This is a genomic window from Marinomonas balearica, from assembly GCF_004362145.1.
GTDB lineage: Bacteria > Pseudomonadota > Gammaproteobacteria > Pseudomonadales > Marinomonadaceae > Marinomonas > Marinomonas balearica.
Map to the genome: position 1 here is coordinate 115,343 of NZ_SNXC01000015.1, position 57,671 is coordinate 173,013.

The following is a 57,671-nucleotide window of genomic DNA, read 5'->3' on the forward strand; positions in this document are numbered from 1 at the left end:
GCTCTGATTCCAGCGAGACCGATTTTGCACAAGTTGCTTGAGAGGTCAGGTCACGGAGAAATGTTGCCTCTTACTGGATTGTTTCTAGCGCTCGGCGGGTATGAGCTTTTCTCATATCTGGGGGTTAAAGGCGATTTAGGGGCGCTGATTTTGGGAATATTGCTCGCGTCTCACGTTAAATCGTCTGAGTTGAACAAGTCTTTAATGAACTTTAAAGATTTATTCTTAATCGGCTTTTTCTTATCTATCGGGTTTACAGCATTACCGAATATTGAAATGGTCGGGCTTAGTTTGCTTGTTTCTGCGGTGATTTTATTTAAATTTTTCTTATTTTTTGGATTGTTTTCATCCCTCAGGTTACGTGGTCGTACATCCTTTTTAAGTGCGCTTGCGCTGTCTAACTACAGTGAATTTGGGCTGATTGTCGTTGCTTTGAGCGTTCAAAGTGGCTGGTTAGCAAAAGAGTGGTTAGTGATTCTCGCTTTAGCCGTTTCGATCTCATTTATCTTAACCAGCGTAGTGTACCGTCAGGCGCACGGGATCTACGGTCACTATAAAGAGTGGATCCGCCGTTTTGAACGACCAGAATGCTTACCCGCGGATACGTTTGTTCAGCCAAAAGGTACGGAAATATTGGTTGTCGGTCTTGGTCGTGTCGGCAGAGGTGCGTACGAATCTTTACGAGTATTGGAAGGTGCCTGCGTTGCGGGTATGGATGCCGATCATTTCAGAATCGAACAAATGCAGCGGGACGATCAAAATGTGTTCTATGGCGATGGGGAAGATTTAGATCTTTGGGAGCATCTTGATACAAAGGGAATTAAGCTTGTCTTGCTCGCTTTACCGTCTTCTGAGGACAGCGCAAATATAACCAGACAACTTCGTACAGCAGGATACGAAGGGCAAGTTGCCGCCATTGCAAGGTATCAAGATGAGCGAGATGATCTCTTAGCCTCTGGTATCGATAATGTATTTAACTTCTATACTGAAGCAGGTACAGGGTTTGCCGAAGAGAGTCTTGCTTTGATTAGACGTTAATTCTTCTACTTTTAAAGAATCACACAACTTCCCTCTTTTGTGAGGGAAGTCACGCTATTATATGTCGCTCTTTTGACATATCCATGGGTAACAATACAAGATGAACCAAACAAACACAGCAAAGGCTGAAGGCACCTTGGCGCGACTGTCTGAAAAGGAATTTATTGCGTTATTTGCAACCATAATGTCTTTAACTGCGCTGAGCATGGATTCTGTTCTACCCGCATTTCGTGATATTTCGGTAGATTTTCAGCTGATCGATTACCAACAAACACAATGGATTATTTCCTCTTTGGTTCTGGGCATGGTGTTTGGTGAGCTGCTCTTTGGCCCACTATCAGATTCGATTGGACGAAAAAAATGCATCGTCATTGGTGCTGTCATTTATATTATTGGATGTGTAATCGCGACGTTCGCGCAATCTATGGAAACCTTGTTGTTGGGTCGATTGATTCAAGGGTTTGGCGTGGCGGGGCCGAAAATTGCTTCGAGAGCCTTAATACGAGATCTCTATCGTGGACGAGAAATGGCTCGGATGATGTCATTTATCATGATGGTTTTTATATTAGTGCCGATGCTTGCGCCATTATTTGGACAGACGATTATGCTACTTGGTTCATGGCGCTGGATTTTTGTCGCGGCTGTCTTGCAAGCGTCTATTGGTATGACTTGGTTGATTATTCGACAGCCCGAGACCATTGCGAAGGATAATCGAAAAGCCTTCAACGTCCTCAGAATATTTCGTGACGGCATGTACATTTTAAAACGCGCAGATGTGATGGCATTTACGGTACTGGCGGGCTTTCTTTTCAGTGGTTTAATGCTCTACCTTAGCATTGCACAATCTATTTTTCAGGATGTGTATGAAGTGGGCGAATCTTTCCCGTTATACTTCGCGATGATGGCGATCGGAATGGGGGCATCCTCCTTACTTAATGGGCGAATTGTACGCAAATTTGGTACTAAACGTTTGGCGTCCACAGCGTTAAGCATCATGCTGGTCGCAGCGCTATGTATGACTATCGTTTCATTATCTTTTTCTGGCAAACCGCCTTTTTGGGCATTTATGTTAAATGGAATGGTGGTGTTTTTCTGTCAGGGGCTTATATTCGGAAACGTCAATGCAATGGCGATGGAGCCATTGGGAAAAATGGCAGGATTAGGTGCGTCGATTATTTCCGCACTCTCAAGCGTGGTGGCGATTATTGCTGCGACAACCGTGGGACAGTTTTATCATCAAAGTGTCACGCCGTTAGCGATAGGTTTTGCTACATTTTCAAGTGCAGGGCTGATTATGCTCTATGTCGGTGGTCGATTTAGAAAAGCGTACAATTCAGCGAATGCATGATTTACGGTAAGTAAGCGCTAACACCACATGTTTTTCATTTAACTTTTACGCGGCAATATATGGCGACACAACAGACGGAAACATCATTAGGCAAACAACTTTTTTCAATGACTTGGCCCATGTTGTTTGGTGTGCTCTCTATTATGAGCTTTCAATTGGCAGACAGTGCTTTCATTGGGCAATTGGGTGTTCTTCCGTTGGCTGCACAAGGTTTTACTATGCCTATTCAACTGGTTCTCATTGGGGTTCAGGTTGGATTAGGGATCGCGATGACCTCCATGATTTCCAAAGCGCTTGGTGCAAAGTTGCAAGACTATGCGCGGCAGTTGGCGGGTCTTGTGTTGTTATTAGGAACGGTAAGTGTCGCAATCTGCTGTTCTATTATTTGGTTCTTAAGTGATGGGATTCTTAGTGTATTAAGTGCGCCTGACAATGTGTATGGCGTGATCCACTCGTATTGGCCTTGGTGGCTGCTCAGCGCTCTGTTGAGTGCGTTAATTTACTTCTATTACAGTATTTGTCGCGCGAATGGGAATACGGTATTGCCAGGCACATTGATGGTCGTGACCAGTGTACTGAACATTGTGCTTGATCCTGTTTTTATTTTCGTCTTTGACTTTGGTCTCGAAGGGGCCGCCATGGCGACCATAGCCTCCATTTTTATCGGCCTATTGGTTCTAGTACCGAAAGTGTCGATTAACCATTGGCTTGTATTTAATTTCAAGGGTTTGAATATCGCTAAAACCTTGACTGAAATAGGCCACATTATGGGGCCTGCAATGGTGAGTCAGTTGCTGCCGTCTGTATCATCATTGGCAGCGACCAAACTGGTTGCAGGATTCGGCGCGACGGCCATAGCTGCATGGGCGCTGGCGTCACGCTTTGAGTTTTTTGTGATTGTTGCTGCGTTGGCTTTGACTATGTCTATGCCTCCTATGGTTGGTCGAATGCTTGGCGCTAAGTCGTTCGATGATATTGAAAAGGTCATTAAAATTGCCACACGCTTTTTATTGATCTTTCAATCCGCCGTTGCGTTGCTGTCTTTTGCACTAGCGGGGCTGTTATCGTCTGCTATGACCAGCGAAGCCGCAGTGAGCGACGTTCTTCATTGGCATTTAATGATTGTTCCGATTAGCCTTGGGCCTTTAGGCGTGTGTATGGTCATGGTCAGTATTTGCAATGCCTTAGGTAAGCCTTATCGAGCATTGCTGATTTCGGCATTAAGGTTGTTTGTATTCTTCTTACCCTGTCTATGGATTGGTGCACAAGTTGCAGATTTAAAAGGCATGTTTGTTGGAATATTAGTGGGGAATGTGCTCGCAGGGTTCAGTGCTCACAAACTTTATAAAGCCTCGCTAAAGCAGCTTCGAGCAGGTTAGCTTCTCTTTCTATATTTAGCAGGCATGCTTTTACCCCTTAAACATGTCTGCTTGTTGTATAGAGCCGTCATTCGTACTAACAGCGTTTTTCTTATCTCCTATTACTTTTACTTTTATGTGTCCGGTTATCAGTAAAATTGCTTTTTGAAGTCAATTTTTACCTGCTGTGTGGGTAATTCTGTGTTCAATTTTTCGTCAGAGAAAGCAAGTTTTTATAACATTTATATTGAAAATAACTTCGAGAATCAATATCATTTGCAGTATATGAACACGAGCTTCTGGAGAAGATCATGGCACCCGAAACACAGCAAAAAATTATCGACTTTTTAGTGGTAGGAGGTCCTGTTGTGTGGATCTTACTGGGCTTTTCGGTCGTTGCATTGACCATTGTAATGGCCAAACTGATTCAGTTTGCAGGATTAAAAGCGGAAAGTACGAAATCTGCAGACAAAGCGATTGATGCGTGGCGCAAAGACAATATTGATCTTGTGATTAAAAGTTTGCACACTCAGCGTCCTATTGACGGTGTTGTTTCTTTTGCTATTCGAGCATTGAAAAGTGGTTCGATGGATTTAGCAACGATTCGAGAAGAAACTGAACGTTTGGCGTTAAAACAACTGCACATGTTGCGCTCGTTTTTACGACCTCTTGAGGTTATTGCATCTTTGAGCCCTTTACTCGGATTGTTAGGTACGGTTCTTGGAATGATTGCTGCCTTTCAGAAAATGGAAGGCGCGGGCAGTCAGGTTGATCCGTCCGTTCTTTCTGGAGGTATATGGCAAGCACTTCTCACAACGGCTGTGGGGATTGCCGTAGCGGTTCCTGTGATGACTTTACACGCTTGGTTAGAGCGAAAAGTTGAGCGTGTCGCCCACAATATGAACGATGTGGTCACGCAAGTATTTACCTCCCGTGAAATAAAACGCGTGGATTCACTTCAAAGCAGTGCCAAAGAGGTTAAGCGTGCCGCTTAACCTAGAGCAAACAAAACGTAAAACGGGCATTAGCCTGACGCCTCTTATTGATGTGGTGTTTATTTTACTGTTGTTTTTTATGTTGACGTCGAGTTTTGTTCCTTGGCGTATAGTAGACACTCCTCTCGCCATAGCCTCATCCCCAACAAAAGACGTGACACCATTGGAAAGAGTGGTTTTTACACTTGAATCGAACGATGGGTATGTCCTATTTGAGAACAAGACCGTTGCTATAGATAACCAGCATCAAATGTCAGAATGGGTTAAGCAGAATAAAGATGCGTTAGTGGTGATTCATGCGAAAGAAGGCGTGACGTTGCAATCGCTCATGACGCTTGCAGATCAACTCAAAAAGCTAGGCGCAGCGCATGTGTCTATCGCTAATGCATTCTCGTCGATGGAGCCAAAATGAACATAGGTAAAAAGTTCATCGAGCAACGAGATGCAAGCGGTGATGACAACATGATCCCAATGATCAATGTTGTGTTCCTTATGCTGGTGTTCTTTATGGTTGCAGGTCAAATACAAAAGTCCGATCCCATCAAAGTGCAGCCTCCTGTTTCAATTAATGAAAAACGCGCTCAAACCGATCCTAACGTGCTGATTGTTGTAGGAGTAGATGCAGTTTACGTGAATGACCGCTTGTTAAAAATTGAGGAAATACAAACTGCTCTCGAACAGACATTTGAACATAGTGTCGATAAAGAAAATTTCTGGGTACAAATAAAAGCAGATGGCAGTGTGACCATTGATTCGTTGAAACCTATTTTCGCAGAGATCCGTAAGTCCGGGTTGACGAAAGTAAGTATCGCTACGCAACTGAGTCGGGCTGCACAATGATCAAGAAAGGTCACTGGATTATTGCGAGTACAGCGGCGTTGTCTCTGCATGCTGGTGCCTTCTATTTAGCCTTTTCTAATGCTCAAGAAGAAGGCAGTGTGGCAGCTGGAAGCCAAGGCGTGGAATTTGATTTAGGCATGTTAGGCGATTTGGGCGACAGCGCTGAAACTACTTTATCTAAAGAGGAAATCAGTGAGCAGCCTGTAACAGATCAAGCGAAGTTGGACGACATTGTTGAACCGGTCGAAGATCAACCAGAACCAGAACCAGAACCAGATATTACTCCGCTTGCGCCTAAGCAGGAGATCATTCCAGAAGAAATGGTTGTCGCTAAACAAGAAAGCGACATACTAATACCAGAGCCAGAGCCAGAGCCAGAGCCAGAGCCAGAGCCAGAGCCAGAGCCAGAGCCAGAGCCAGAGCCAGAGCCAGAGCCAGAGCCAGAGCCAGAGCCAGTTTTAGAATCCGTTATCATAGACAAAGCGCCAACGGTTACGCCTGTTGCGGTCGCGCCGAGTTCTGAAGGAACATCGACAGAGAAAACCGACAGTACAAGCGAATCGCAAAAGGCGTCTTCAGGGTCTGGATCATCAAGCAGCTCTGGTGCAAACGCCGGCGCTATTATGACCTATAAGAGAATGCTGACGGCGATTCTGGCGAAGAACAAAAAGTACCCAAGAGCGTCACAGCGTCGTCGTGAAGAAGGTGTTGTGCAAGTCGCATTTACGCTCGATCAAAAAGGAGAATTGGTAACGGTTTCAGTTCGCGAATCATCCGGTCATCGTCGACTTGATAAGGCAGCGTTGAAAGCGGTGAAACGGTCTCGATTCCCCGCACCGCCAGAGTCTCTATGGAGCAGCGAACTGTCGTTTACGGTGCCTGTTTTGTTTGAACAGAAGTAATAAAAATCACCTCTGTTCCATACCTGCCTTTATCTTGGAAGCAGTAACCAGACTCTTCCAAAGTGTTTTAATTGCCCTGCGTGAAAGTGCGCCTCTTCACCTATTCCTTGATACCAATCAATGTGCCCTGGTCCCTTGATTGCACCGCCTTTATCTTGGGCCAACAGCAGTCTAAATTCATGGCGAATAAGTTGTCCTGAATCGTCCAGTATGGGCAGCTCACCTAAGAGAATTGCGCCGAGCGGAATAACATTAGGGTCAACAGCAACAGAATATAACGGCGTAAGGGGAACGTTTGCCGCGCCAATCGGGCGCGTGTTGCCTTCGGCGAAGAAAAGGTAGCTTGGGTTTGTTGAAAGCAATTCTCTAACGCGATTTGGGTGGTCTGCTAACCATTGTCGTATGCTTTGAGCAGAGATGTGTTCTCGGTCTATTTCTCCGCGTTCTATAAGCTCTTTGCCCAGACTTCTGTAGGCATGACCATTAACCCCACCCCAAGAAAGCAAGGCCTGTTGACCGTCTTCATATTCGATGACTCCAGACCCTTGAACATGTAAGAAGAAGTTATCGACAAGGCTTGCAGTATAAGCAATCTCTAAACCTTTTCCATCGAGAGCGCCTTCAAAATCAATTTCTTCTCTTGTCGGGAATGAGCCGTCCGCGCTTGGTTTTGGCTTTCGATAGAGTGGGTACTTATATACGTCCGTTTTTGTATGGCTGACCTTCATGACGGGAACATAATAACCCGTTATTTGAACATTCCCTCGTTGATCTTGGCCTGTTATTTGATGTGCAGACAATTGCGGAAGGTAATGAGCATTATCCAACCATGTATTGATTTCTTGAGCTGTATTTAATAGGTCTGTTTTCGCAACGGTTAGATTGTCTAACGTGTAATTGGTCGTTTTAATTTTATTCAAATAGCGGATTTGTGATGTTAAGCCGTCTCTAAATGTAGCATCCGGCCTTGGAATACCGGGGATAAGTCGTTCTTTTAAATAAAGGTTGTCGCGTACGAGAGCGGATTCATCCCGTCCATTGTTGGGAAAATCGTTAGATGAATCAATCTCTATATTCGTACAGGCCGTAATCAGTGAACCTATGATGGCAAGGTATAAAAAATTTGAAACGCGATGAAAAAATAAATGCATAGACGCCTAATTGAGCCTGAGTATGTACTGATTACTGTAAAGCTTTTTAGTGCATTAAGCACTCATAAGCTTGCCTTAAAGATATGAAGGTGTCCGTATCTCCACCTCTATCTGGGTGAGCTTGGTGAGCGAGCTTTCGGTATTGGCGTTTAATAATATCTTTTGTTGGCGAAGGCTCATCAATGCATAAAGTACATAAGGCCGCTTCGCGTTCATCTTCGTTAACCAACCCATTGTAAAAGCTATCTAGTAGCCTTTGAACTTCGTCTTTGTCTGTTTTTTCATACTCAGACCAATCCAAATAGTAGGTTGCGAGTTTTGCATCGACACTGTCGTTCACCTCAGCAGAGCCTGTGCTGGCGCTGAGCTCTACTTGATGTAACCGGATCAGAGTGGGGTTTATATCAAGCTGAAGCTGTTCCTCAGACCACAGTGACGTTTGTAATTGATACAGCGCATTCATGATTAAAAAATGTTGACGAAAGAGTTGCAGATTCGCGTCTTCAGCTAGCTCGTTTAATTCGGGGAGGGACACTTTTAAGTTTTTTAATATATCAAATTCAGAGATGCCATCTGGGTGGTCTCGTAATTCAGAGAGTATGGGTCGGATTAAAGGGTTTCGCATAAATTATTCCCGTGTCAGTCAACGATAAAAAAATACCCGCATCCTGCGTTGTTCAGTGTAGGTGAAATTGATCAAGTCCGCGAATTTTGAGCTAGTCACAGACCTGACATTTTCGTTAATTAAAGTAATTGACCGTACGGTTAACATAATGATTAACTGTCCACTTTATCGCTTAAAGCGACGTGTCTATCTGCCGGAAAGAGCGGAAACATAAGAACAATGATTGCAAGGTACAGGAGAATATAAACCATGCAGCAAGGATTGAAAAAGGTGACGTTAGGGCTCGTATTAGGCGCAGCAAGTATAGCAAATGCCGCTACTGTTGATTTACGACTTATGGAAACGACAGATATACATATGCACTTGGCGGATTATGATTATTACTCGGATAAGCAAAGTGATTCAGTCGGCCTCTCACGCGTTGCGACTTTAATCAAACAAGCACGCTCTGAAGTGACTAATTCTGTCTTGGTCGACAATGGCGATCTGCTGCAAGGAAACCCATTAGGGGATTACGTAGCAAAAGGGCGAGTGCTGCGTTTTGGTGAAACACATCCCGCTTATAAGGCGATGAACTTACTGAATTATGACGTTGGTAATGTAGGGAATCATGAATTCAATTACGGTCTGGACTTTTTAATGAAAAGTTTGGCCGGCGCAAATTTTCCATATATCAGTGCGAACGTTTATGCGGATGATGGCGATGCCAATCCTGACAATGACCAGCCTTACTTTCAGCCTTATCTGATCAAAGACAAAACCGTTATTGATCATGAAGGTAAAGAGCAAACGATTAAAATTGGCTACATAGGGTTTGTGCCTCCACAAATTATGACGTGGGACAAAGATAACCTGACAGGTAAAGTGATCGCGAAAGACATCCTTGAAACGGCGAATAAATACGTACCGGAAATGAAGGAAAAAGGGGCTGATATTATCGTCGCAATTCCACACAGCGGCATGTACAGCAATCGATATGAAAAAGGCGAAGAGAACGCGACCTACCATCTTGCAAAAGTCGAAGGGATCGACGCCATCATGTTTGGTCATTCTCATCGAGTCTTTCCCGGAGACAAAACGCTGGGTTCATTTGAAGGCGTTGATTCAGAAAAAGGGACAGTATTCGGAATACCCGCTACCATGCCGGGCTTTTGGGGATCTCATCTTGGCGTAATTGACCTAACGTTAGAATCTACTAAAGACGGCGGTTGGCAGATTACCGATGGTTCCAGTGCCGTTCGTGCTATCGCAAAACGTGAGGGTCGTAAGACAATTGCATTGGTCGAGGCAGACACGAGCATTAATAACGCTGTACAAGCGGAGCATCAAGGTACATTGTCTTATATGCGCCGTAAGGTTGGCGTGTCCACTTCCGATATTAATAGCTTCTTCGCGCTTGTTCAGGATGATCCATCGATCCAAATCGTAAACAACGCGCAAATCTGGTACACCCAAAACATTGTTCGAGGCACATCGTACGAGGGTATTCCTATATTGTCAGCGGCGGCACCTTTTAAAGCAGGTGGCCGCGGAGGCCCTGAATATTTTACGGATGTTCCGAAAGGTGATATTGCGCTTAAAAACGTGAGTGACCTTTATATCTATCCGAATGATCTTAAAGTAGTACAACTGTCGGGTGCTCAAGTTATTGAGTGGTTGGAACGTGCAGCAGGGCAGTTCAATACGATTGATCCCTCTATGGAAGGAACACAAGCCTTGGTGAATAGCGCATTTCCAACGTATAACTTTGATGTGATCGATGGAATTGACTATAAAATCGACGTGACCCAACCGGCTCGCTATGATTCAGAAGGTAACATTGCGTATCCAGACGCGCATCGGATTGTGGATGCGATGTTTAATGGACGCACATTAGACCCGAACCAATTCTTTCTTGTCGCGACAAACAATTACCGCTCATCAGGTGGGGGTAAATTCCCAGCTTTAGACGGTTCGACAACCGTGATTGATGCGCCTGATAAAAACCGCGACGTGATCGCGAACTATCTTCTTTCACAACAAACCATTAACCCTTCAGCAGACAGTAACTGGCACTTCGCTGATTTCGGCGATGCTAAAGTGTCGTTCACGACATCGCCTAAGGCAAAAAACTTGGCAACGAGTAACATGATGTATGTCGGTGAAGACAGTGCAGGGTTTGCTGTATTTGAGTTGAAATAAATTCTTACTGGTTTTCATTAGATAAACAGCGAGCAATATAATGCCCCTCAATGGTTGGAATACCAATATTGAGGGGCATTTTTTATGGTGTGTTTCAACACGCGGTGTTCAGCTCATCTTTAACGATAGATTAAGCTTGGTAACCACATTGAGATTGACGGTATAAAGGTTAATAGAAGTAAAACGCTTACGAGCGGCACTAAAAACGGCGCTGTCGCGACGACACAGCGTTCAAAAGGCGTTTCAGATACTTTTGCTAAAACATATAAAACCATTCCGACGGGCGGCGTTAATAGCCCGAGCATCAAGTTCAATATCAAAATAATGCCGAAGTGAACGGGATCAATGCCGATTTGAATTGCGACGGGCAAAAGCACCGGAACCAAAATCGTGATGGCTGCAATAGTTTCCATAAAGCAACCAATGATCAACACCAATAATGTCATAATAAGCAATATCAAGACTTTATTATCGGTAAAAGACAGCAAGTTTTCTGCAAAGAAAGCGGCAAATTGATTGGCCGTTAGGATCCACGCAAAAATCGTCGAAGTTGCCACAATCATTAAGATAGAAGCCGTAGTTTCGATGGTTTCTTGAGAGACCTTTAAAATATTGTTAAACGATAAAGTGCGGTATACGCATAACCCTAGAAAAATAGAATAGGCAACGGCTGCGACAGCGGCTTCAGTGGGAGTGAAAACCCCTGTAGAGATACCGCCTACGATGATGACAGGGGTCATCAAGGGTAAGAATGCTTTTTTAAAGCTAGCAAGCAACACGTTGAATTTAAATCGGTCGTCTCTTGGGTAATTGCGTACTTTGGCAAACCACGACACCATAATCATCAGCGCAAACGCCATTAATAACCCAGGCACTAATCCTGCTGCAAACAGCTGGCCAATCGACGTATCGGCCATAACACCGTAAATAACCAATGGCAAAGACGGTGGAATAATCGGGCCAATTGTCGAAGAGGCAGCCGTTATTCCCACAGAAAAATCTGTATCATACCCCGCGTCTTTCATGGCCTTAATTTCAACATTCCCTAAACCGCCCGCATCGGCGACTGCCGCACCGGACATCCCTGCAAAGATCACACTCGCACCGACATTGACGTGACCTAAGCCACCGGGTAGCCAACCGACCAACGAACGAGCAAAGGCAAAAATACGATTCGTTATGCCTCCTGTATTCATCAGGTGACCCGCTAAGATAAAGAACGGAATAGCAATCAACGTGAAGCTATTAACTCCGTTCACCATATTATGCAGCACCACAATGCTGGGAATGCCTTCAAGTAAAATAAAGATTAACGATGCGACACCCAGAGACACCGCAACAGGCACTCCAACAATCAGAAGTGCAAATAAAATGAGAAACATGAATAGAATAGACATAACAACCCTTATTCTTTAATCCGGTAAAATCTGATTATTTATATGACTAACCAATTCATGACGTGTCAGCTTGCTGCGTTTCACCAGCCATACTAAGGAATAGCAGGCCATAAAAAGAAAGCAGACGCCTATGGTCCAGTAGATATAGGATTTAGGCAGAGGAATGGACACCAGTGTTTGGTTCATTCTCATGGCGACTTGAAACGAGAGATTCGCACAATAGCCGTAAAAAATGATGCACGTAAGATCCGAAAACAGCACCAAAGACTTGGTGACACCTGCCGATGTATAACGATATAAAAACTCTAAGAAAATGTGCGACCCTTTTCTGACCGCGGTAATGGAGCCGACAAAACCAACAAGAATCAATAGAAAGCGTGCGATTTCTTCGGTCCAACCAAGAGAATCGTTCATCACATAACGCGTAAAAAACTGTAGAAATACGATGACGACAAGTAGCCAAAAAAAGAACATGGCGGGTAAGTCAGAAAAATTAAATGTAAACCTTTCCTCGACTTGATTTTCATCGATCAAGTCGAGGGGGAGCGAGCTATCAATATCTGCTCGCCCTTGTTCCTTTTGTCCTATCATCAGGATCCCCCTCTCAATTACAAATAATTTATAGGGCTTCTAATTCAGCCAATTGTTCTGCTGTAAAGCCGTTATCTTGAGCGGTTAATAGCGGTTTGATCGCCTCAACAAAAGGTTGTGTATCAACTTCTTGTACCATTACACCTTGGTTTTTAAACCAACTAACAAGATTCTGTTCAGAGTCATTGATTTCGTTAGATGCTCGAAGCGCTGCTTGTTGGGTGATGTCCGTTAACAGCTCGTAATCTTCGCTGCTGAGTTTGTTTTTTGTATAACTCGATAGCAAAGTAAAAACAGAGTTAGTCATATGACCTGTTAAGTTGATGTACTTCTGAACTTCGTAAAATTTCTTAAACTTAATTGTTGGAAGTGGGTTTTCTTGTCCATCTACCACGCCTTGTTGCAAGGCAAGGTACACTTCAGAAAAGGCCATTGGAGTCGGATTCGCTTTTACGGCTTTAGGAAACATTAGATACAAAGGCGCATTAGGAACACGTATTTTCATCCCTTCCATATCTTGAGGCTTCGTGACCGGGAAGTTCGATGTTACATGACGCGAACCATAGTAAGTGAAACCGGCAACGTCGTGTCCCGTTTGGTTCTCATATTCGGAGGTGATGTTTTTGTATAGATTGCTGTCACGATATTTTTCCCAATGATTGAAATCACGGATCGCAAATGGGAAAGAAGAGATGCGCATTGGCGCGTAAGTTTGTCCAGCGAAAATGTCGCCAGAATAAATAATATCAATCGTGCCAAAATCCAGAGCTTCATTAAGTTCTACTTCTTTACCCAATGAAGAAGCGGGGAATGTATTAATTTTCACTCGCCCGTCTGTTTGTTTTGCCACTTCATCAGCCGCCCAAACAACCGCTTCATGATACGCGGAGCCTACTTCATACACATGCGCCCATTTTAGGGTGGTGGCAGCGTTTGCTGTACCAGCAATGCTGAAGCCTGCGACCACAGTAGAGGCGGCCACCAAGAAAGAACGACGAGTAAACTTACTCAGAAATGTTGGCAGTGTTTTTAGGCCGTTTGTTTGCGAGATTTTAGTCATGATATTACCTATTTTATTGTTATTAAACTTAGAGTTATTCGGCTTTAGTGAATCTATCACCTTTAGCCGAGACAGTATTTATCAGTTACCAGAGAAGCTCAGAGTGCAAAATGTATATATCAAAGAAACGCCTTTTTTCTATGGCGTCGAGTCACCTCCTTTAGCGTGTTTAGCTTTTTTGATCGATGAATCATGAACAGGGCACATATTGTGTATTTGGCTCATAGTAGGGAAGTCTCAGTGTTTGGATATAACCCATTAGCCGACAGACAAGCCGATAACTTAGGGAAGGCTTTAGCTGGCAAAACATCTAAGCCCTTTTGAAAAATCGGCACAATACGGCGCTCAATCTTGGCGTGATGGTTGTCCGCAATGTCGCTCAATTGATGTTGTAAGAAAGGGTTTAAAAAACGCTCTCGAACACTTTCAACATACGATTCAACGTCTTCTGACAAATTTGCAGCTGATAAGATCGGGATGACTTCGTGCGCTAGTAACGACTCCAATTCGGTGCGTAAACCTTCGTGTTCCATGGCTTCTCGTACGGTTGTTATATCCTTAAGCGATTCGCCATTTAGCTCACCTTTTTTCCACAAATCGACGAGATAGGTGTGGGATAAATTTAATACACCCAGTTTTAGAAATTCGATATCTTTTAAACTGTCGACTAACTTAATCGCATTGTGCTGACAGGGTAACTTCAGATGAGGTTTCTTTTCAATTGCCCATAAGGCGTAAGGCTCTGCGACCGCACCGATGGGGTCAATGGCTTGGGAAACGATTCTGTCGACTAAGGAGTTGACCCAGCAACAGCTGTTTTGTAACCAAGATACAAATTCTTCGGACAGTTGCCAGTCTTTCGCTAGCCCTAAAACGAGGTCTTTTAACACCTCGCCGTTATCCACGACCAATTCACAAGGCATGATGACGATTCCTTGCTGATTAAAGTCAAAGCGGGCTTTAAGCAATACTAATAGCTTTGCTGGAAAGCTTTTAGGGGCGCAGTTTTCCGTCAGCAAATCAGCATTGTCTTCCACGTTCAGCTGAAAACCTTGGTCCGCCGTGTTTGATATTACATGAGACACTCGTTGGCAAAACAGCGTTTTGATGGTTTGCCAATCTTCATTTGCTTGCAATGCCATCTCAATGGAATTGACTTGATGTGTATGGTCTACAATATGTCCGTTCTGCATCCCTTGTACTTTTACTGGGTAGCTAGAGCAAGCACTAAACGCGGTCATACGTTGTTTGCCCGCCGGACTGTTTGATGACTGAATTACCGCGATTTTGCTTGTCGATAAGCCTTGAGCAATGGATTCGCCGACAAAAAAATCAACGTGCGCCTGAAGAAAACGACTGGTTCCAAATTGCATAATCAAATTTGGGCTTTCAAAATCCTTTTGCATGAATCAGACCTCGACCAAGGCTTTGATTACACCCGTTTCACTCTTGCTCCACAAAGGCAGCAAGGTAGGTAGATCCAGTAATGATCCTCGGTGAGTAATCATAGATGATACGACGGCACGCCCTTGACGTAAGCATTTAATAACGTGTTCGAAATCTTCTTTTGTCGCATTGCGGCTGCCCATAAGAGTCATTTCGCGTTTATGGAATTCTGGGTCTGAAAATTGGATATCAGCTTTTACAACACTGACCAAAACCAACGTTCCGCCGTGAGAAACCCAACGGAAGCAAGATTCCATCGCTTTCGGGTTTCCTGTTGCATCAAACACGGTCATTGGAAATTCTTGATTGGTTAATGCCGCAAGTTCTTCTGTGGCGTTCTCGCCGGCCAGTACGGTCGCATCGACTTTTAAGGTGTTTTTGCAGTAATCCAAACGCTCCTGATTCATGTCCATCATAATGACACGGGCTCCGCGTTCTTTAGCGAATTGAGCCACGCCCATCCCGATAGGCCCCGCACCGACTACGAGTACATCTGTATTACTCTCTAAGCGCGATCGACGAACGGCATGTGCTCCAATGGCCAAGCACTCAACCACTGCCATGTGATCTAATGGCATGTCATCGGTTTCGACCACGTAATCCATAGGAACCTGCAAATATTCCGTCATGCCACCATCGACGTGTACGCCAATGACTTGAATGTCGGTACAGCAATTGGGTTTGTTATGTCGACACGCAATGCACTTTTTGCAGGCCATGTAAGGGATGACATACACGTTTTGTCCTATTGAAAGGTCGACACCGTCACCAACAGACTCAACTGTGCCGGACAATTCATGCCCTAAAACGCGTGGGTACTCAAAATAAGGTTGTTGTCCACCAAAAGCATGAATGTCGGTACCACAAATACCAATGTGTTTGATTTTGATGATCACGTGCCCAGGCTTATCCAGTGGGCGAGCAACGTCTTGAATTTCAATAACACCGGGTTGAGTGCAAATTGCAGATTTCATAATTGTGTATGTTCCAAAAAAAGTTTGAGTAATTGAAAAAATACAAGCGATGCTTAAGGCCTAGTAAAAGCGCATTAACGGCGAAAAAATGGCATTCACGAAACCAAGTAACTTGGTCGAATATATCGAAAGAGATGAGAAGAATTTTGAAGGATTCATAGGGTTACCTAACATGCTTTTATTTTTATATTCTGGTCAGAATAGAAACTCATAGAACAAAGTTCAACTGTTTTTTATTTATAAAATTCACTCATAAAAAGCAGTTTAGGACTCTTAACGCATGATTATTGTCTTTTTTAAATATAAAAAACTCATTGTCGGTATATAATTAACGATTGAGAAGTATTGTACTTCGAACTTGAGTTCAGGCATCAATTTATCCGTAGCAAAGGTCTAGAAGGCAAAGCGTTCATGAGCCGTAAAAATGTTGTATTTCAAAAGTTAGTGAATACCCTCTTGGAACACGTCAAAAATCACTGCAAAACAGGTGATTATTTACCCTCAGATGTGTCACTGGCGACTCAATTTAATGTAAGCCGCACCACGGTTAGAAAAGCGATTGAGCATCTCGAATCCCTTGATCTTGTGCGTAAAATGGACGCTCAAAAAACGTTATTAGCTATGCCAGAAGCGCATCACTTCTTTGACGTCAGTCAGCACAGTAAACCAAAAGAAAAACTGGTTGAAGAGCACTTCATTAGCCTGATTCAATCTGGAAAATTGAAACCAGGTGACAAATTTTCAGAGTTGGAGCTGGCTCGTCAGTCTGATACCAGTACAGTTGCAGTGCGAGAATTTTTGATCCGTTTTTCACGTTTTGGGTTAATTGAAAAGAACCCCAGATCTCAATGGAAAATGAAGAATTTTGATGAAGCGTTTGTGGATCAGCTCTATGAAGTTCGGCATTTGTTTGAGATGCACTCCTTGTCGAACTTCTTACAATTACCTGAAGACAGTGATTATTGGCAGGAGCTTAATGCGCTTTTTATCGAGCATAAACAACTATCCCTTAAGATGGACACGGATTATGAAGACTTTCCACGATTAGATCATAAGTTTCACGGCTTACTGCAAAAAGCGCATCCCAACCAGTTTATTAATGAATTTTACGACATCATCAGCTTTGTCTTTCATTACCATTATCAATGGGATAGGAGCACTGAACGTGAGCGCAACGCGTTAGCGGTTCAAGAGCACATTAACATCATTGGAAAGATGCTTATGAAGGACTATCACGGCGCGACACTTGCGTTAGAAAAACACTTGAATACCGCGAAGCAATCTTTAAAAAAGACAGCCATTCTTTAGGCAAGAAGCAATTTTGAAATGATCGATTTAGGCCATAAATTTAGGCGCTAATTTCAGATATTATGGGTGATGTACCGCACTTAGTAGCGTGTCTGAAGTCGTTGAAATATAGCGTTAAAAGAGATCTGAAAGGGAATTGAAAGGTCAGTTTGCCGATATTAAAAATAATTCGATGCGAACCCTCCCCTTATGTAAGGGGAGGGAACATTTTAACGCTGTTTGGTTTCGTATTCAGGGTGAATCCAAACCGGTGCGCCAGCAGCAGGTAATGGCTTATTGCCTAAAATGATATCAGCGGCACGTTCCGCAACCATGATGGTCGGTGCGTTTAGGTTGCCGTTGGTGATGGTCGGGAAAACCGATGAGTCGACGACTCGCAAGCTATCAAGACCACGTACTTTTAGGTTTTCATCCAGTACCGCCATTGGGTCGCTGTCTGATCCCATCTTACAGGTACAAGATGGGTGGTACGCACTTTCTACATTGTCTTTTACCCAGCGATCAATTTCTTCATCACTTTGCACGTTCATTCCAGGTTGGATTTCATCCTCACGGAATTTATCCAGCGCAGGCTGCTGAAGAATTTCACGGGTTAGACGAATCGTATCGCGCCAATCTTGCTTGTCTTGCTCCGTCGTAATGTAGTTAAACTTAATACGCGGCTTCGCAGCAGGGTCGCTTGATTCAATCCACAGCTTTCCTCGGCTTTCTGGTTTATTCGGACCAACGTGTACTTGGAATCCGTGACCGTCAAATGCGGCTTGCCCATCGTAGCGCATTGCAGCAGGTAGGAAATGGTATTGAATGTTCGGCCACTTAAGACCTGCACGTGAGCGAATAAATCCGCAAGATTCAAAGTGGTTTGTTGCGCCCAAACCGTTTTTAAAGAGAATCCAACGTGTACCAATCAAGCCTTTACTGATCAAATCAAGCTTGCCATTCAATGTAACAGGTTCATTACAGCGATATTGGAAGTAGACTTCTAAGTGATCTTGTAAGTTCTCACCCACACCAGGTAGTTCGTGAACAACGGGCACATTAGCGCTGTCTAGAACGGATTTTGGACCGACGCCAGACAGTTGCAATAATTGCGGAGAACCAACAGAGCCCGCAGACAAAATAACTTCTTTCGATGCTGAAGCTTGAGTAACTTGTCCGTTATGGCTGAATTCAAGACCAACGGCTTTTTTGCCTTCAAATAACACTTTATGACTTAAGACGCCCGTTCTTACGGTAAGGTTAGAGCGCTTCATCGCACGACGTAGATACGCGTTTGAAGTCGACGCACGTACACCGTTTTTCACCGTCATGTGCATTGGGCCAAAGCCTTCTTGACGGTAACCGTTGTAGTCTTTGGTTTCACCGTAGCCAGCGTCTTTACCTGCATCAATAAACGCTTGGTAAAGTGGGTTAAGCTCCATGTCATTACCGTTGTTTGTGCTTAGTGGGCCTTTGCCACCTCGGTATTCGTCAGCGCCGCCAATCCAAGTCTCTGCCTTTTTAAAATAAGGGAGAACATTCTGGTAGTTCCAGCCTTGAGCGCCTTCAGTTTCCCATTCATCAAAATCGCACGCGTGGCCTCGAACATAAACCATGCCGTTAATAGACGACGAGCCGCCAAGTACTTTGCCGCGAGGGCAATGCATTTCACGGCCATCTAGACCTTCTTCTTTGTCCGTATGGAACTGCCAAGCGTACTTTTCTGAGTTCATTGGATAAGAAAGTGCAGTCGGCATCTGGATAAAGATACTTTTATCTGAACCGCCTTTTTCCAATAAAAGGACGTTGAATTCACCGCTTTCGGTTAGGCGATCCGCTAGCACACAGCCAGCAGATCCTGCACCCACGATGATGTAATCAAATGTTTCGTTTACCATAATAACCTCAGCGTTAGTAAGGGTTAGGTACGTCGTTTAGATCAACGTAAACACTCTTTGTTTGAGTGTAGTGGTACAGTGTTTCGATACCATTTTCGCGACCTACACCAGACTCTTTGTAACCACCTACTGGCATTTCAGCAGGCGATGCGCCCCATGTATTGATCCAGCAAATACCAGCTTGTAGCTGATTGATCACACGGTGAGCGCGCGAGATGTCTTTGGTAAAGATACCTGCAGCCAAGCCAAACTTCGTATCGTTAGCGCGGCGTACCACTTCTTCTTCGTCTTTAAATGTCAGAACAGACATAACAGGGCCAAAGATTTCTTCGCGTACTTGTGGCATGTCGTCAGTACAGTCAACGAAGACTGTCGGTGCGACAAATGCGCCTTTGTCTAAACCGTTTTCAGTGACTTGGTAACCGCCACATAAAAGCGTTGCACCCGCTTCTTTTGCTGCATCAATATAGCCAAGAACTTTCTTCATGTGATCTTTAGAAATCAGGGCACCTACTTGCGTATTTTCGTCAGTAGGATCGCCGATAATCATCGCTTCTGTGCGAGTTTTTAGTTCCGCTTTAAACGCTTCGACCATGTCTTCGTGAACAAAAACACGTGTACCGTGAGTACATACTTCACCTTGAGTGTAGAAGTTTGCCACCATAGCGCCCGAAACCGCTTGATCAACAGGCATATCTGGGAACACGATCATTGGGGATTTGCCACCCAATTCCATGGTTACGTCTTTTAAAGAAGACGCTGACGCAGCCATTACTTTTTTACCTGTTCCAACTTCGCCCGTGAAAGATACTTTGTCGATTTCAGGGTGTCCGGTGATCATTTGGCCAACACGTGCATCACCTTGAACAACGTTGAATACGCCATCAGGTAGCCCAGCTTCTGTGTATATTTCAGCTAATTTTAGAGCGGTAAGAGGGGTTTCTTCAGACGGTTTGAAGATCATTGCGTTGCCCGCAGCCAATGCTGGACCAGATTTCCACATTGCAATTTGAATAGGGTAGTTCCATGCGCCAATACCAGCACAGATACCAAGCGGTTCGCGACGAGTATAGTAGAAGTTACCTGCGCCAAGATCTTGATAATCACCTTGAACTTTGTCGGTTAGGCCTGCGTAATATTCGATTACGTCAGCACCTGTTTCGATGTCAACGACGCTGGCTTCTTGAATTGGTTTGCCTGTATCCAATACTTCAAGAAGGGCAAGTTCGTCATTTTTCTCACGAAGTAAGTCGGCAGCACGCTTAAGAATGCGACCGCGTTCTACGCCTGTCATGGCAGCCCAAACTTTTTGACCTTCTTTTGCAGAATCAATTGCAGCCTGAAGCTCTTTTTCGCCTGCTTGTTCTACGGTGGCGATGACCTCACCCGTTGCTGGGTTAATCGTTTCGAAATGCTCGCCAGTGCTCGACTCAACGTAGCGTCCGTGAATGTATTGCTGCTTATGTGTCATGACTTACCTCAATTTCTTGAATTTGGTGATTTTTATTAAATGATCGTTTAATAAAAAAGAATTGTACCTAAGTTTGGTTACATTTTCAGCTTTTGTGCGAACTTAATACCCTATCGTGGCGTTTTTAGGCAGTTTTGCAGCGATATCGTTGATATCTTCTGATTACTCAAATGCGAATTTAACATAACGCCCTTTTATATAACCTAAGTCAAACATGTTTCAACTGTTTGTAAATTGCACAATTTAGTTGAGGTATAGGGTCTAAACTTAAACTATTCGTGAGTAAGTTTAGAAGACTTATTTACACGCTTTCTTATTGAATCTAGGTATCAAAAAATATAATAAAAGGAGACTGGTATGGACTTGAAAGTAGCGGTTTTGTTAATTCTCGGGGTACTGTTGGTGGCAAAGCTGATTTATTTATCTCAGCGAAAGACGCGTAGAGAAAATACGCAGCGCGCATCTCCCTCAAAATGCAAAAACGAACACGACGTGGCAGCACGCAGTAAGAAAGCGCACGGCGAACACGCTAAGTAGAAAAGCAACAGATGAGTACTTGGAGAGCCGAACAAAGACTCTCCAAGTACTGCGTAGTTTTTCTATTCTTTAACGGTGTATTAAACCGAGATCACGCAATTAGCATCTTGGCTAATAGGGCTTTGTGTGTAGCCGTCTGCGGACTCGTCATTCAACCACGTTTCACCGTCGATCAAATAGCGGAACTGGTAATCGTTATCTACATCCAAATTCAGAGTGGACGCATACACGCCCGTTTTTTGCTTACGCATCGGGGTCGCTTTGTCGTCCCAGCCATTAAAGTCACCCACAAGAGCGACTTTTTTAGCACCATTTAGTATTTCGGCAGGTAACGCAAACTTTACTTTGCACTGAGGTTTGGTTTTTAGGTAAGTTTTCTCAATCATTTCCAACTCCATTTTCAACTAATGAGATGAACAGCACTTTTAGAGACGGCACTTGGACTGTCTCCAAACGTTAAATTGCTATTACTGCCATCAATCTAAGATTCTAGTAGCAAGTCTCACGCCAACAAAAAGACGCTTTGAGTGTAGACTATATTCGGCTTTTAGGTCTGATACAGGTCGAAATTCACACATATATGCCTTTTAACTGATTGCTTTTTGTGCAGATTCACCTTTTTTGGCACAAGTACGGTGCGAGCGTGCTGTGTGTTCAATAAAAGCCGGTATATGTGATCTACTCACCTAAATAGCGTTTTCTTTTGGCCTCTTTTACTTTCATTAGATCAACCAGAACCAAGCCATCGACGCAATAACCAAAATCCGCATCGACACCGAAATCCAAGAAACGTACTCCACCTGGCTCACACAATTCACTGTATTGCTTAAATAAAGTTGGAACACTGGCGCCCAAGTGACCTAATTGTTCTTTCAGGGTTCTAAAATCTTCATCGTAGTCGTCCCCTGAGAAAATATTGTCCAACAGCGGTTTGTGCTCTGTTGTAATCCTGTAAGGGGTGAACGATGCGGCTAAGAATTCTTTATCGGCATAGTATTTTTGATAAAAATGAACAAGCATGTCTTTTGCCATTTGTGGATAGCTGTTGCTCAAGCTCACAGGGCCAAACATGTATTGTATTTCAGGGTGACGGTTTAAGTAGGCGCCAATGCCATACCAAAGGTAATCTAGACTGCGTTTCCCCCAGTATTTTGGTTGTACGAAGCTGCGTCCGAGTTCAATGCCTTTGGCAAAGTAGGGCTCCATGTCACAGCTGTAGCGGAAAAGCTCAGAGCTGTATATGCCGTGGTCATTGCCTTCTTGAAGGTATTTCGCGACTTCGCCTATTCGGTACGCGCCGACAATTTCAAGCTCTTCTTCGTCCCATAAAACCAAATGACGATAGTAGTGATCGTACTTGTCTAAGTCTTTATGTTCCCCTGTGCCTTCTCCGACTTTGCGAAAGGCGATTTCTCTGAGCCGTCCAATTTCTTGCATAACCACTGAGTTTTGTTCGAAGTCGACGAGGTAGATTTGTTTATTGTCTTTGGTCGCGCCTAAATGTTCTGCGTTTTTTAGCTCATTTTTTAGGTGTTGGCGGTTTTGTGGGTGCGATACCGTTTTCTCTGTTTTAAGAAGCGGTTTTTTCCCTTTTGCGATTCGGTATAAGTGACGCTTTATCAGTTTATTCTTTTCTTTATCGCTCAATGGAAGTTGCGCTAATCCTTGAATGGGAATGGTCTGCCCAACTTGCATTGGAATGCGTCGATTGCGCTGACGGAACATTTCATTTGCAAGTTGTATTGTCGAAAGTGGACGATAAAGAATCGAACTTGTGTAGAACATCATAGAGTTGCGACCACCAATATGAACTGGCAGCAATGGGCTGTTGGTCTTTTGTGCAATTTTTAAATAGCTGCTACTCCAGCCTTGATCTTTGACGCCGCTGGGAGACAGTCGTGAAACTTCCCCAGCCGGAAAGATGATCACGGCTTCTTCGTTGTGCAAGCAATTCATGATGGCTTTAACTTGTTTACGGCCAGTTTTTCCGCCAATGTTATCAACGGGCAAAACAAGTTTTTTGAGAGCGTCAAATCCCATTAATAAATCGTTTGCGACGATTTTTACATCCTGTCGGATTTCTCCAATCAAGCGCAATAAGGCCAGACCATCCAAAGCGCCTAATGGGTGATTTGCGACAATAACGACGCGCCCAACTGCAGGGATATTTCGACGGTCTACCTGAGAGACTTGGTAGCCGAAGTTAAAATGGTCTAATACACGATCAATAAATTCAAATCCAACGCAGTTTTCGTTCGCTTCTAGAAAGCTATTAACTTCTTCTTCGTGGAACAGTTTTTTTAGAACGCTTATTGTCGGACGCGTTATCAGTGCGCTTTTTTCTAAAAATTGAGGTGATTTATTGGCAATAAGTTGTTCAACCTGAATCACGGCTGGCTCCAAACGTAAACTTGTTTATATTTCAATCAGATTACAAATTAGCCATGACAGCATTAAGACGATCGTGTGACCGCTAGGTGACACTAAGGTGTCAGAATTAAGACAACACCCGTGCAAAACTGGGAAGTCTTAAGCGGTAAATTTGATGAAGTAGGTCTAATAGAAGCATCAAAGCTTTGCGTCAGTTGCTTTCGACATGGAATCGAGGAAAGCAATTGACGCAGTTAATGCCAGTTACGTCTTTTAAAGGGTGTTATGAGGTACTGGGATGATGTTTACGCAAGATTGGATTCAGTAGACGTGTGAACCAACCAGTAAACTCTATGGGAGCCTCTGTTACCGTTAGACAAATGCATTCAGCGTCTTTGGTAACAACGGGTTTGTGTTTGTGACGGGCGTCGCGTGAGATGAAATCCCCTTTTTTATACACGCCTGATTCATCGGAAAACGCGCCTTCGAGTACCAGCGTAAATTCATCGCCTGTATGAGTATGCGATGGGATAAAAGCACCTGCTTTAATACGTGTTAGCGCAACTTGAGTGCCGTCTTTTTCGTTGCTTAGAGTAGCAATTTTAACGGCGGGCGAAAGACTCATCCATTTTAAATCATCGTAAAAAGAGGGAATAAGCTGTCGTAAGCTTTTCGGAATTTGGTACTTACTTTCCGAGCTTAATGGTCGTCCGCTCTGCAATTTACTCATCCTAACGCTTGGAGCAGCTTGGCCGTATTTATCAAAAGAACTTTCGATTTCACCATTGGTAATCTTTGAAAGTAAATTTGTTTTTAACTGATTGAGTTGTTGATCGCTTGTGGGAATAGCAGGATCAGAAAACAATTCCGCGCCGACGAGCTCCAACTTGTGGGCCTGAGTACGACACTCTTTGCAATGCTCAAGGTGTGCAGATACGGCCACCGCTTTAGCAAGGGAGAGTGACCCTGATGAATATTCAGTAAGCAGTTCGATACTTGGGTGGTAGCGAATCATGAAACTACCTCCTAATGATGACGGTTAGTTTATTGAGAGCAAGCCTTACTCTCGATTTAATGGTGCCGAGAGGAATGTTTAACTCTTCCGACGTTTCTTTATGGGTTTTGCCTTCCAAATAGACTTTGGCCAGCACTTGACGCTGATCCGAAGGCAGCTGTTTTAAACTGGCTCTGATTGTGTCCTGATCACGCTTTTGTTGTGCTTCTCGAAATGGGTCGGCGTTTTCATCTTCGTCATCCGCCCACAAAAAATCAGGATCAATGCCTGTTTGGTAGCGACCATTTTTTCTAAGATAATCGATACGCGCATTTCTTGCGATCGTAAACACCCATGTATTTAAGGACGCCGATTCCGGATTGTAGGTATGCGCTTTATTCCAAATTCGAATCAAGACTTCTTGAGCGATATCGTCTGCCATTAAATTTGACCCAGGTTGAGCGGTCAAACAGAAGGCTCTGATGCGTGGCACAAAATGATCAAACAGTCTAGCGAGCGCAGCTTGATCACGCTTATTCGCGACTGAGAACATGTCGTCCAGTAACGTGGGCGTACGCTCGTCGTTGTTAGTCTGTCCCATTATTTACTCCATCGTAAATTTGAAGGCAAACAGGGGATACAGTTTGCTTATAAAGCTTTTACGTACCTCAGTTTAGTTCGGATCAATCAGATTAGACTAAAATATTAAATTGATCCGTTCTGTCGTAGCAAACGTATACCACTATAAACAGCATTTAATCGCATCCATGAAGGCGTGCAAGGTCTGCGTTTATGGATGATGCGCTCCTTTAAACATTACCTTTAAAAGCACACAGCTATGATTGCAGCACCTGAACTGAAAAGTGAACATCACATTTTGTTGGTCGAAAAGTTCAAAGCATTCTATGAGGATGTTCAGCACCCTCAACTAGAGATGATTGGCGAACTGTACGCGCCTTCTGTGCGATTTAAAGATCCAGTACATGAGTTACAGGGTATTGAGTTTGTTCACGCCTATTTAATGGAAATGAGCGCGAACGTCGAATATGGCCGTTTCGAATATTTAGATCAGTTGGTAGACGAAGACAAAGCGTACATCAAATGGAACATGTATTTTCGACACCCCAAATTAGGCAATGAAATCCATGAAGTGCGCGGTATGACCCAGATTCAATTTACGGATCGAATTTATTTTCATGAGGATGTGTATGACATGGGCCAGTTGATTTACGAGCATATTCCTGTGATGGGAACGTTTGTCAAAATGCTTAAAAAACGTTTGGTGTCGACTAAGTAGCGCTGTATATCCCAATGAAATACAGCAACGCGTTTACTTTATTTAAAACGGAGAACGTGCATCATGACTCGTCAATTTAAAGGCACAGTATGGATTACCGGAGCCAGTTCTGGGCTGGGATTTTCTCTGGCACAAACGTATCTCGTGAACGGTTGGAAGGTAATTGCATCCTCGCGCTCAAAAGGCGAGTTAAAGTTGTTGTTGGACTCAGAAAATAAGGATCGTAGCGCTCAAGATGGACTGGTATTTGTACCTTTTGATATGTCTGACAAACATGGTCACTCTGACGTTAGAGTACAGCTGGAGAAAGAGTGCTCGTCGCTTGATCTGGCTATTTTAAATGCTGGAACATGCGAATACCTAGAGATCGAAAACCCTGACTGGTCAATGATGTCTAAAATTAATCATATCAACTATTTAGGGCTGGTGAACAGTGTTGAAATCTGTTTGCCGCTGTTAAAAAAAGGAAACAAGTCTTTGCTTGTTGGCGTCAGTTCACAGGCGGTTAATGCGCCTTTTCCAAAGGCCGAAGCATACGGTGCGAGCAAAGCGGCAATTCGGTACTTCTTATCTTCACTGAGAATGGATCTTAAGCAATTCAATATTGATGTTAGTTGCGTTTTACCGGGCTTTGTTGATACGCCACTCACAAAGAAGAACGAATTCTCTATGCCCTTTTTAATGTCTTCTGAAGCGGCAGCCAGCCGTATTTTTAATGCGTTGAAAAATCGACCGTTTGAATACGCTTTCCCCAAGCGTTTGAGCGTTATTTTATATTTAGCCAGAGCATTTCCTAAAACTTGGCTAAGATTAAATACAAATGGCTCACACAGCACCAAGTAGACGCAGTTTTAGAATTAAATCTTTGATCTAGGAGCAAGTTTTTGAAGATCGCAGTCGTTGGTAGTGGTATTTCAGGGCTTACCGCAGCGTATTTATTGAATCGTCATCATGATGTACATGTGTTTGAGAACGACCGTCGGATTGGTGGCCATACGGCAACTAAAAGTGTGTCAGTAAACGGGAACACCCAGCAAATAGATACGGGTTTTATTGTTTTTAATGATTGGACCTATCCTAATTTTATCCGTTTGATGAATGAACTGGGTGTGCAATCGAAACCGACTGATATGAGCTTCAGTGTGAGTTGTGAGCAAACGGGGCTTGAATACGGCGGCAGCAATCTGGATACCTTGTTTGCACAAAGACGGAACCTGCTTAATGTTCCTTATCTAATGATGTTGAAGGATATATTAGCGTTTAACAATGATGCAGTCGCCGATTTAGAGTCCGGAAAGCTAAAAGAAGGGATTACACTGCGCGAATACCTTAAAGAGAAAGGGTATGGTCAGAAGCTGGCGAGCCATTATCTCATGCCTATGGGAGCGGCGATTTGGTCGTCGACACTGGAAGAAATGATGTCATTTCCTCTCTTGTTTTTTGTCCGCTTCTTTAAAAATCACGGCTTGCTCAGCGTTAAAGATCGACCTCAATGGCATGTTATAGAAGGCGGCTCAGCCGCGTACTTAGCTCCGCTTACGTCGACTTTTAAAGAAAAAATCCGGCTCGAAACCACAATTAGCCGAGTTGAACGAGACGACACTGGCGCAACGCTGTTTTTTGAAACTGAAGGAAGTGAACGTTTTGATCAAGTTGTATTTGCTTGTCACAGTGATCAGGCATTAAGGCTGTTGGCAGACGCTTCAGAGCAAGAAGAGAACATATTGGGTGCGATTCCGTATCGTGAAAACGAGGTGGTTTTGCACACGGACATTCGTTTGCTGCCTAAACGCAAGAAGGCATGGTCAAGTTGGAATTATTTGCTAGGGAATGACCCAAAGCGCCCGCCGACACTGAGCTACAACATGAATATATTGCAGCATCTTGATATGCCGGATACGACCTGTGTGGTGACGTTGAATCGAGGAGATTTGATTGATTCAAATAAAGTGCTTGGGCGTTATCGATATGCCCATCCGGTTTTTACACTAGCTGGAATCGAAGCGCAATCGCGATGGTCAGACATAAATGGCGTGAACAATACGTGGTTTTGCGGCGCATACTGGCGTAATGGATTCCACGAAGATGGGTGTTGGAGCGGTGTACGAGTGGCCGAGGGGTTGGGGGTTAAATGGGAGTAACTTCTGAGCCTCAGTTAGCGCTTACCGATTTAAACAGCGGTATTTACGTCGGACATGTTCGTCACCGTCGATATACGCCTAAAGGTCACAGTTTTAGTTATCAGGTTTTTATGATGTTGATTGACCTCGATGAAACGGAATCCGTTTTTTCACAAAGTCGGTGGTGGTCAACAACCAAGCGTGCCGTGGCACAATTTAAGCGTGAGGACTATTTTGGCGATAAAGAGGTTCCGTTAAAACAAGCCGTCTTGAGAGAGGTTTATGAACACACTGGTTTAACCCTTTCTCGTGTAACACTGCTGACCAACTGCCGCTATTTCGGGTATCTCATTAATCCCATTTCAATTTATTACTGCTATGACCAACATGATCAGTTGCGAGCTATGTTGCTGGAGGTGACTAATACACCTTGGGCTGAGCGTGTTGCATATGTCCTCAATTGTGAACCAACAAAGCGTACTCAACGTATTACGTTTCAAAAAGACATGCATGTTTCGCCTTTTCACCCAATGAATCATTTTTATGATTGGCGCAGCACCTCACCAGAAAGCAAGGTCGCAGTTCATATGCAGAACCGAGTAGTAGGATCTAATAAGCGTGTCTTTGATGCGACGCTATCGCTTAAGAGAGAAGAGATTACATCAACGAGCCTGAGAAGCATTTTATGGCGCTTTCCATGGATGACCGCCAAAGTGGCTTTTGGCATTTATTGGCAGGCGTTAATCCTATTTCTGAAACGAGTGCCCATTCAACCGCACCCTAAGCACGTCGTGATTCAAAAAAATCAGGAAGATAAAGTGCCCGATTTAAATGAGAGGTAGTATATGAATACAGTTGAAACCACGAACACCAAAACCATCAAAGCTAAATCAAGTTGGTTCGATACGTTCGCTTTACGTGCTGTCAAAGCCTTGATGAACCGATTAACTGTTGGTCATCTTGTTGTTGAGGACAATGGTGAGATTAAAGAATACGGACAAAAAGCCACAGACACAGATTATCACGCTCACATTACGGTGTTGGACCCGCAGGCATATAGAGAAGTTTTCTTAAACGCCAGTATCGGCGGAGCGGAAGGCTACATGAAAGGCTATTGGACAACACCGGACCTGCTTGCGGTGATCCGTTTAATGGTAGCCAACTTAGCAACAATCAATCAACTCGACAGTGAACGCCCACTTTGGTCGCGCATCGGCGCAAAACTAGTCCACAAACTGAATGCAAATACCAAAGCTGGCTCCAAAAAGAACATCTCTGCGCATTATGATTTAGGCAACGATTTCTTCTCACAGTTTCTCGACCCAACCATGATGTATTCTGCGGCGGTGTTTCCTGACAAAAACGCAAATTTACATGATGCCTCTGTCCACAAACTCGATCGTATTTGTCAAAAATTGGAATTAACACCACAAGATCACCTGCTTGAAATTGGCACAGGGTGGGGTGGGATGGCGATCCATGCGGCGCAGCACTATGGTTGCAAAGTGACGACAACGACGATCTCAAAAGAGCAGTTCGAATACGCCAGAGAAAAAGTAGAGTCTCTTGGTTTGAGTGATCGCATTACTTTGTTACTTGAGGATTATCGAGATCTCACAGGACAGTATGACAAATTGGTTTCGATTGAAATGATCGAGGCCGTCGGGCATGAATATTACGACAGTTATTTCGAAAAATGCAGTAGCCTCATTAAAGACGCTGGTCTTATGGTGATTCAGGCAATTACGATTGCGGATCAACGATATGAATTTGCCCGCAACTCGGTGGATTTTATTCAGCGTTATATCTTTCCGGGTGGGTGTTTACCCTCCAACAAAGTCATCGCCGAAAAAATAGCTCTGAAAACAAATATGCAGATTGTCGCGATTGAGGACATCACAGAGCACTACGCGATTACCTTGGCGAAGTGGCGTGAGGCGTTTCATGAAAAGCGGCATCAAATTATTCAAATGGGGTTTGACGACGTATTCATTCGCATGTGGGATTACTACCTCGTTTACTGCGAGGGCGGCTTCCGAGAGCGCGCAATCAGTACAGGGCAGTTTGTTTTTGCCAAACCCGATTATCGGTTCAAATTATAACGATATCTGCCGAAGCGGCCGTTAAAGTGAGCGTTTACTCTCTAGTGTAACCCTCTTGTTTAAAACGCTCATTTAAACCGCCATGTCGCAGTGTAAAGGTGAAAGTCGCATGAAGAACATTGCGAATGCGGTTGGTTTTCAGCTTCTCTGGTTTGCTTGTGTGCTTCTGGGGGATTGGGCTGCCTTGCTCTGTACTTTTCTGTACCTGTTTTTTCACCGTCGGTATCTTCAAACCAGCAACGCCGAATTTGTTCTCATGATTGTATTCTTAGTGATAGGTTGTCTGTGGGATGGCTTGTTGATTCATTTAGGGGTTTTGGTGTTTCCGAACGATTCGTTGCTGTTTGGCGTGCTTCCTCCTTTGTGGCTACTGTGTCTGTGGGTTAGTGTCGCGACCATGTTGAGCCACTGTCTCCGTTTTGTTGCTGGGCGGTATCTTCTTGCTACCTTTTTGGGTTTCGTTAGCCCTGTTCTAAGCTATATCGGTGGGGCAGCATTGTCTGATGTCGAGATAGGTGCGCCGTTTGAATTGTCGGTTCTGATGATCGCTATAGGATGGGCTGTGATTCTTCCGTTGGGATTTTTGTTGAGTCAAAAGCTTCACTTGATCCCCGTTTCTGTTCATAAAGGTATAAAACAATGAAACACGTTTTGCCGAATGTATCGACTTTATTGCCTAACGCTCTCCTCATGTTGGTTGGGGTGTGTTGTTTGGTGTCGAGTATGGTATCGATGAAGGTTCACGCTCTGGAAGCACAAGGGCTGGCTTTTGATCCCAAAACGAAAGCATTGCTGTATACCGAACGTCACTTTTTTTCTTCGCCTATGATTCATGAAGTTCGGTACTTTGAACCGGACGGAAGCTTGTTTACGCTTAAGCGACTGGATTATTCCCAGTCTTTAATCGCGCCAGATTTAGAGCAATTGAATCAACGACAGGGCGAAAAAATCAGCGTAAAGCTTAAGGATAAAATAGTCTTAAGTTATAAGGCGAATTCCAAAGAAAAGCCTAAAGAAACCGTTTTTAATCCATCTAACCAGTTGGTGATCGATGCCGGATTTGATCGCTATATTCGTCAAAATTGGGCGGATCTTACTGCTCATTCTGCGCGCAGTGTCATGTATCTTGTGCCCAGTCGTCACACCACAGTCGAATTCAAGATACAACGAAAAACGTGCCTCGCAGCGCAGGAGCCTTCATTTGTGTGCTTTGTTGTTAAGCCGAATGCATGGTGGTTGTCCTTACTCATCGATCCACTGCTGCTGACGTATGATGCGACTAACAAACAGCTGATGCGCTTTGTTGGTCGCGGGAACATTGCCGATAAGAAAGGCAAATATCAAACAGTCGACATTCGGTACACATACTTTGAATGATGAGAACTTGCCATAGGAGTGTTTTATGAAAACCCTGTTTATTGCGTTAAGTTTATGGTTCTTAAGTGCTTGTAGTGCTCCTAATATTGAGCTGTATAAAGACAATAAGCCTGAACTGGTTCTCAATGAATTTTTCAGTGGCGAGCTGAGTGCTCATGGCGTACTAAAAAATCGAAGTGGTGAGGTAATTCGCTACTTCAATGCGCAATTGTTGGGGTCTTGGAAAGGCGGGGTTGGTACGTTACAAGAAACATTTTTATTTGATGATGGTGAAACACAAGAGCGTACTTGGATACTAGCACCAAATGATCAAGGTACTTACACAGCTACTGCAAACGATGTAAATGGCAGCACAGAAGCCAAGCTCGTCGGTAATGCGTTATTTATGAAATACGAGTTACAGGTGCCTTACGACGGAGACATCATTAATGTCACTGTCGATGATAAAATGTACCTTGTCGATGATAATGTCGTGATAAATGAGTCTGTAATGTCAAAATTTGGGGTCGATGTTGGTTTCATCATATTGACCATTATTAAGCACTGAAAAGCCGCTACTCATTGATTGTATCTTTATACTTGCTAGCACTTTGAAAAGCGTAGATCATAGGGCTTTTAGACTCATTTGATGGATCATAATAAATGGATTCAATGGCACGGAATGCTTTAGTTCCAAAAAGAATAAAGCGCGTATTGGTCGCCACCTCTTTGCTTTTCTTAGTGATCGTATACCCTTTCTATATTTATTATGATTTACAGCGCGACGTGCAGGACACGGGGCGTGAGGTAACATCGTTACTTCAATCTAAAATTGATCGTATATTTAATGAAATGGAGCAGGTACTCGAGCTTCCGTCTTACAAATGCGATCAAAATACAATACAGGCATTGAGACGTGCTTCATTTTATTCGCCTCACCTGTCCGAGTTTGGGCTGTTTAACAGTGACTACCGAGTTGTTTGCACGGACTACGGAGTCAGTGACTTTCCGATATTTCGCTCAATACGAAATCACATTGAAAGCGCGGACAATCATCGTTTGTTGTCCATTGCTTTGTCTAAATCCATTAAAGAGCGAGCGTTGTTCGCTTTTTTATATGACCCTGAACGAGGTATGGGAGCCAATGGCTTAGCACCGCCAAGTATTTTAGAAGACGGCGTAATAAGCACGCTAGGCGACAATTTTAACTATCGCATTGCTGTTGGGCTTGAAGTGCTAGGGCAACATAATGTGCTGCTAGGAAGCACGCTAATCAAACCGTATGAATCGGTCATCCGTTCTGTCAACATTGTTATAACCTTGGCGGTGAAAGATCGCGTTTATATAACGACTTTGCTCTCCCATTTCCCTCTTGCGTTGTTTGTCGTGGCGTTGTTTTCTTGGATGATATTGACCGGCTTTAAAGTTCAAGCGACGCGTACTGTTTCGTTTGATAACAGCGTTCGAAGAGCGATCGCGAATCGTGATATCGATGTTTATTTCCAGCCGATAGTCGACACAAAAACACATCAAGTGTATGCGGGGGAGGCGTTACTGCGGTGGCAATCTGAGCGATTTGGAAAGGTCGAACCGACACGTATTGTATCGGTAGCAGCGAAATACGGTCTAATGCTTGATTTGACCAGTATGATAATACGCCGAGTAGGCAGGACGTATCGAGACCATAAAGGCGTTTTAGACTCTATTCCTATTTTTGTTAACTTAGACTTAGAGACTCTTAATGACGATCGTTTTATTGAGGGTCTAAGGGATGTTTGTGATCTCTATCCTGAGCTTGAAGGGCGAATGGGGATTGAAACACACGGACTGTATTTGCAGTCAAATGCGGAATGTAAATCGACCATTCAGGTTATTAATACCGTGCGTTTATTTGGTATTGCAATCTCGGTAGACGATTTCGGTTTTGGTTATTCTGATACACGCATTTTAAAATCGACTCCTATGGATGCGTTAAAGCTTGATCGCAGGTTTGTGTCTCGCATCACTCAGAACGAAAAATCCAACAGTGACATCATCAAACAGGCATTATCTTTAACTCATGAACGGGAGCTGAAGTTGATTGCAGAAGGGGTGGAATCGCAAGAACAGTTGAATATTCTCAATGCGTTAGGAGTGCGTTACATCCAAGGTTATCACTATAATCGTGCATTGCCTGAGCGAGAGTTTGTTAAAGCGGTGATGAATAAATCCATGATGTTTCGAAGTGAAAAACCGCAAACGGTATCCGCTGAAAAAGCTTGATGGGTATGCGAATACCAAAAGACTGGGCCTTCTCACCTTTATATCTGAATAAATAAAAAATTGAAATTTGGCGAACTCTTGCCTATTCTCGCATCCGACATTTTATAAGAGTGACTACAATGGCAAAGTTGGTATTTCGCCTCAAGAACGTACCTGAAGAAGAGGCGGATGACATACGTCAGTTGCTTAGCGACAATGACATTGCATTTTATGAAACCAGCGCAGGTCGATGGCAAGTGTCTTTGGCAGGTATTTGGGTTAAAGATAATGAGCAAGCGATAACAGCAAGACAGCTTATTGTCGAAGATCAGATCTTAAGAGCCAAAGCTGCCGTGCCTATTAGCAGGCGAGATTGGATTGTCGGTGTGTTTCAACACGCGCGTCACAATCCAGTAGAAATGCTGTTTACCATCGCAGCAATTGTGCTTATTACTGGGTTATCACTTTACCCATTTTTCTTGTCGTTTTAGAAGGTCTGTTAGACAGGTACTGCCAATTCTATGTCTTCTAACAACGCCTGAGTTACGTGTCGTCGCGTGATAATGCCAATGATCTCTTCGCCTTCAACGACGGGGTATACCTTGGGTTTTGGCTCTGACATCATTTTTGCAATTTCCATTATGTGATCGTTTGGTTTCACGCTCAATGGATTAGTTTGCATTACGGTTTCGACTTTTCTTGGTTCTTCGCTGTAATATGCACTTTGCATCAGTGCGGGCAGAATATCTTGCTCTGACACAAAGCCAATTAAATGGCCGTTTGAATCCGCGACTGGCGCTCCAGGTAATTTACGTTTAGCCAATCCCTTTACACAGTCGGCAATGCTGGTTTCTGGATGAACAAAGAAAGTATCGCGGGACATTACATCTCGTACTAACAACGATCCGGTTTTCATACCTCACCCTCCGTCACAGTGTTTACCGTTAGTGTAGGGTGATTAATGAGTATTTGCCTTCTATCGAATGTATTTTTTCTTTAAAAGTATTACGAGGCAGTGAGCTCGGGTTCAGTCTGCTGATTTTTCTTCAGAGCTTTATTCGCTAAGTTCGCCGAAATAAATTGCACTAAAATAGCGGAACAGACCACCAGCCCAATTCCTATCAGACTTAATAAGTCCGCATTCGCGGAACGGATGATGCCTTTCCAGAGTCCAATGGACACGCATATTTCAGTGAGAATAAAAGCCGCGATCGGCGTTAACGCTACTGCGGCACTTACTTGCACAGTTTGCCAATAACGCATTGCTTGAGAGAAAGCGCCGTAAGCGATTAACGTGTTTAAACAGCAGAAGGCGACGATTAAAGTGTCTTGAGTGGATAGAGTCTGTAAATGACTCGGCGTCGCGAATGGCAACATAACAATGCTCGCATAGATATAAATGGCGAGCAAAATGTTGGAAGACGATAGTTTTTTAAACAATGATTTCTGTATCAACGCGTAAGACGTCCAAGCCATTGATGACGCCTGAACAATGATAAATCCTACGCCCATTGACCCAGAGAGCGCGCTGTTGCCGCTAAAGCTTTGCTCAACGACAGGATGAAAGAAAATGGCCATGCCGATGAGAATAAAAGCAAAGCAAGCCCACTGTTGCCAATATATTCTTTCTTTCAAGAAGAGAAAGCCACCTAATGCTAAAAACAGCGGGGCAAGTTGAAAACTCAGTTGAGCGGCCCCCGGATGCATATAATCAAGACTCACAACAAACGTCGTGTAGTTGGTGATTAGAAGAGTGCCAGCTGCCAGCAATCGAAACCATTCAGAACGTGTTAAGCGTGTGAATTCAGAGAGCCTGCGCTGTCGCCATTGCCAAACAAGTATGACGACGGCAGCAAATAAGAATCGTACCCACGTTAATGTGATCGCATCTGAGAAGCCGGTTGACAGTTTGAGTGCAATGGGGAGCATACCCCAGAAAAAAACGGTAATTGCACTGAAAACGAGACCTAAAAAGAACATTCTTTTAGCGTCTGGCATGTTGTTGACCTCCCAACTGTCAAAAATCGATCACGGTGAAGGCCTTCATCATGCTACTAACCCTTTCTTATAGCAATTGCTTAATTGTCCTTTTGGTTAGACACAAAACAAAACTATGATGGTGACTTGCTTCGTCTAAATATTCGCAGCCACCTAAAGCTGATGTATACTGTGTTCTTTAGACGCTGGCATCAGGAATAACATTGAAATCAAAGCACACATCAAAGAAAAATCGCGAGGCGAATACATTGGGCCTTCACCCCAGAAACCCTCATCGCGCTCGATATGATTTTACTTTGTTAGTGGATTCTTTTCCGGAGCTGGCTCAGTACGTACATACCAATCAGTACGGATCAGAGACGATCAATTTTTCCGATCCTGATGCTGTCCGAGCGCTTAACAGCGCGCTCTTGAATCATTTCTATGGCATTAACTTCTGGGATATTCCTAAAGGCTTTCTGTGCCCGCCGATACCGGGCAGAGCCGACTATATTCATCACTTAGCGGATTTATTAGCTCAAAGTAACAATGGCACCATCCCGCGAGGGAAGCGTGTTAAGGCGCTTGATGTGGGTGTGGGGGCGAATTGTGTGTATCCCATTATTGGCTGTAAAGAATACGGCTGGCAGTTTGTCGGCGCGGACGCTAACAGTGTTGCGGTAATGGCGGCGAGCGAAATTGTCAAAGCGAACGGCACCCTTAAAAAAGCCATTAAAATTCGGCATCAACCGGATGAAATGCATGTTTTTAAAAATGTGTGGGGCGCGGATGAACGCTTTGATGTGACGTTATGCAACCCGCCTTTCCATACAAATGAAGAAAGCATGGAGAAAGAAAACGCGCGTAAAAGGCGTGGCCTCAATACGGGGAAGCGTCTTCAGGAATCTAAGCCCCAGCATTCTGTAAAGAACCCTAACGCGTTGAATTTTGGCGGACAAGCCGCTGAGCTTTGGTGCGATGGTGGAGAGTCCGGTTTTATTTCTCGCATGATTACAGAGAGTGTGGCGGTTCAAGATCAATGTTTTTGGTTTACATCGCTTGTATCGAGGCAATCTAATCTGCCTGCCTTGAGAACCTTGTTAAAGAAAGTAAATGCAAAGCAAGTCAAAGAAGTTGAAATGGCACAAGGCCAGAAAGTAAGCCGCTTTATTGCATGGAGCTTTTTGGACGACGATCAGATTGATTACTGGTTGTCTAACTATTGGGATAACTGACCACAGCCTACTAACGAAACACTTTAACTAAAAGTGGGTGTGTAGGCTGCGTTGGTTTTATCAGCGAGTTGCCTTTATTGCGCCGTTAGTTTTTTTGCTATTTTTGCGGCGAGTTGGGCGTTATTGAACACCAATTGAATGTTGCTCGCTAAACTGTTTCCGCCTGTCAATTCTGCTACTCTCGCCAATAAGAAAGGCGTCGATTCTTTACCACTGATGCCTTGTTCGTCGAGTTCCAATAGTGCCTGCTCTATTGCTTGATCAATGGTCGCTTTATCCATCGCAAACTCTGTCGGAATCGGATTCGCGATGACCGCGCCACCACTGAGATCCATGTCCCACTTTACGCTTAAGAAATCCGCAATGTCTTTTGCCGATGTTAGGTTGTAATCAACGGACTCGTCACTTTCGCGCGTATAAAAAGCGGGCAGCGCATCGGTATTATAACCAAGTACAGGTACGCCATTTGTTTCTAGGTATTCTCGAGTTAAGGGCAGGTCTAGAATCGATTTAGCACCGGCACATACGACGGCCACGTTTGTCTTGGCGAGTTCTTGCAAATCGGCAGAGATATCAAAGGTTTGTTGGGCTCCTCGGTGTACTCCGCCAATGCCGCCAGTGGCAAAGACTTTAATGCCTGCCATAGCCGCAATGATCATTGTTGCGGCAACGGTGGTCGCACCATGCTGTTTTTTAGCAACCACGTAAGGGAGGTCTCTACGAGAACATTTTGTCACGGACACCCCAGCTTTTGCTAATGTCTCAATTTCAGCGTCATTGAGCCCTGCCTTTAGGCGACCATCAATAATGGCGATCGTGGCTGGAATAGCACCGTTATCTCGGATCACTTGCTCCACTTTTTTCGCCGTTTCGGCATTTTCTGGCCAAGGCATACCGTGGGAAATGATGGTGCTTTCAAGTGCGACAACGGGCTTGCCGGATGCAATTGCATCCGCCACTTCTGGGTGAATGTCTAAATACTGATTCATAGTGATTCGATCCATTGATTAACGTGTTCGTTGGTTAAATTTGGGTGATTTGCGTTAGGGCATTCTAGAGTGAGCGCGGCACATCCAGCCGCAAATTTGAGGCTTTCTTTGAGTGCGTAGCCTTGTTCCTGAGCATGCAAAAAACCGGAAATCAACGCATCGCCAGCGCCGCTGTCGCTGGTGGGAGTGCAGGGATAGCATGCTTGTTTAAGACAAGTGTCTTGTGACATATAAAGCACGCCTTCGTTGCCTAAGCTGAGTAATACTTGTTGGACGCCTTTCTTGAGGAGTTGCTGTGCAAGCGCGTTAGGCTCGACTTCCTTAGAATCCAATAACATTCGAGCTTCTTCTTGGTTTACTTTTAAAACCGAGAGTTTTGCAAGCAGAGGACGTAATTTTTTCGCCTTCGTTGCCGAAACTGCATCCGCGCACCAGTCTGCTTTTACGTTCAAAGTAGACAGCCATTGAATGGTTTCCTGACATAAATTTGCGTCTACAATGATTGTTCCCGCTGATTGCAACAACGGAATTTTAGTTTGCAATCGTTCTGGTGTGAGATGATCGACAATGCGCATATCGGCGATTGCTGTATTCAATTCACCCGACTCGTTGTTGATGGCAAGATAAGTGCTGGTGGGCAAGCTTTCATGACGCAGCAAGTCTTGCGTCTTTACTCCCGAATTTTGCGTACACACGTTGATCCATTCGCCGTTTTTATCTTCTCCGATTAGAGCAATCAGATGGACGTTTTCACCAAGTCGCGCGAGGTTCTCAGCGATGTTTCTACCCACGCCCCCAGGGCTTTGGTAAATGTTTCCTGGGTTGGAATCAGAAGGCTTTAAGGCGTTGTATGGACGACCATGGATATCAACGTTGACGCCGCCTATAACGACGAATGGATGGTGACTGGCAAGAACGTAGCCTTTGCCGAGAATATACCCTCGTCGGGTTAATCTCATAATATGCCCAGCCAGCGACTCTCGACTCATTCCGATTCGATCCGCAAGGGTTTGCTGAGAGGCGAGAGGTGTTTGTCTGATTGCCTCAAGTACTTTTGCTTCTAGCTCAGTCATATTTCTTACTTCTCTATCCATGAAGAGACTCAAAATTAACAAATGTTAAATTTCAAAACAAATGTTAATTTTGAATTTAATGTATGCAATTAGGTCTATTATGTAGAGACAGATTAAATCGTGTTTTTTTTCTGTGAATAGTATTTAATTAGAAGAATTAATCCTGTTCGCCGCATTCTTTGAAGGAGCTTTTGTGTTTAGGAGTTTTCGTGCTCGACTCGTATTGTTTATTGTGGGGCTTCTTGCGGTCGTTCAAGTTGGAACGGCAGTTGCCGTACTCAACTCATTAAAAGCCGACAATTACCGTCAAGGTGTCCATGCCATTGATGTCGCTGTTAATGTATTAAAGCTTCAATTAAGCGACAGAGCCAAGCAGCTTACAACTGGCGTCAGTATACTGGCGTCTGATTTTGGCTTTAAGCGTGCTGTTGCAACTCAAGATATTGGCACCATTAAATCGGTACTGGAAAACCACGGCGCGAGAATATCTTCCGACAGTGCAATGCTGTTTTCGCCAAATGGCCAGTTAATTGCCTCCACTCAGGAAATTCAAGATGTCAGCTTTGTAACAGAAAGAGTGCTTGAAGCAAGGAAACAAGGCCTGAGATCGATTAACAATTTGGTGGGGGTGGACGGTTATGTTTCTCAGCTAGTTTTGGTGCCTGTTCGTGCTCCCAACCTTATCGCTTGGGTTGGAATGTCCTTTGAACTCGATGAGGTTTTTGCCAAGCACATTGCCAGCATTACCCAGTTAGACGTAAGTTTCGTCAGCGAACAATCTTCAAAAATAAAGCATACTGTTTCAAGTCTTCCGGCTGAAGATCTGAGTTGGGTGGTGACACCTTCTATGCTTAAAAACTATATAGAAACGCCCAAGCTTACCGATAATGAAGCGTATCTTTCGTCCGCTGTTAAGTTGGATGAAGTCGGCGGAGAATGGGGAATCGTTCATTTGCCGTATGCGCCTTGGTTGAAAGGGTACGAAGAAGCCAGAAGCAATCTCACTCTTATATTTGCACTTACTTTGATGTTGGCTGCGCTGGTTGCATTGGTTATGGCGCGCTCCTTGTCCAAGCCAATACAAAAACTGGTTGGTTATGCTCAAGCCATCGGGTTGGGTAAAACAGAACATATCCCCAAAGTAGTCGGCGAGTTTGGCGTATTGGCCAATACCATGCATACGATGGAAAAGGCGATTCTTAATCGTGAAGAAGAGATTATTTTTAGAAGCTCTCATGATATTTTGACGGGCTTATATAATCGATCGGCACTGGAGCGTGAATTAACCAATCAACTGCCTCGAAATTTTGGCGCGTTGCTTCGTATCAATATTAGACGCTTCAAAGACATAAACAGCATGATGGGTTTTGATGCGGGCAATGAAGTGCTGAAAAAGACTGGTTCGATTCTTTCTAACATCAGCCCTGATGTTGAATATGTGGCGCGCACCGGAGGGGATGAGTTTACGGTTATCCTGTCGCAACATCATCAAGAAGAAGATTGCCTTCAGCTGAAGGAGATTGTTCAACATGAAATTGAAAAGGGCATTAACCAACGAATCCGTTTAAAAGTCACGATCGGTGTGTTGCCTTTATCAGAGCAGATCACCACCGCAAATGATGCAATGCGCCGTATTGATATAACGAGCAGTCGCGCCAAAGAGCGTGAGCTTGGTGTTGCGTTTTATCAGCAAGGTTTAGATGAAATAAATCAAAGAAACCTAACCATTATTAATGATATTGATAATTCGCTTCAAGCGGGTCAATTGTTCATGGTGTATCAGCCGAAAATTGCGATACAAGAGAGCCGCTGTTCTGAGGCGGAAGCACTTGTTCGCTGGGTTCATCCTGAGTTAGGTTTTGTTCCTCCCGATGAGTTTATTGGTTTATTGGAGCAAACAGGTAACGTTCAGCAGCTTACGTTTTGGGTATTGGATCAAGTCATTGATCAGGTCGCATCGTGGTGGGATGCTGGGGATAAAGTGACCGTAGCGGTTAATCTATCGGCATTGGATCTTGTAAATGAAGCTTTGCCTGATTGGCTAAGTAATAAGCTAAATGAAAAGCGTTTGCCTGTCTCGGCTATCTCTTTGGAAGTGACAGAAAGTGCGGTAATGTCTGACGCCGACAAGGTTGTATCGGTCTTGCAAAAGCTTCAGGAAAAGCAATTTCACTTGGCGATTGATGATTTTGGTACGGGGCAATCGTCTTTGTCTTACCTAAGAGATTTGCCTGTGAATGAGGTGAAAATAGACCGAGCCTTCGTGCAATACTTAGACAGCAGTGAAAATGATAAATACATTGTGCGGGCTACGATCGAGTTGTCACATAGCCTTGGTTTTAAAGTCACCGCTGAAGGCGCTGAAAATCTGGAAGGCGTAGACATATTGAAGTCGCTAGGTTGCGATAAAATTCAAGGGTATTACTTCGCTAAACCGCTTTCTCCAGACGATTATATTACTTGGCGACATTCTTTTAATTCGACAAAAGTTAATGTGTAATGCTGGCTATTGTTCGTCTGGTTATTCTGGTCGTTCTCATTATTTTGGTGTCGTTAGGCGGCCTAGTTATGTGTGCTTTTTTAGCGCCGATACCGAAACGGGCAAGAGATAGAGTCTATTATTTAGGGAGAGCTTTTGCGTACGCATCTCGATTGTTTGGCTTCACCGTGACGTCGGTTGTACACCCGAAAGCAAATGACGTTGAGCAAGCTGTGTATGTTGCGAATCATCAAAATAATTATGACCTTTTTACAGTCGCTCATGTCGTGCCGCGCAATGTTGTGACTGTTGGGAAATCGACATTAAAGTGGATCCCTTTTTTTGGCACGTTATATTGGGCGAGTGGAAACTTTTTAATTAAGCGGCATGATAGAAACAAAGCCATCGCGCGCATTACCGATATCGTATTAAAAATGCGGCAAACAGGGCTGTCTATTTGGATGTTTCCGGAAGGGACGAGAAGTCGAGGACGAGGCTGGTTACCCTTTAAACGTGGCGCGTTCCACGCGGCGATCCAAGCGGGTGTACCGATTATACCGGTGGTTTGCAGTGATACACACGGACAAGTAAAGTTGAATCGATGGCACAATGGTGGGGTCACTGTGAAGGTACTAGAGCCGATTAGCACCAAAGGCCTTACTGATCATGATGTGGCAGAGTTAACTGCTCGTTGCGAAGCGTTAATGCATCAGGCAAAAGAAGAAAGCCGTTCCCGATAACTACCTATATTTTTTGAGACCTTTGCTCGTGACTTCGTGCAAAGGTCTCACGGTATTAAACGATATAAGTATTTAATTTGGATTTTAGGCCTGTAATAATTTTTTGGTTTTTTGCTGAATTAACGTCATTGGACTCGGGTCGTTGGCGAATGATTTTCCACTCATTTGAAAACTGGGAACCGAGTGATTTTATATCGCTGTTTACGCCTTCATCTAATTTGTACGCTTCCAGCGTTGCATGGCCACGTTGATGTAAATGTTTAATTAAGGAAATGGCTCGTAAGGTGAGTAGGGTCAATGTTGCATCTTCAAGGCAGAGCAGATGCTTTTTCATGACTTTGCTTTTTAGCGTTTCTTTATAGTGTTTTCCTGTTTCCCAGCTAGCGCCCAGTAACGCACCTAGGGTGGTTGCTGTTCCCAGTGATAACCCTGCACTGAGTATGTCGATACTCGCTCCAATTGCAGCCCCTGTCATGGCTGTGGCACCTGCTTGAATACCCCATTCTGTTAAGCTTTCTGGAGAAAATAAATCTTGTTGCCAACGGTTATTTTCGATAGGAAGAGAGTGGATCTTTGTATCGTCTTTTTGAAACTCGTATAAGGCAAGTAAACGCATAATGGTACTTTGTTCAATGGACCGAATAGCGTGTTCGAATGCTTCCTGAATATTCTTTTGTGGCGGATAAGTATCGCTTTCAATACGCATCGATGCGCAGGAGAAAAGCATCTCAGCGACGTATTTTATGGCTTCGACACGTCGTTGTTGCGCTGCTTCATATCGTGTGTCGAGCAATACTTGAAGGGAATCATACTGGGAAGGCGCTAAGCTCTGAAGGGTTTGATATAAACGTTTTTCATCTTCAAAAAAGAACGCCACGGTATCGTACTTTACAAATGTGTGATGGTGACGCTCAGCGAGAATAGATTGCCATTGTCGTTGTTGTTCAGTCTCTGGCTGGCTGAAGTTTAAAATTGGAACAATGGGTTTGCTCGCACAGGCAAGAATACTCAGTTCGTCTAAGTATTTCCCCATTGGCGCTTGTCGAGCATCAATGACGTAGAGAATTATGTCTGCATGAGCCAGTTGTTTAAGGATCTTTCCTTCTTGTTCGAACTCTCTTTTTGATAACAGCGTATTGGGAAAGTCCTCAATCCATTGAGCATTGGTTAGCGTGGCGCATTCCGGTTGGCATCGTACATCCCAAAGACCTATAGAATCTTCAAATCCCGGTGTATCGATGAGCCGTAGAACCGAGTGATTGTCTACTTTTATATCAACCGCTTCGACGTGGCGAGTTGTCCCCGCTGTATTGCCCACTTGCCCAAAGCCTTTATCTCTAATGAGCGTTCGAATTAGGGACGTTTTGCCTGTATTTGCATGGCCTACAATGAGTAGATTAATCGGCACTTTGATCGTCCTTATTAAGGTTACAGTACAAGAGCTTGTCGAAATCTATTGCAGCGCTGTGGGCGCTATGAACCCATTGATCTTTGAATGTTTCTCCGAAAATGAGCAGTTTAAAATGCCTGCTGTTTTGCGCTACTTGCATTAAAAATCGGTATGACCCTCTGTCAGGGCAAAGCTCGCCATTAACCAACAAAGTAAAGGCATCATAGGAGGAGCAATTTTCGATGAAGTGTTTTTGATCGTTGCGGTTGTTAATGCGTTGCAAAGCGATACCATTTACCTCGCTGCTAGCCCACTCGAAACCAAAAAGAGGCGGTTTAAAATCAGAGGGTAAGGCTTGTTTTATGTTAAAACGAGCAGGTGAGGCGTTAGTATTTTGATTAGGGTCTGGATCAAGAACAACGGTTTGATGTTGCTCTCTTTGCGCAATGTGGTCTTCTTTTAATGAACGCCTTATTGTCTGAGAAATTGATAGTTTGTATTTAATGCCAAATAAAATCGCCAAAAATAGTCTAGGAACAACGCCATATAAAACGAGACTAAACAGAATTAGGTACGCCCATTTTTGTTGAAGTGCGGGTAATCTTTCGGGGTTAGAAATGACACTAAGTTGCACCTCAAGCCCATTAGGAACGGATAAACCTAATAGGTTAGGTAAGGTACTCAGTAGCTGTGTAAATGATTGGAAATCAGCATGACTAAGAAGGGTTGTTTCCCAGACAAAATGAACCTCGTGAGTGATCAAAAAGACAGTGATGCTCGCCAAACCACCTGTTAGGTAGCATAGCCAAGCAGAGTGCATAATTGCGCTTGTTATCCATTTGCCATTTTGGTTTGACAGATGCAGTCTTTGGTAGGCTATAACAGTGTTTCGTTCTACTCTAATAAGGTGAGAGCAGAGTTGGATGATCGACTGGATGCAACGATGCCAATGGTTATTTGTTGACGGTCGCATTAGGCTCGTAATAAACCATAACGCCATGCTAAATGTGTTGGCACCTAATAAGAGCAATAAAAGCCAAAAAACATTGATTTTATTGCCATTACTTAGATCAAAGGTACTGGGAGCGATCGACAGCCCAAGAAGAAGTGCAATGCCCAACACGAGAAGAGAAACCGTCTTTTTCACAGCCTCTAATTTCTCAAACGCGGGCTTATAATTCAGATCAAAAAACGCAATTGCCTCGTCTGATTTACGTGTTGTTTTTGATTCATTCAGTTCTTTGAGCAGTGCAAGTTTCTCGCTGTCTTTCATAGATATGGCTTAATGTGTTAGCGCTGATACCAGCGTTGTGTAATGGCTTTTATCCACTCTTGCTATTTGACAGTGACACTTTGCTTAGAAGCTTGGCCGGCTGCTTTTGCATAAGGATCTTACCTTTTCTGATGTTTAAAAGCACATCACCCTGATTTCTCAATACGCTGTAGTCGTCGAACCCGCTCAATAAAATAGCGTTTGCAGGGTTTCCTACTTTTATTCCGTACTTTTCCAGTTTTAGTGTTTTAGCGCTGTTGTCTGAAATAAAATCCAATGCACTGACAAAATCATCATATCCCATCATCTGGCAGATATGCAGACCTGAATCCAGCGTTCTGAGTAATTTTCCATTGCCAAGTGAATACCACGGATCAAAGATGGAATCTTGAGCAAAACTCACGTTCAGTCCCGCTTCATTGAGTTCTTTAACGCGTGTTACGCCGCGACGTTTAGGGTAGGTATCAAAGCGCCCTTGAAGATGAATGCTTTCCGTCGGGCATGAGATAAAATTAATCCCTGAATGTTTCAACAGTCTAAACAGTTTAGAGCAGTAGGCGTTGTCGTAGGAATGCATGGCCGTGGTATGGCTGGCGGTCACTCTGTCACCAATGCCATGATTGAGTGCCTCGTATGCCAGAAACTCAAGAAAGCGTGAATTAGGGTCGTCAATTTCGTCACAGTGAACGTCGATGAGCCTGTCGTATTTGAGTGCCAATTGAACCAAATATTTGACAGATTGCTCACCAAGCTCGCGAGTGTATTCAAAGTGTGGGATGCCGCCCACCACATCCGCGCCAATTTCCATCGCTTCTTCCATGAGCTTTTTACCGTTCAAAAAAGACGGAATCCCTTCTTGGGGAAACGCAACAACTTGAATGTCTAATGTCTCTTTTAGCTCATCTCGCATGGCGCATAGGGTTTTGAGAGCGACAAGTGATGGGTCTGTTGTGTCAACGTGTGTCCTAATGTGTTGGACACCTTGCTCAATTAGAAGCTCAAGAGTTTCGGTTACGCGTTCTCTAATATCTGTTTCGTTGAGCATAGGTTTACGCTGTGACCAGCGTTCGATGCCTTCGAATAGTGTTCCGCTTCGGTTCCATTCAGGTTCACCAGCGGTGAGCGCGGCGTCCAAGTGGATATGAGGCTCGACAAATGGAGCGCATAGAAGATTGCCGTCAGCGTTGATATCAGAGGGGTTAGCAGTAGCAGCTCCGACTTGCTTTTCAATTGCGGTGAACACCCCGTTGCTTATTCTGACAGTGTATAGAGCGTCCTTTTTTCTCAATCGAGCATTAACAATGTTCATCTCTTTCCCCTATAAAATCAATCAATAGTCTTGATACAGTAAATCATATGGTATGAGCTAGGTGAATATTTGTAATCGAAATTATGAACGATTTGTTATGTAACTGTGTTTGTTTTTTTAGCTTAGATCGATAAAAGTCCTTATATTACACAGGGGTATCTTGTTTTTTTGTAGGTTTTTTCCTACGAATATTGTAGGAAAGTGATGTTGGTAGATGTAGGTAAAGGTGTTGAGTTTTGTAAGCAATAATGATGACTCATGTAGGGATATGTTAGTGCCTATTGTGAGCAAATTTTCACTTATTTAAACTGCAATTGTAACTAACAACTGATGAAGGTAATGGCTATGCGCTTACAGTCGATAAGAACAAAAATAACCGCGCCCATATTATTGCTTGCTGTTATTCTGGTCGGAACGTTTGCTGTGATGACTTCTTTAATTGAGACTCAAAAATCAGCAATGAGTCGCCAAGCTGAAAACTACTTTGAAGCGGTTACAGTCGTATTAAATGCAGACCGTGATTTTTACCAAGCACGACTTGCAATGGAGCAACTAATAGAAAAAAAAGGCTCTTTTGACGAACTGTTTACAGACTTTGATGAGAATGCTCAGCAAGTAATTGATCGATTTAATTTTTATCGAGAGCACGTTGAAGAATATCCAGAATTGTACAAAGATTTCCAAAACTTTGATTCGTTGTTTTCTGAATGGCGATCACAAAGTGCTGCGCTTTTGAAAAGCAGTCAATCAGGTATAGACGTTACAGATGAGCTTGCATCATCTGACAAAAAATTCTCAGATCTCAGAGGCATTTTAGACAAAGCGGGTGAAGTCGTTGGTCTTCATGCTAAGCAAGACGGTAAGGAAATACAGGATCTTGTGAACTCAAGAGAAATGCTCAGTATTGTCGCGATTGCTATTACGTTGGTGATTGTATTCCTGTTTGGTCTGATTGTACCAAAACAAATTGCGGGTCGAGCGAACGGTCTTGCGGTGCGAATTCGTGAAATTGCAGAAGGTGATGGTGATCTGACTCAGCGTATTAATTCATCGGCGAAAGATGAATTAGGCGACTTAGCAAACGAGTTCGACAACTTTGTTGAACGTTTGCGAGGCATTATTACAACGATCCAAACTCAAGCTCATTCGTTGGGTGGTATGACGGGAGAGCTTAACAGCGCCTCAAGTCGTACAGCAGGTGTGACAGAAGCCTTGGTTAATGCTTCTAACTCTATTGTGAGTGCCGGACATGAAATGAGTATGGCCAACCAACAAATGTCGGATGTTGCTAGCGAGACAGCAAATGAGTCGCAAAATTCCAATCAGCTAGCGGAGCAAGGTATCACCGCCGTCAATGGTTCTAACAGTGCAATTAGAGGGTTAGTGCTCGACATTGATGATGCCTTAACAAGATCCGATGAACTGCAAAAAAGCTCTGAAGCCATTGCCTCGGTTCTTGAAGTGATTCGAAATATTGCAGAGCAGACGAATTTATTGGCGCTAAACGCGGCAATAGAAGCGGCTCGTGCCGGTGAACAAGGTCGTGGTTTTGCTGTTGTTGCGGATGAGGTTCGAACGCTTGCTACTCGAACTCAAGACAGTACCAATGAGATCGAATCGATGATTGAGCAGTTAAAAGTTAACGTATCAGAATCGTCTAAAGCGATACAAAACAGTCGTTCCAATGCAGACAAAACCGTATCGAATTTTGATGAAGTAATACGTATATTTGGTTCGTTGCAAGAGTCATTCGGTAAGGTTCAAGAGATGGCTGCGCAAACCGCACAAGCGACACAAGAGCAGGCGATTGTGTCAAATGATATCAATGAGAATTTAAATTCATTGAAAGGGCAGTCTGATGAAGTTCAATCCGTCGCTGACGTGATCCAAACACAATCGACTCAGATCTCAGACCTTTACCAAGCACTGAATGTGCAAGTCGGTAGCTTTAAAGTCTAAGAGCTAAAGTGATGTAAGAACTGGCGAGATTAAAAAAAGCGCTTCGGGTGTAAAACCAGAAGCGCTTTTTTATTGCTGAGTTTTAAACACTAAAAATTGTATTACGCGTCAATCTTCTTGTATTTAATACGAGTAGGTGTTGCGTCATTACCGGTACGATTCTTGTAGTCGGCCTCGTATTCCTGATAGTTTCCTTCAAAGAAAACCGCTTTAGAATCACCTTCGTAGGCTAGAATATGAGTCGCGATACGGTCTAGGAACCAACGGTCATGGGAAATCACAATGGCAGCGCCCGGGAAGGCCAATAACGCATCTTCCAATGAACGTAAGGTTTCGACGTCTAGGTCGTTGGTCGGCTCATCCAGTAGCAAGACGTTGCCACCTTCTTTAAGTAACTTAGCCAAGTGCAAACGGTTACGCTCACCACCAGACAAGTGCTTAACGAATTTCTGTTGATCGGAGCCTTTAAAATTAAAGCGACCAATGTAAGCACGAGCCGGCACTTTGTAGTTGTGAACCGTGATCATGTCTTGACCATCCGAAATTTCTTCGAAGACGGTTTTGTCACCATCTAATTCACGCATTTGGTCAACGTAAGCCAGTTGAACTGTGTCGCCTAAAGTCACGGTGCCAGTATCGGGTTTTTCGGTGCCAGCGATCATTTTAAACAGCGTTGATTTACCGGCTCCGTTACCACCAACGACTCCAACAATCGCGCCTTGTGGTACGACCATGTTGAAATCTTCTAGTAGCATCTTATGTTCGAAGCTCTTGCTCACGCCTTCGATTTCGATGACTTTAGAACCAAGGCGAGGGCCAGGTGGAATGTACAATTCGTTGGTTTCGTTACGATCTTGGAACTCTTGAGAGTTCATTTCTTCGAAACGAGCTAAACGCGCTTTGGACTTAGACTGACGACCTTTGGCGTTTTGACGAACCCATTCAAGCTCAGATTTAATGGCTTTTTGATGAGAGGCTTGTTGTTTCGCTTCTTGTTCCAAACGAGCATCTTTTTGTTCTAACCAAGAAGAGTAGTTACCTTCGTATGGAATACCGTGACCACGGTCCAATTCCAAAATCCAACCCGCTGCATTATCTAAGAAATAACGGTCGTGGGTAATGGCGACCACGGTACCTGGGTAATCTTTCAAGAAGCGTTCTAACCACGCTACAGACTCTGCATCCAAGTGGTTGGTAGGCTCATCTAGAAGAATCATGTCTGGTTTGTCGAGTAATAAACGACACAGTGCCACACGACGACGTTCACCACCTGAAAGGTGCTCGACGTTCGCTTCCCAAGGTGGCAGGCGAAGTGCTTCTGCTGCAACTTCCAAGGCGCGTTCTAAATTGTGGCCTTCTTTTGCTTCGATCAAGGCTTCCAATTGACCCTGCTCTTTTGCCAACGCATCGAAATCAGCATCGGGTTCAGCGTATTCAGCGTATACTGCATCTAAGCGCGCCATGGCCTCGATGACATCAGCGAAGGCTTCTTCAACGATGCCGCGAACGTTTTTAGTCGGATCAAGGTGTGGTTCTTGCTCCAAGTAGCCGATTTTAATGCCCGGCATCGGACGTGCTTCGCCATTATGTTCGGTATCCACACCCGCCATGATACGCAATAACGTCGATTTACCTGATCCATTCAAACCAAGTACACCGATTTTTGCACCGGGGAAGAAAGAGAGAGAGATGTCTTTAAGGATTTCGCGTTTTGGGGGAACGATTTTCCCAACACGATTCATGCTGTATACAAACTGTGCCATAAGCTTTTGTCTGTTCCTATTGGGTTGCTTGCAAATTTAAAAGAAGTCAGATTAGCCACTAATTGTGTCAATTAATGGCCCAGAATAGTCGTTTAGGATAGCACAGCGTAGCAATCTCGTAACGGGGAAGTTACTAAGAAACGCGGGTCATGTTGTTCTGTTGTTGGCAACTTTGTTCTATCTGGTTTTTCCCTTCAAAATAGTGCCCAGCGAACTGAAATGTCCGACCAATTAAAAAAAGCCTCAATCAAAAATAATGATCGCTGATCCTATTACAACGAGCAAGGCGCCCATCCAAGCGCCAAACGCGGGGCGTATTTTAGTAGTGAGCCAAAGTCCGGGTAAAACCAGAACAGGAACGGTGGCAGAGAGAGTCATTACAATGCCGACGTTTGCGTTACCGATGCCCCACACTAAAATGCTCATACCAAGTACCATGCCAATCGTTGCCATACCTGCGAGCTTGAAGAAGTATTGAATTGGAATGGCCTTTAGCGGGCTGAGTTCAGGAGAAAGCCTTGGGCGGTAATACGCTAAAAAAACCAGCAACAGTGCGGTCGCGCCCACGGTCACCCGAAAAGCGGACACCGCGAAAGGGTCTGCTCCAGCTAACAGAGCGGGTTTGGCAAGGAGCGCTCCACTGGCCTGCCCAACGGCGCCTCCGAATGCAAGGAAAATCCCGACCCAAAGTCGCCCTTTCGTTTGTTCCCATTCATGGGCTGAGCCACGTTTACCGAACAAAATGGAGACAACAACGCCAAGTAAGACGATCGCGCAAGCCACCAGCTCTAAAAAGGACAGTGTTTCGGACAAGAATAACCAGCTAAGCAGTATGGATACAGGCGCATTGGTGGCAAAGATAACACCGGCTCTTCGGGGTCCTAAGCGGTGTACAGCGTTAAAAAGCATGGTGTCACCCAAAAATATACCGATAAACCCTGACAGTGCTAACGGCAGTGCGTAATCCCATAAAGTCGGGTCAAACCGCTGCTGAATAAGGCAAACTGTAATAAGAATCACACTCGCGATAGAGATGCGTATTACATTAAAGCGCGTTGTGCCGAAATGCTTTATTAGGCCCGGTGCCATGAGGCTGGTGCTTGTCCAGCAAAGAGCGGCAATTAAACCGGATAACTCTCCAAGTAACATCTGTTCTAATCCTCAATGTTCGCTTTCTATCGTTGGGTTCGGTTGATATCATTTGGTTTAGCACAAGCTCCAATTGGAGAGCTTTTAATGTACACCAACTAAATGATGGATGAATCATGCGTTGCCCATTTTGCGGAGCTCAAGATACCAAAGTTCTTGATTCGCGTCTTGTTTCTGAAGGCGCACAAGTTCGGCGACGTCGTACTTGCAACGAATGTCAGGAACGCTTCACGACGTTCGAAATAGCAGAATTACAAATGCCAAAACTGATAAAAAGTGATGGCAGTCGAGTGCCCTTTGATGATGAAAAATTACGTCAGGGCATTCTTAAAGCAATCGAGAAAAGACCGGTAAGCATCGAAGATGTAGAAACGGCGATCGCTCGAATTAAAGAGCAAATGCAGGCAACAGGCGAACGTGAGATTGCGTCTCGCTGGTTGGGCGAAGCCGTGATGGATCAACTAAAGCAACTTGATCAGGTTGCCTATGTGCGTTTTGCCTCCGTTTACAGAAGCTTCAAAGACATCAGTGAGTTTCGTGAAGAGATTGAGCGATTAGAGAGCGGTAACCCGAAAACCAATTAACAGCAGACGCGACAACAAATGAGCAACCCGATGCAGAAACACATTGAATTCATGAGTAAAGCTATAAAGCTTGCTCAAAAAGGGACGTATACGACTCACCCAAACCCTCGCGTAGGATGTGTGATTGTAAAAGGTGAGCAAATTATCGGCTCCGGCTTCCATGTACGAGCGGGAGAAGGTCATGCAGAAGTTAATGCACTTGCGAGCGCAACGCAGAGTGTCGAAGGTGCGACGGCTTATGTGACGTTGGAACCGTGCAGTCATCAAGGTAAAACACCTCCTTGCGCAGATGCTTTAATTGCTGCTGGAATTGCGACAGTGGTTTACGGAATGCAGGATCCAAACCCTCAGGTTGCAGGACAAGGTTTGAAAAAACTGAAAAAGGCAGGCATTGAAGTTATCGGCCCAGTGTTAGAAAACGAATGTGCTCAGCTTAATCCGGGTTTTAATAAAAGGATGAGTGAAGGCTTACCTTATATTCGTGTGAAAATGGCGATGAGTTTGGACGGCCGCACAGCTATGGAATCGGGTGAAAGCCAATGGATAACAGGCTCCGCAGCGCGCCTTGATGTTCAGAGATTACGTGCTCAAAGCGACGCAATTGTTACTGGAATTGGTTCGGTCATTGTTGATAACCCAAGTATGACCGTTCGAATTGATTGCGATGATCAAGAGGTTGATTCAACGTCAGTACGTCAGCCGCTTAGAGTCATTATGGACACCGCTTTGTCGATTCCCCCTGAAGCGAAGATTCTAAAACCGGGTAAAGAAACATTGATGTTTTGTGTCGAAGAAGACATTGAGCAGGAACACTACAATGCGCTGAAAAAATCTGGGGTAAATATCGAGTTTGCACCTGTTGGTGAAGATGGCCGTATGGATTTAATCGAATGCATGGGCGTACTTGCTGATCAAGGCATTAACGAAGTGCTGGTTGAAACCGGAGCAGAGCTTGCAGGCGCATTTTTACAAGACGGGTTGGTGGATGAGCTGATTGTCTACGTTGCGCCGAAATTACTGGGCTCAGACGCACGACCGTTAATGCGTCTACCGATTGAAGCAATGAAAGATGCCGTGGATTTAGAGTTTGAATCGGTGCGACCTGTAGGGAATGATCTTAGAATTGTGTATCGACCAAAATATTTGGATGATGCTCTTTTAGAGGAATAATGACTCACCTTCAGTGAGATCGCGGTTTCTAATCAATTATTGAACTATAGTGCTATTAAAGAGTGCAAAAAGAAGACTTTGAAAATGGCTCTAAATTCGATTGAAGAGATTCTGTCAGATATGCGTCTGGGTAAGATGGTTATCTTGATGGATGATGAAGACCGCGAAAATGAAGGCGACATTATTGTTCCTGCTCAGTGTGTCACGGCTGAGATCATTAACTTCATGGCCGTGCATGCGCGTGGATTGATTTGTCTAACGCTAACCCCAGAGCGTTGCCAGCAGCTTAATTTACCATTAATGGTAAACCGCAATGGCGCCGCTTTCAGCACAAACTTTACCGTGTCTATTGAAGCTGCTGACGGGGTTACAACGGGTATCTCAGCAGCAGATCGAGCATTGACAGTAAAGCGGGCGGTAATGGCAAACGCCAAGCCGGACGATATCGTGCAGCCCGGCCATGTATTCCCTCTAATGTCCAAACCTGGAGGGGTTTTGAGTCGAGCGGGTCACACTGAAGCAGGTTGTGATTTAGCGCGTTTAGCGGGTTATGAACCGGCCTCTGTTATCGTTGAAGTTATAAATGATGATGGAACGATGGCAAGAAGATCAGATTTAGAGAAGTTTGCCGAGAAACATAGGATAAAAGTTGGTACAATCGCCGACCTGATACACTATCGCACGCTAAACGAAACAACAGTTGTTCGGGAGTCTGAACAAGTGGTGAATACGGAGGCGGGTGATTTTAATCTGATTACCTACCGAGACACTGTACAAGACCTGTCCCATTTGGCGTTTGTCAAAGGAAAGCCAAGTGATGCTGAACCTACATTGGTTCGTGTGCATGTGGTGGATCCTGCTCGGGACTTTGCCAATATTGTGCGCGAAGATGGTTCATTGAGTTGGACGATGTCGAATGCGTTGCAGTACATTGCAGCAAACGGCGAAGGTGTTGTCGTGTTAGTAGATGTATCGGATAAACAGACGGATTTGGCGATGAATTTTGTGTCAGCACTGACGCCTCAATCAGGCAAAAATGCTGACAAAAGTGGTTCTGGAACCTATTTAACTGTAGGAACTGGTTCGCAAATATTGCGGGATCTGGGAATTCGAAAAATGCGATTACTCAGCTCACCCAAAAAATATTCTCTAGCGGGCTTTGATTTAGAAGCCGTAGAGTTTATCCCGTATTCATCAGACATGGGGTCTGGTCAGCATTTTGATAGCAGCGACACGCTACAAGAGTGAGGCAAATATGAGTGATATTAAGACTTATGAAGGCCATTATTCTGCGACAGGAGCAAAATTTGCTTTGGTGGTGGGGCGCTTTAATAGCTATGTGGTAGAAAGCTTAAAAGAAGGCGCCATTGATACCTTAGTTCGTCACGGGATAAACAAAGAAGACATAACAGTAGTTTATGTGCCAGGTGCTTTTGAGATCCCTATAGTGATTAAAAAAGTCGCTGAGAAAAATCAATACGATGCCATTGTTGCTCTAGGCGCGGTGATACGCGGCAGCACGCCACACTTCGACTACGTTGCAGGTGAATGTGTGAAAGGATTGGGACAATTGGCATTAGAATTTGATATTCCAGTATCGTTTGGCGTATTAACAGTAGATACGATTGAGCAGGCAATAGAGCGTGCAGGTACAAAAGCGGGAAACAAAGGCAGCGAAGCTGCTTTATCTGCTCTTGAAACTGTGTCTGTATTGCGTAGCTTAGAAGACTGAGGCATAGAATGAGCGATTTGGATAAGTCCAACACAAAAACTAAAAAAGCGAAGAAACCGTCGCGCTCGCAATTGCGCAGTGCATCACGTAGTTTAGCTTTGCAAGCCATTTATCAGTGGCAAATGAATCATTCTTCAGTGAATGAAATTGAAACTCAATTTACACTTGAGCAAGATCTAAGTACTTGCGATAAAGCGTACTTTCGAGACTTGTTACAAGGCGTAACGTCTAAAGCGAAAGAGCTGGATACGCTATTTGAAGAGCTTTTAGACCGTTCGTTGTCAGAACTGGATGCGATTGAACTTGCTGTGTTACGTATCGGTTCTTACGAGCTGGCGCATCGTCTTGATGTTCCTTACCGCGTAGCAATCAATGAAGGCGTTGAATTAGCGAAGTCATTTGGTGCGACAGAAAGTCACAAATACGTAAATGGTATTTTAGACAAGTTAGCACAGCGTGTACGTCGTGAAGAGATCGCGGCTCGCCGCAATAATGGATAAGCGTTTCTAAGCGATTTTTCGTTAGACATGCATCTGAATAACAAAGCCATCGGTAAAGCGACATTACCGATGGCTTTGTTTTAGATAAAACGTAAAAACGATTGAGAGTAGGCGTTAAGCAGTGAAAGAGTTTGAATTAATTCAGTCTATATTTCAGGCCTCGAAAATGGCAGATGTTCGAGGACGCGACGACATATTGTGCGGGATTGGCGACGACTGTGCTCAGGTTAAGGTTCCGTCCCATCAAACGCTTGTGTTTTCGATGGACACGCTGGTGGAAGGACGTCATTTTCCGTTTGACGCAGACCCTCGAGACATCGGTTATCGTGCTGTGGCATCTTGTGCGAGTGATCTTGCTGCCATGGGTGCTAAGCCGGCATTTTTTACGTTAGGGCTAACACTGCCTCATGCGGACCCGCAATGGCTTGCTGAGTTGGCTTCTGGAATGGCAGAGCTTGCGGATCAAATTGGGTTATTACTGGTCGGCGGCGATACCACAAAAGGACCGTTGACTATTACTCTTCAAGTTCACGGCTATGTTGAGCAAGATAAAACGCCAAAACGAAGCGGTGCTCAGGTTGGGGATGATATTTATGTCACGGGTATGCTTGGTGATGCATCTGCCGCCATACCGATTGTGACAGGTGAATTACAAGTTTCACCAGAACGATTTGATTATTTCTATGAAGCTTATTGGCGTCCAACACCACGTTTGATCGCTGGAATGGCGCTGAAAAACATTGTGAACAGTATGCTTGATGTATCGGATGGCTTAGCTCAAGATCTTCAGCATATTACGAAAGCTTCAGGAGTGGGAGCGCGTCTTGAATTAAACCAGCTCCCGCTTTCGGATGCGTTACTTGATTGGCGACCAGAGGAAGCGTTTCAGCTTGCTTTGACCGGTGGTGATGATTACGAGCTGTGTTTTACTGTGCCCAAGTCGTTACGAGAGGAAGTCAGTTTGATTATGCAAACATTGCACTTGCCTTGCAGTTTAATAGGGGAAGTGACTGAGTCCGGTTTTCTAGTTGAAGGTTATGATGGTGAGTTAGAAGGGTGGCAGCACTTTTAACAGGCGTCGTCATGTAGCAATATGAGAAATTCTACAGAGTAAGTAAGAGCAGATTATGTCTAACAATGTACCCTCGTCGATTTGGCGAAATCCGATTCACTTTCTTGCATTTGGGTTAGGTTCTGGAGCCGCTCCAAAAGCGCCTGGAACGTTTGGAACTTTGGCGGCGGTTCCTTTGTATCTTTTGATGCAAGATTTAAGTCACTCCGCGTATTTTGTGGTTCTGCTTGTTACCTCGCTTATTGGCATTTATTTGTGTGGAAAGACCTCAAAAGATCTCGGGGTACACGATCATTCAGGTATTGTGTGGGATGAGTTTGTTGGCTATTGGATCACTATGTGGATGGCTCCAACAGGTTGGGAATACGTCATCGTGGGCTTTATTCTGTTTCGATTTTTTGACGTATTGAAGCCTTGGCCAATCTCATTTATAGACAAACGTGTGCATGGTGGGCTCGGGATCATGCTTGACGATATTATCGCAGGCGTCTTCTCGTTTGCATTATTGCAGCTTTACGTGGTGTTAGCTTAAAACAAAAAAGGCGTATTATATTTCCTAATACGCCTTTTTATCTGCTTTCTAACGCTATGCGTATCTTTTAAAGATCGTATTCCATTATCAAAGGTGCGTGATCTGAGAATCGTTGACCTTTGTATACGCTACCACCTTGGATCAATTTTTGTATTCCCGGTGTCGCGATCTGGTAATCTAAACGACCTCCTTCATTGAGTTTCCACGCACGTTCGTAATCGGGCCACCAAGTATATTGCTTATCTTGCTTGTTCACTTGGCGATACGCATCAATGTACTCATGTTCATTGAAAATTTCATTGATCCATTTTCTTTCGTCGGGTAAAAAGCCAGAGTTGCGTTGGTTTACAAACCAGCTGCTAACATCAATGGGAGAGCGAGCCACATTAGCAGTACCACAGAAAATAAATTCACGACGTTTACGACGAGTTTTAATTAAGTGGTTTTTGAATCCTTCCATGAATGCGTATTTATGCTTTTGCAACGGCTCCTCGTTATTTGAACCGTGCGGCGTTAAAAAGGATGCAATACTTACGTTATCAAAGTCGGCTTGAATGAAGCGCCCTTCAAAGTCACACTCTGGAAACCCCATTCCCGTCATAATCGCTTTTGGCATGGCTTTACTATAGATTGCAACGCCAGCTTGTTCAGGATCTTCCATGGAGTCAAAGAAGTATGTGTTGTACTCTGGCGGAAAAAAAACGCTGTCATTCAAACTGCGCTCGTCAACTTGTAAGTCCTGTAAACATACAACATCTGGGTTCTGACGAACCATCCAATCAAAAAAGCCACGTTCGGCAGCTTGTCTTATACCATTTACATTAAGGCTAATGACCTTCATTTCTGGTCCCTACAATTACTGAGCATGTGTTATATTAGCGCCAATTCGCGGAAAGAGAGCGTTGGTGTATGACTTTTATCATGTTTTCTACCTAATCTCTCTTATGCAGGCGCTCAAATTTTTATTTAATACCTTTTCGGAGTTGGCATGAAACCTTACCAAAAAGAATTTATCGAATTTGCAATTCAGCAAAACGTATTACGTTTCGGTGAATTTACACTGAAGTCAGGCCGTGTAAGCCCTTACTTCTTTAACGCAGGCCTATTTAATAGCGGACAAGCGTTAGCAAAATTGGGTCGTTTTTATGCATCTGCGCTTATTGAAG

General features: G+C 44.1%; 55 protein-coding genes (2 of these 55 running past the window's edge). 32 read left to right on the forward strand and 23 right to left on the reverse strand.

The features are described from left to right. The 7 genes from DFP79_RS15690 to DFP79_RS18185 all read left to right on the forward strand — a co-directional run. A protein-coding gene (locus tag DFP79_RS15690) for a cation:proton antiporter family protein (RefSeq protein WP_133504893.1) crosses the window boundary here: on the forward strand, window positions 1-1,038 show its 3' portion. 528 nt of this gene lie to the left of the window's left edge; 1,038 of the gene's 1,566 nt are visible here — the last part of the coding sequence; its start codon lies off the left edge, out of view; the stop codon is at window positions 1,036-1,038. A gap of 100 nt (window positions 1,039-1,138) precedes the next feature. Then, window positions 1,139-2,386 (forward strand): multidrug effflux MFS transporter, encoded by a 1,248-nt coding sequence (locus DFP79_RS15695; protein WP_133504894.1) that lies wholly within the window; start codon window positions 1,139-1,141, stop codon window positions 2,384-2,386. A 59-nt stretch (window positions 2,387-2,445) separates the two neighbouring features. Then, complete coding sequence (locus tag DFP79_RS15700) at window positions 2,446-3,765, forward strand: MATE family efflux transporter (RefSeq protein WP_133504895.1); 1,320 nt, start codon at window positions 2,446-2,448, stop codon at window positions 3,763-3,765. Between the two features lie 290 nt (window positions 3,766-4,055). Beyond that, on the forward strand, window positions 4,056-4,739 hold the full coding sequence (locus DFP79_RS15705) for a MotA/TolQ/ExbB proton channel family protein (protein WP_133504896.1): 684 nt from the start codon (window positions 4,056-4,058) through the stop codon (window positions 4,737-4,739). Beyond that, window positions 4,729-5,151 (forward strand): ExbD/TolR family protein, encoded by a 423-nt coding sequence (locus DFP79_RS15710; RefSeq protein WP_133504897.1) that lies wholly within the window; start codon window positions 4,729-4,731, stop codon window positions 5,149-5,151. Before DFP79_RS15705 ends, DFP79_RS15710 begins: the two co-directional genes overlap by 11 nt. Beyond that, on the forward strand, window positions 5,148-5,579 hold the full coding sequence (locus DFP79_RS15715; RefSeq protein ID WP_133504898.1) for an ExbD/TolR family protein: 432 nt from the start codon (window positions 5,148-5,150) through the stop codon (window positions 5,577-5,579). Before DFP79_RS15710 ends, DFP79_RS15715 begins: the two co-directional genes overlap by 4 nt. Next, a complete protein-coding gene (locus DFP79_RS18185) occupies window positions 5,576-6,481 on the forward strand; it encodes an energy transducer TonB (protein ID WP_208111446.1) in 906 nt (301 codons plus the stop codon). Before DFP79_RS15715 ends, DFP79_RS18185 begins: the two co-directional genes overlap by 4 nt. Before the next feature lie 29 nt (window positions 6,482-6,510). Here DFP79_RS18185 and mltA read toward each other — a convergent pair whose 3' ends face one another. Together mltA and DFP79_RS15735 are read right to left on the reverse strand one after the other, a co-directional pair. After that, window positions 6,511-7,632: a murein transglycosylase A gene (gene mltA, locus DFP79_RS15730; protein ID WP_133504900.1), complete on the reverse strand. Its 1,122-nt coding sequence runs from the start codon at window positions 7,630-7,632 to the stop codon at window positions 6,511-6,513. Between the two features lie 46 nt (window positions 7,633-7,678). After that, entirely contained in the window at window positions 7,679-8,257 is a 579-nt protein-coding gene (locus DFP79_RS15735) for a DNA-J related domain-containing protein (RefSeq protein ID WP_133504901.1), read from the reverse strand. A 249-nt stretch (window positions 8,258-8,506) separates the two neighbouring features. Here DFP79_RS15735 and DFP79_RS15740 point away from each other — a divergent pair, with 249 nt between their 5' ends. After that, window positions 8,507-10,438: a bifunctional 2',3'-cyclic-nucleotide 2'-phosphodiesterase/3'-nucleotidase gene (locus tag DFP79_RS15740; RefSeq protein ID WP_133504902.1), complete on the forward strand. Its 1,932-nt coding sequence runs from the start codon at window positions 8,507-8,509 to the stop codon at window positions 10,436-10,438. Window positions 10,439-10,557: 119 nt separating this feature from the next. Here the strand turns inward: DFP79_RS15740 and DFP79_RS15745 are convergent, their stop codons facing one another. The 5 genes from DFP79_RS15745 to DFP79_RS15765 all read right to left on the reverse strand — a co-directional run bounded on the left by DFP79_RS15745 (window position 10,558) and on the right by DFP79_RS15765 (window position 15,906). Continuing rightward, complete coding sequence (locus DFP79_RS15745; RefSeq protein WP_133504903.1) at window positions 10,558-11,835, reverse strand: TRAP transporter large permease; 1,278 nt, start codon at window positions 11,833-11,835, stop codon at window positions 10,558-10,560. Window positions 11,836-11,850: 15 nt separating this feature from the next. Beyond that, the gene (locus tag DFP79_RS15750) at window positions 11,851-12,426 is read right to left on the reverse strand and encodes a TRAP transporter small permease (RefSeq protein ID WP_133504904.1); all 576 of its coding nucleotides are present in this window, start codon (window positions 12,424-12,426) and stop codon (window positions 11,851-11,853) included. Between the two features lie 28 nt (window positions 12,427-12,454). Further along, a complete protein-coding gene (locus tag DFP79_RS15755; protein ID WP_133504905.1) occupies window positions 12,455-13,486 on the reverse strand; it encodes a sialic acid TRAP transporter substrate-binding protein SiaP in 1,032 nt (343 codons plus the stop codon). 221 nt (window positions 13,487-13,707) lie between these two features. After that, entirely contained in the window at window positions 13,708-14,892 is a 1,185-nt protein-coding gene (locus tag DFP79_RS15760; protein ID WP_133504906.1) for a mannitol dehydrogenase family protein, read from the reverse strand. Window positions 14,893-14,895: 3 nt separating this feature from the next. Next, the gene (locus DFP79_RS15765) at window positions 14,896-15,906 is read right to left on the reverse strand and encodes a zinc-binding alcohol dehydrogenase family protein (RefSeq protein ID WP_133504907.1); all 1,011 of its coding nucleotides are present in this window, start codon (window positions 15,904-15,906) and stop codon (window positions 14,896-14,898) included. A gap of 411 nt (window positions 15,907-16,317) precedes the next feature. Between DFP79_RS15765 and DFP79_RS15770 the strand changes: the two genes are divergently transcribed. After that, entirely contained in the window at window positions 16,318-17,214 is an 897-nt protein-coding gene (locus DFP79_RS15770; RefSeq protein WP_133504908.1) for a GntR family transcriptional regulator, read from the forward strand. Between the two features lie 209 nt (window positions 17,215-17,423). Here DFP79_RS15770 and betA read toward each other — a convergent pair whose 3' ends face one another. Both betA and betB read right to left on the reverse strand, forming a co-directional pair. Further along, complete coding sequence (gene betA, locus DFP79_RS15775) at window positions 17,424-19,091, reverse strand: choline dehydrogenase (protein ID WP_133504909.1); 1,668 nt, start codon at window positions 19,089-19,091, stop codon at window positions 17,424-17,426. Window positions 19,092-19,104: 13 nt separating this feature from the next. After that, window positions 19,105-20,562, reverse strand: coding sequence for a betaine-aldehyde dehydrogenase (betB, locus tag DFP79_RS15780; RefSeq protein WP_133504910.1), 1,458 nt, complete (start codon window positions 20,560-20,562; stop codon window positions 19,105-19,107). 357 nt (window positions 20,563-20,919) lie between these two features. Here betB and DFP79_RS15785 point away from each other — a divergent pair, with 357 nt between their 5' ends. Beyond that, on the forward strand, window positions 20,920-21,099 hold the full coding sequence (locus DFP79_RS15785) for a hypothetical protein (protein WP_133504911.1): 180 nt from the start codon (window positions 20,920-20,922) through the stop codon (window positions 21,097-21,099). A gap of 80 nt (window positions 21,100-21,179) precedes the next feature. Here DFP79_RS15785 and DFP79_RS15790 read toward each other — a convergent pair whose 3' ends face one another. The 4 genes from DFP79_RS15790 to DFP79_RS15805 all read right to left on the reverse strand — a co-directional run bounded on the left by DFP79_RS15790 (window position 21,180) and on the right by DFP79_RS15805 (window position 25,064). After that, entirely contained in the window at window positions 21,180-21,485 is a 306-nt protein-coding gene (locus DFP79_RS15790) for an isoamylase early set domain-containing protein (RefSeq protein ID WP_133504912.1), read from the reverse strand. 292 nt (window positions 21,486-21,777) lie between these two features. After that, the gene (olsF, locus tag DFP79_RS15795) at window positions 21,778-23,490 is read right to left on the reverse strand and encodes a bifunctional ornithine lipid synthase OlsF (protein WP_133504913.1); all 1,713 of its coding nucleotides are present in this window, start codon (window positions 23,488-23,490) and stop codon (window positions 21,778-21,780) included. Window positions 23,491-23,752: 262 nt separating this feature from the next. Beyond that, window positions 23,753-24,484: a ChrR family anti-sigma-E factor gene (locus tag DFP79_RS15800; RefSeq protein ID WP_133504914.1), complete on the reverse strand. Its 732-nt coding sequence runs from the start codon at window positions 24,482-24,484 to the stop codon at window positions 23,753-23,755. A 4-nt stretch (window positions 24,485-24,488) separates the two neighbouring features. Next, the gene (locus DFP79_RS15805; protein ID WP_133504915.1) at window positions 24,489-25,064 is read right to left on the reverse strand and encodes a sigma-70 family RNA polymerase sigma factor; all 576 of its coding nucleotides are present in this window, start codon (window positions 25,062-25,064) and stop codon (window positions 24,489-24,491) included. Between the two features lie 237 nt (window positions 25,065-25,301). On the opposite strand from DFP79_RS15805, the gene DFP79_RS15810 reads away from it, so the two are divergent. From DFP79_RS15810 to DFP79_RS15855, 10 genes are all read left to right on the forward strand, one after another. Continuing rightward, window positions 25,302-25,760 (forward strand): nuclear transport factor 2 family protein, encoded by a 459-nt coding sequence (locus DFP79_RS15810; protein WP_133504916.1) that lies wholly within the window; start codon window positions 25,302-25,304, stop codon window positions 25,758-25,760. 63 nt (window positions 25,761-25,823) lie between these two features. Beyond that, window positions 25,824-26,603, forward strand: a complete 780-nt coding sequence (locus tag DFP79_RS15815; protein ID WP_133504917.1) for an SDR family NAD(P)-dependent oxidoreductase — start codon at window positions 25,824-25,826, stop codon at window positions 26,601-26,603. Between the two features lie 41 nt (window positions 26,604-26,644). Continuing rightward, window positions 26,645-27,901, forward strand: coding sequence for an NAD(P)/FAD-dependent oxidoreductase (locus DFP79_RS15820; protein ID WP_133504918.1), 1,257 nt, complete (start codon window positions 26,645-26,647; stop codon window positions 27,899-27,901). Beyond that, window positions 27,892-28,722: a DUF1365 domain-containing protein gene (locus DFP79_RS15825; protein WP_133504919.1), complete on the forward strand. Its 831-nt coding sequence runs from the start codon at window positions 27,892-27,894 to the stop codon at window positions 28,720-28,722. The genes DFP79_RS15820 and DFP79_RS15825 overlap by 10 nt, the downstream gene beginning before the upstream one ends. Window positions 28,723-28,725: 3 nt before the next feature. Then, entirely contained in the window at window positions 28,726-29,982 is a 1,257-nt protein-coding gene (locus DFP79_RS15830; RefSeq protein ID WP_133504920.1) for an SAM-dependent methyltransferase, read from the forward strand. Between the two features lie 109 nt (window positions 29,983-30,091). Then, window positions 30,092-30,625, forward strand: coding sequence for a DUF2878 domain-containing protein (locus DFP79_RS15835; protein ID WP_166637719.1), 534 nt, complete (start codon window positions 30,092-30,094; stop codon window positions 30,623-30,625). Beyond that, the gene (locus DFP79_RS15840; protein WP_133504922.1) at window positions 30,622-31,359 is read left to right on the forward strand and encodes a hypothetical protein; all 738 of its coding nucleotides are present in this window, start codon (window positions 30,622-30,624) and stop codon (window positions 31,357-31,359) included. Before DFP79_RS15835 ends, DFP79_RS15840 begins: the two co-directional genes overlap by 4 nt. Window positions 31,360-31,384: 25 nt before the next feature. Further along, a complete protein-coding gene (locus tag DFP79_RS15845; RefSeq protein ID WP_133504923.1) occupies window positions 31,385-31,906 on the forward strand; it encodes a DUF3833 domain-containing protein in 522 nt (173 codons plus the stop codon). A gap of 95 nt (window positions 31,907-32,001) precedes the next feature. After that, on the forward strand, window positions 32,002-33,600 hold the full coding sequence (locus DFP79_RS15850; protein WP_133504924.1) for an EAL domain-containing protein: 1,599 nt from the start codon (window positions 32,002-32,004) through the stop codon (window positions 33,598-33,600). Between the two features lie 119 nt (window positions 33,601-33,719). After that, window positions 33,720-34,070 carry a DUF6164 family protein gene (locus DFP79_RS15855; RefSeq protein ID WP_133504925.1) on the forward strand — a complete coding sequence of 117 codons (351 nt, stop codon included), beginning with the start codon at window positions 33,720-33,722 and terminating at the stop codon, window positions 34,068-34,070. Window positions 34,071-34,078: 8 nt separating this feature from the next. Here the strand turns inward: DFP79_RS15855 and DFP79_RS15860 are convergent, their stop codons facing one another. Together DFP79_RS15860 and DFP79_RS15865 are read right to left on the reverse strand one after the other, a co-directional pair. Continuing rightward, window positions 34,079-34,495 (reverse strand): CBS domain-containing protein, encoded by a 417-nt coding sequence (locus DFP79_RS15860; protein ID WP_133504926.1) that lies wholly within the window; start codon window positions 34,493-34,495, stop codon window positions 34,079-34,081. An 89-nt stretch (window positions 34,496-34,584) separates the two neighbouring features. After that, window positions 34,585-35,577 carry a DMT family transporter gene (locus tag DFP79_RS15865; protein WP_133504927.1) on the reverse strand — a complete coding sequence of 331 codons (993 nt, stop codon included), beginning with the start codon at window positions 35,575-35,577 and terminating at the stop codon, window positions 34,585-34,587. A 197-nt stretch (window positions 35,578-35,774) separates the two neighbouring features. Here DFP79_RS15865 and rlmF point away from each other — a divergent pair, with 197 nt between their 5' ends. Next, window positions 35,775-36,791: a 23S rRNA (adenine(1618)-N(6))-methyltransferase RlmF gene (gene rlmF, locus DFP79_RS15870; RefSeq protein ID WP_166637727.1), complete on the forward strand. Its 1,017-nt coding sequence runs from the start codon at window positions 35,775-35,777 to the stop codon at window positions 36,789-36,791. A 74-nt stretch (window positions 36,792-36,865) separates the two neighbouring features. Here the strand turns inward: rlmF and DFP79_RS15875 are convergent, their stop codons facing one another. Both DFP79_RS15875 and DFP79_RS15880 read right to left on the reverse strand, forming a co-directional pair. Continuing rightward, on the reverse strand, window positions 36,866-37,780 hold the full coding sequence (locus DFP79_RS15875) for a pseudouridine-5'-phosphate glycosidase (protein ID WP_133504929.1): 915 nt from the start codon (window positions 37,778-37,780) through the stop codon (window positions 36,866-36,868). Next, the gene (locus DFP79_RS15880) at window positions 37,777-38,853 is read right to left on the reverse strand and encodes a carbohydrate kinase (protein WP_133504930.1); all 1,077 of its coding nucleotides are present in this window, start codon (window positions 38,851-38,853) and stop codon (window positions 37,777-37,779) included. Before DFP79_RS15880 ends, DFP79_RS15875 begins: the two co-directional genes overlap by 4 nt. A 193-nt stretch (window positions 38,854-39,046) precedes the next feature. On the opposite strand from DFP79_RS15880, the gene DFP79_RS15885 reads away from it, so the two are divergent. Together DFP79_RS15885 and DFP79_RS15890 are read left to right on the forward strand one after the other, a co-directional pair. After that, window positions 39,047-41,353: a bifunctional diguanylate cyclase/phosphodiesterase gene (locus DFP79_RS15885; protein ID WP_133504931.1), complete on the forward strand. Its 2,307-nt coding sequence runs from the start codon at window positions 39,047-39,049 to the stop codon at window positions 41,351-41,353. Continuing rightward, window positions 41,353-42,072: a 1-acylglycerol-3-phosphate O-acyltransferase gene (locus DFP79_RS15890; protein ID WP_133504932.1), complete on the forward strand. Its 720-nt coding sequence runs from the start codon at window positions 41,353-41,355 to the stop codon at window positions 42,070-42,072. The genes DFP79_RS15885 and DFP79_RS15890 overlap by 1 nt, the downstream gene beginning before the upstream one ends. Window positions 42,073-42,127: 55 nt before the next feature. On the opposite strand, the gene DFP79_RS15895 is transcribed toward DFP79_RS15890, so the two are convergent. Genes DFP79_RS15895 through codA form a run of 3 tightly spaced genes read right to left on the reverse strand, consistent with a single transcriptional unit; the run spans window position 42,128 to window position 46,044 of the window. After that, complete coding sequence (locus tag DFP79_RS15895) at window positions 42,128-43,480, reverse strand: GTPase/DUF3482 domain-containing protein (RefSeq protein WP_133504933.1); 1,353 nt, start codon at window positions 43,478-43,480, stop codon at window positions 42,128-42,130. Further along, window positions 43,470-44,735, reverse strand: a complete 1,266-nt coding sequence (locus DFP79_RS15900) for a DUF2868 domain-containing protein (RefSeq protein WP_133504934.1) — start codon at window positions 44,733-44,735, stop codon at window positions 43,470-43,472. Before DFP79_RS15900 ends, DFP79_RS15895 begins: the two co-directional genes overlap by 11 nt. Before the next feature lie 49 nt (window positions 44,736-44,784). Beyond that, the gene (gene codA, locus DFP79_RS15905; RefSeq protein WP_133504935.1) at window positions 44,785-46,044 is read right to left on the reverse strand and encodes a cytosine deaminase; all 1,260 of its coding nucleotides are present in this window, start codon (window positions 46,042-46,044) and stop codon (window positions 44,785-44,787) included. Window positions 46,045-46,389: 345 nt separating this feature from the next. On the opposite strand from codA, the gene DFP79_RS15910 reads away from it, so the two are divergent. Further along, a complete protein-coding gene (locus DFP79_RS15910) occupies window positions 46,390-48,003 on the forward strand; it encodes a methyl-accepting chemotaxis protein (RefSeq protein ID WP_133504936.1) in 1,614 nt (537 codons plus the stop codon). Between the two features lie 101 nt (window positions 48,004-48,104). On the opposite strand, the gene ettA is transcribed toward DFP79_RS15910, so the two are convergent. Together ettA and DFP79_RS15920 are read right to left on the reverse strand one after the other, a co-directional pair. Then, window positions 48,105-49,766, reverse strand: a complete 1,662-nt coding sequence (gene ettA, locus DFP79_RS15915) for an energy-dependent translational throttle protein EttA (protein WP_133504937.1) — start codon at window positions 49,764-49,766, stop codon at window positions 48,105-48,107. A gap of 243 nt (window positions 49,767-50,009) precedes the next feature. Further along, window positions 50,010-50,915, reverse strand: a complete 906-nt coding sequence (locus DFP79_RS15920) for a DMT family transporter (protein ID WP_133504938.1) — start codon at window positions 50,913-50,915, stop codon at window positions 50,010-50,012. 116 nt (window positions 50,916-51,031) lie between these two features. Here DFP79_RS15920 and nrdR point away from each other — a divergent pair, with 116 nt between their 5' ends. The 7 genes from nrdR to DFP79_RS15955 all read left to right on the forward strand — a co-directional run bounded on the left by nrdR (window position 51,032) and on the right by DFP79_RS15955 (window position 56,505). After that, on the forward strand, window positions 51,032-51,499 hold the full coding sequence (gene nrdR, locus DFP79_RS15925) for a transcriptional regulator NrdR (protein WP_133504939.1): 468 nt from the start codon (window positions 51,032-51,034) through the stop codon (window positions 51,497-51,499). A 30-nt stretch (window positions 51,500-51,529) separates the two neighbouring features. Then, window positions 51,530-52,669: a bifunctional diaminohydroxyphosphoribosylaminopyrimidine deaminase/5-amino-6-(5-phosphoribosylamino)uracil reductase RibD gene (gene ribD / locus DFP79_RS15930; RefSeq protein ID WP_243730297.1), complete on the forward strand. Its 1,140-nt coding sequence runs from the start codon at window positions 51,530-51,532 to the stop codon at window positions 52,667-52,669. An 84-nt stretch (window positions 52,670-52,753) separates the two neighbouring features. Beyond that, entirely contained in the window at window positions 52,754-53,917 is a 1,164-nt protein-coding gene (gene ribBA / locus DFP79_RS15935) for a bifunctional 3,4-dihydroxy-2-butanone-4-phosphate synthase/GTP cyclohydrolase II (RefSeq protein WP_133504941.1), read from the forward strand. 7 nt (window positions 53,918-53,924) lie between these two features. Next, entirely contained in the window at window positions 53,925-54,401 is a 477-nt protein-coding gene (ribH, locus tag DFP79_RS15940; protein WP_133504942.1) for a 6,7-dimethyl-8-ribityllumazine synthase, read from the forward strand. Window positions 54,402-54,409: 8 nt separating this feature from the next. Next, window positions 54,410-54,901 carry a transcription antitermination factor NusB gene (nusB, locus tag DFP79_RS15945; protein ID WP_133504943.1) on the forward strand — a complete coding sequence of 164 codons (492 nt, stop codon included), beginning with the start codon at window positions 54,410-54,412 and terminating at the stop codon, window positions 54,899-54,901. A gap of 121 nt (window positions 54,902-55,022) precedes the next feature. Continuing rightward, entirely contained in the window at window positions 55,023-55,973 is a 951-nt protein-coding gene (gene thiL, locus DFP79_RS15950; protein WP_133504944.1) for a thiamine-phosphate kinase, read from the forward strand. A 55-nt stretch (window positions 55,974-56,028) separates the two neighbouring features. Further along, window positions 56,029-56,505 carry a phosphatidylglycerophosphatase A family protein gene (locus DFP79_RS15955; protein WP_133504945.1) on the forward strand — a complete coding sequence of 159 codons (477 nt, stop codon included), beginning with the start codon at window positions 56,029-56,031 and terminating at the stop codon, window positions 56,503-56,505. Window positions 56,506-56,572: 67 nt separating this feature from the next. Here DFP79_RS15955 and DFP79_RS15960 read toward each other — a convergent pair whose 3' ends face one another. Next, a complete protein-coding gene (locus tag DFP79_RS15960; protein ID WP_133504946.1) occupies window positions 56,573-57,346 on the reverse strand; it encodes an exodeoxyribonuclease III in 774 nt (257 codons plus the stop codon). A 147-nt stretch (window positions 57,347-57,493) separates the two neighbouring features. Here DFP79_RS15960 and pyrE point away from each other — a divergent pair, with 147 nt between their 5' ends. Continuing rightward, a protein-coding gene (pyrE, locus tag DFP79_RS15965; RefSeq protein ID WP_133504947.1) for an orotate phosphoribosyltransferase crosses the window boundary here: on the forward strand, window positions 57,494-57,671 show its start. 470 nt of this gene lie beyond the right edge of the window; 178 of the gene's 648 nt are visible here — the first part of the coding sequence; the start codon lies at window positions 57,494-57,496; the stop codon falls past the right edge of the window.

Coding starts and splice junctions, on each gene's coding strand:
- DFP79_RS15695 (WP_133504894.1), top strand. CDS start 1,139: ATGAACCAAACAAACACAGCAAAGGCTGAAGGCACCTTGGCGCGACTG.
- DFP79_RS15700 (WP_133504895.1), top strand. CDS start 2,446: ATGGCGACACAACAGACGGAAACATCATTAGGCAAACAACTTTTTTCA.
- DFP79_RS15705 (WP_133504896.1), top strand. CDS start 4,056: ATGGCACCCGAAACACAGCAAAAAATTATCGACTTTTTAGTGGTAGGA.
- DFP79_RS15715 (WP_133504898.1), top strand. CDS start 5,148: ATGAACATAGGTAAAAAGTTCATCGAGCAACGAGATGCAAGCGGTGAT.
- DFP79_RS18185 (WP_208111446.1), top strand. CDS start 5,576: ATGATCAAGAAAGGTCACTGGATTATTGCGAGTACAGCGGCGTTGTCT.
- mltA (WP_133504900.1), bottom strand. CDS start 7,632: ATGCATTTATTTTTTCATCGCGTTTCAAATTTTTTATACCTTGCCATC.
- DFP79_RS15735 (WP_133504901.1), bottom strand. CDS start 8,257: ATGCGAAACCCTTTAATCCGACCCATACTCTCTGAATTACGAGACCAC.
- DFP79_RS15740 (WP_133504902.1), top strand. CDS start 8,507: ATGCAGCAAGGATTGAAAAAGGTGACGTTAGGGCTCGTATTAGGCGCA.
- DFP79_RS15745 (WP_133504903.1), bottom strand. CDS start 11,835: ATGTCTATTCTATTCATGTTTCTCATTTTATTTGCACTTCTGATTGTT.
- DFP79_RS15750 (WP_133504904.1), bottom strand. CDS start 12,426: ATGATAGGACAAAAGGAACAAGGGCGAGCAGATATTGATAGCTCGCTC.
- DFP79_RS15755 (WP_133504905.1), bottom strand. CDS start 13,486: ATGACTAAAATCTCGCAAACAAACGGCCTAAAAACACTGCCAACATTT.
- DFP79_RS15760 (WP_133504906.1), bottom strand. CDS start 14,892: ATGCAAAAGGATTTTGAAAGCCCAAATTTGATTATGCAATTTGGAACC.
- DFP79_RS15765 (WP_133504907.1), bottom strand. CDS start 15,906: ATGAAATCTGCAATTTGCACTCAACCCGGTGTTATTGAAATTCAAGAC.
- DFP79_RS15770 (WP_133504908.1), top strand. CDS start 16,318: ATGAGCCGTAAAAATGTTGTATTTCAAAAGTTAGTGAATACCCTCTTG.
- betA (WP_133504909.1), bottom strand. CDS start 19,091: ATGGTAAACGAAACATTTGATTACATCATCGTGGGTGCAGGATCTGCT.
- betB (WP_133504910.1), bottom strand. CDS start 20,562: ATGACACATAAGCAGCAATACATTCACGGACGCTACGTTGAGTCGAGC.
- DFP79_RS15785 (WP_133504911.1), top strand. CDS start 20,920: ATGGACTTGAAAGTAGCGGTTTTGTTAATTCTCGGGGTACTGTTGGTG.
- DFP79_RS15790 (WP_133504912.1), bottom strand. CDS start 21,485: ATGATTGAGAAAACTTACCTAAAAACCAAACCTCAGTGCAAAGTAAAG.
- DFP79_RS15800 (WP_133504914.1), bottom strand. CDS start 24,484: ATGATTCGCTACCACCCAAGTATCGAACTGCTTACTGAATATTCATCA.
- DFP79_RS15805 (WP_133504915.1), bottom strand. CDS start 25,064: ATGGGACAGACTAACAACGACGAGCGTACGCCCACGTTACTGGACGAC.
- DFP79_RS15810 (WP_133504916.1), top strand. CDS start 25,302: ATGATTGCAGCACCTGAACTGAAAAGTGAACATCACATTTTGTTGGTC.
- DFP79_RS15815 (WP_133504917.1), top strand. CDS start 25,824: ATGACTCGTCAATTTAAAGGCACAGTATGGATTACCGGAGCCAGTTCT.
- DFP79_RS15825 (WP_133504919.1), top strand. CDS start 27,892: ATGGGAGTAACTTCTGAGCCTCAGTTAGCGCTTACCGATTTAAACAGC.
- DFP79_RS15830 (WP_133504920.1), top strand. CDS start 28,726: ATGAATACAGTTGAAACCACGAACACCAAAACCATCAAAGCTAAATCA.
- DFP79_RS15835 (WP_166637719.1), top strand. CDS start 30,092: ATGAAGAACATTGCGAATGCGGTTGGTTTTCAGCTTCTCTGGTTTGCT.
- DFP79_RS15840 (WP_133504922.1), top strand. CDS start 30,622: ATGAAACACGTTTTGCCGAATGTATCGACTTTATTGCCTAACGCTCTC.
- DFP79_RS15845 (WP_133504923.1), top strand. CDS start 31,385: ATGAAAACCCTGTTTATTGCGTTAAGTTTATGGTTCTTAAGTGCTTGT.
- DFP79_RS15850 (WP_133504924.1), top strand. CDS start 32,002: ATGGATTCAATGGCACGGAATGCTTTAGTTCCAAAAAGAATAAAGCGC.
- DFP79_RS15855 (WP_133504925.1), top strand. CDS start 33,720: ATGGCAAAGTTGGTATTTCGCCTCAAGAACGTACCTGAAGAAGAGGCG.
- DFP79_RS15860 (WP_133504926.1), bottom strand. CDS start 34,495: ATGAAAACCGGATCGTTGTTAGTACGAGATGTAATGTCCCGCGATACT.
- DFP79_RS15865 (WP_133504927.1), bottom strand. CDS start 35,577: ATGCCAGACGCTAAAAGAATGTTCTTTTTAGGTCTCGTTTTCAGTGCA.
- DFP79_RS15875 (WP_133504929.1), bottom strand. CDS start 37,780: ATGAATCAGTATTTAGACATTCACCCAGAAGTGGCGGATGCAATTGCA.
- DFP79_RS15880 (WP_133504930.1), bottom strand. CDS start 38,853: ATGACTGAGCTAGAAGCAAAAGTACTTGAGGCAATCAGACAAACACCT.
- DFP79_RS15890 (WP_133504932.1), top strand. CDS start 41,353: ATGCTGGCTATTGTTCGTCTGGTTATTCTGGTCGTTCTCATTATTTTG.
- DFP79_RS15900 (WP_133504934.1), bottom strand. CDS start 44,735: ATGAAAGACAGCGAGAAACTTGCACTGCTCAAAGAACTGAATGAATCA.
- codA (WP_133504935.1), bottom strand. CDS start 46,044: ATGAACATTGTTAATGCTCGATTGAGAAAAAAGGACGCTCTATACACT.
- DFP79_RS15910 (WP_133504936.1), top strand. CDS start 46,390: ATGCGCTTACAGTCGATAAGAACAAAAATAACCGCGCCCATATTATTG.
- ettA (WP_133504937.1), bottom strand. CDS start 49,766: ATGGCACAGTTTGTATACAGCATGAATCGTGTTGGGAAAATCGTTCCC.
- DFP79_RS15920 (WP_133504938.1), bottom strand. CDS start 50,915: ATGTTACTTGGAGAGTTATCCGGTTTAATTGCCGCTCTTTGCTGGACA.
- nrdR (WP_133504939.1), top strand. CDS start 51,032: ATGCGTTGCCCATTTTGCGGAGCTCAAGATACCAAAGTTCTTGATTCG.
- ribD (WP_243730297.1), top strand. CDS start 51,530: ATGCAGAAACACATTGAATTCATGAGTAAAGCTATAAAGCTTGCTCAA.
- ribBA (WP_133504941.1), top strand. CDS start 52,754: ATGGCTCTAAATTCGATTGAAGAGATTCTGTCAGATATGCGTCTGGGT.
- ribH (WP_133504942.1), top strand. CDS start 53,925: ATGAGTGATATTAAGACTTATGAAGGCCATTATTCTGCGACAGGAGCA.
- nusB (WP_133504943.1), top strand. CDS start 54,410: ATGAGCGATTTGGATAAGTCCAACACAAAAACTAAAAAAGCGAAGAAA.
- DFP79_RS15955 (WP_133504945.1), top strand. CDS start 56,029: ATGTCTAACAATGTACCCTCGTCGATTTGGCGAAATCCGATTCACTTT.
- DFP79_RS15960 (WP_133504946.1), bottom strand. CDS start 57,346: ATGAAGGTCATTAGCCTTAATGTAAATGGTATAAGACAAGCTGCCGAA.